Source organism: Candidatus Leptofilum sp., assembly GCF_965223525.1.
Classification (GTDB): domain Bacteria; phylum Chloroflexota; class Anaerolineae; order Promineifilales; family Promineifilaceae; genus Leptofilum.
The window spans coordinates 2,244,356-2,301,550 of sequence record NZ_OZ245005.1; the positions used below are offsets into that span (position 1 = coordinate 2,244,356).

The following is a 57,195-nucleotide window of genomic DNA, read 5'->3' on the forward strand; positions in this document are numbered from 1 at the left end:
GTGGGCTACCCCGGTAGTCAGGCGCATGCCCCCAACGAAAACATGCGGCTCGATTACTTCTTGCTAGGTACCAAACACACCGCCCGCGTCATCGAGCAATTCGCAAAAGGATAAGTTTTGGCCACAGAGGTTTTAGAGATTTGAGGCTGGATTTAATTGGTTGCAGTTAGCATCTTGTTACAAGCAATATGATCTAGAATTTGACCAACCCCTCATATCCCTCTGTGGCTAATTTTCTATGCGGTAAATGGTGCCAGTGCGGTAGTCGGAGATGAGCAGTGCGCCGTCTGGGGTAGGTAGCAGGTGCTGGGGATTTTGAATGCCAGTGAGGAAGATGCTGGTGGTTCCTACGAAACGGCCGTCCGCATCCACCTCAATTTGTACGGCCGTTACCTTTCCCCTTAGCCACAAAGCCACCAACAAAACTGAGTCATCCCACGGCGCAACGGCAATGCTAGTGGGCGTCGCTTGCGGTGGAAAAAGTGCAACGGGCGGCTCCGTTTCGACACAAATTTCAGTCGTGCCGTCCCGGTTTAGGGCTGGTTCCTGGTTGCCAAAACATTGTGCCCAGCCGTAATCCCCGCCCGGAGCCACCAGATTTAGCTCTTCCGGTGGCTGCCCTTCAAAGTTCTCTCCAGTCACGGTACCGTCGCCAACTTCTGTGATCCAGAGACGGCCGTTTCCATCAAAAACATGGGCATACGCATTCTTGAGGCCAGTGGCTAACACGGTGGGTTTGTTTGGCTGGGCAGGATTAAGCTGCCATAAAATGCCAGAACCTTCGCTAGCGCGGTTGCCGCTACGCCGCCCGCTGGTTTCGTATAGAAGTTGATTGTTTGGGGTGATGGTCAGGGTGCCGTTGGAACGGCCGTTGTTGGGCATGTCAGTCAGAACAATTTCTGGCGTTTGCGGCTTCAACTGATCGTCAAGGTTGGCGCGGAGTAGCTGATCTTCCATGGCAATCCACAGCACACCGTCCAGCACGGCAATCCCCGTTGGTTTGTTTAACCCTTCGAGCAAAACTTCTTGGCTGTTGCTGGCTAAATCTACTGCCACCACTTGCCCGGCTGCGTCATTTTCCCCCGCAAGAATTTGGGCTACCCACAGACGGCCGTCTGGCCCCAAATCATCTGCGTCGGACGAGCTAGTCCACTCACCGCTACCGCTGCCGTGAAGTCATCTGGCAGGGCGAGGTTGGCTGCCAGGTTTGTGGTTGGAGGAACGGCCGTTTCCACGCTATTACTGTTGCATCCTACAATCAGCAAGGCAAGAAAAAAGAGAGCCAACCAATCTCTAAACCCTCTGTGCCCTCTGTGGCTTAACCTCACGCCTTCGCCGCCATCTCCTCGCCGAAGCCCAGCAGTGCCTTCACTCGCTCATCGTTGGGGGCTTCCGCATACACACGCAGCACAGGTTCAGTGCCAGACGGCCGTATCAGCAGCCAACTGCCATCGTTTAAATAATATTTCACCCCGTCCACCGTTTGCACATCTTCCACTGGCACGCCCGCAATTGCTTCTGGGGCCAGATTCAGCAACATGGCCACCATGCGTGCTTTCTCGACGGGCCGGGTGAGCTTCATGTCTGTGCGGGCGTACTGCGCCGGGCCAAATTGGGCGAGCAAATCCTCAACCAGCTCATGCAGTGGCGCTTTAGCCGCCGCCATTACCTCCAGCAGCAGCAACCCCATTAAAACGCCATCCCCTTCTGGAATATGCCCCTGGATGCTCATGCCCCCGGACTCCTCACCGCCCATCACCACCCCGTTTGCAATCATCAAATCAGAAATATGGTTGAAGCCAACGGGGGTTTCAATCAATTCCAAGCTGTTTTTGGCGGCAATGCGGTCAATCATGCGGGTGGTAGAGACGGTGCGAACTACCTTGCCCTGCAAGCCCCGCTTTTCCAGCAGATAGTGCAGCACCAAGGCAAAAATGCGGTGCGGATCCACAAAATTGCCCTGCGAATCAACTGCGCCAATGCGGTCGGCGTCGCCGTCGGTAGCCAATCCCACATCCCAATGCCCACTTTGGATGGTGGACATGAGCAAGCCCAAATGCCGTGCAATCGGCTCGGGGTGGATGCCGCCAAAGCCGGGATTCATCTCATGCCGAATGTTGTGGACGTGGGTACGACCGCGTGCCAGCACTTCGCTAAAGGCACCCCGCCCAGAGCCAAACATGCCATCTGCTACCACGCGCAGTTCGCCACTAGAGACGATGTCTAGATCCACCAATCCGCTGAGATGCTCGTAATACGCCCACGACGGGTCAAATTTATGCACCCGATCCCGCCGAATGGCCTCGTCTAAATCCATGAGGTTGGGGCCGCGCCCGCTGGACAAATTGCGATCCAGCAGCCGCTCTACTCGCTTATGGTGGGACGGGCTGGCTGCACCCCCGTAGCAAGATTTCAGCTTGATGCCGTTGTAGCGCGGGGCGTTGTGGCTGGCAGTGATCATCACCCCAGCCGTGGCGCTTTTTTGCAGCACTGCGTAGCTGATGGCGGGCGTGGGCGTGTCGGCGCGTGCTAGCCAGGTCTCTATGCGGTTGGCGGCCATCACGCGGGCCACTTCTGCTGCGTAGCGATCCGACAAGAAGCGCGTGTCGAAACCCACCATAACGCTGGGATTTGCGTCATTTTCTTCCCGGATATAGTCGGCAATGGCCTGGGCAACCAGCCGCAAATTGCCAAAAGTAAACGTTTCGCTGATGACGGCACGCCAGCCGTCGGTGCCAAATTTTATCGTCATGGTTGTCCTTCGTAGTTCAAAATAATGATTAAATCATTTACATTCGTACCGGTGGGGCCAGTTTTGATGAGATGACGGCCGTTTCCAGCAGCATCTCGCTGGGCAAAATAAGTGTAGCTGTCGTTGTTGTTCAGGTAAGCTAGGGCGGTTTGCCTATCCGCCACCGTTTGGCCAGTGACGGTCGCACCCGCCACGCCGCTGGTGCCGTCGTCGCCGTCGGTGGCAAAGCTGGTGATGGTGCGGTTAGTCCAGCCTGCCAGCCCAATGGACGCAGCCAGCGCGGTTTCCAGATTGCGCCCGCCAATGCCGTCACCACACAGGGTAACGGTGGTTTCGCCGCCCAGCAGGGTGGCACTTTGCGGCGGGGCATCTTTGGCCAGAGCGGAGGCAAAGTGGCCTACCTTCCGCGCTTCGCCTTCCAGCCTTGTGGTAAGCAAGCGCGTGTGAAAGCCAAGCTCCTCTGCTTTCGCAGCGGCGGCCTGAACCGACTGTTGAATACTGCCGATGATGATGTTGTCAAGGATGTTGGTGGGTGACGGGGTGCTGTGTTGAGTGAGTTTGGTAAATGTGGATTGGATGGTTTTGGCAACGGCCGTTTCCATTCCATTCAGCACCTTGTACCGCTCTAAAACTGCCACCGCGTTGGCTGCAGTTTCGCTAGTGGAAACGGTGGGCCCGCTGCCAATGGCGGCGAGATCATTGCCAACCACATCGCTGAGAATGAGGCTGATCACGTATGCCGGTGCTGCCAACTGTGCCAAGCCGCCACCCTTTACATGGTCAAACTGGCGACGGACGGTATTGAGCTCTTGAATGGTGCAGCCGCTGGCCAGCAACGCTTCGGTCATCTCTTGCATAACCTCCAAAGGGAGCAGGGGCTGTGTGAACAGAGCAGATGCGCCGCCAGAAATGAGGCACAGTACGAGGTCGTTTTCGGTCAGGTCGTGGAGGGTTTGCAGAAGCTTTTTTGTAGATTCAATGCTTTTTTCGCCTGGCACGGGATGGTTGCTTTCGTAAGCAGGTAGAGGGAATTTGGTTGCCGCTGGCAAATGTTTGGCCAAAATACCACCACCAGCAACGGCCGTTTCCCCCACAATGTCCACCGCTGCCAACGCCATCGGCACGGCCGCTTTGCCCACGCTGATGATGTAAAGACGGCCGTTTGCCAGATCAAACTGGTGAGAGCCAATGGTGAGTTGGGAGCCCATTTTGTGCAGGTGGTTGGTAACGGCCGTGTGCGGATCGGCTTGTTTTAGGGCGGCAGCGATGATTGCCTGGATATGTTCGGGGTGCTGGGCAAAGTTGAGCATGGCGACTTACTGTTGCAGGGCAGCGACGGCTTCTTCGGCAGCGGTTGGGGGCGATTTGGCAAGCGTGATCACGTCGAAGACGGCGTTGTTGAGGACGGTCATGATGTTGCTGCTGGGGCTAATTGGCAGCGGTTGGGCTTGGTTAAGCTGGCTGCGGGCAAATGCGGTGTAGCTATCCGTATCGGGCCAAAAGGCAAGCGCAGCCTGCCGGGCCGGTAGGTAGCCGCTGGCGTAGCTCCACTCGCCCAAATTGTTGCCTTCGATGAGCGTGTTGAGCAATTCTGCCGCCAACGCCTGCTGGGTGGGGTCGGCCGTGCTGATTGCCCAGGCCCAGCCGGAGACCAGTGGGGTAAGCTGCTGGTTAAAACCAGGAACGGCCGTTGCCACAAAAACCCCATCTTCATCCCGCTGCTGCAAAAATTGCTCACTGTTGGTGAGGGCAATCGAGGCTGTGCCGGCTTGCAGCAAAGGCCATGTTTCTTGAAACGTCACATAATTGCTGCTTTGGTTCAGGATAAGCCCGAAATTTTCGGCGGTGAAGAGCTGCTCTAAAGCTGCTGTGAGCGGTCCTAGTTGCAGCGCAGCTTGCCCCGCCTCATTGGTCAGCGTACCTTCGGCTGCCAGATACAGTTGTAAACCCAATATGCCACCTGCATTGCCGCTGGCAGGGAAGACAAAGCTGTAAGGTTGTTCAGCAAATAGCCGCCACTGGCTGGCGATTGTGCCCGTGATAAGCTGGCTGTTGTAAGCTAAATGAGACAGTTCTGTAACCACAAATGGGTAGCCACCCACCTGATTTTCTTCTAACACCATGTCTAGGGCTGCTGGGAATAAATCTTCTAGCAAGCTGGCTTCAATGAGATTGCCCAGCGGGTAGATAAGCTCTTCAGATTGTGCCAAACTGAGTTGATCAATAGGAACAGCAACGAGGTCTGGCAAAATATTTGGCGCGATGGTTTGCCCCGTGCGTAAATAGTTGAGGATTCCGCTCTGACCACTAACTGATTTTTGTTCGACAATGAGGTCAATTTCGGGATGGTTGCTGCGATAGGCGGCGAGCTGGGCGTTTAGTATTGTTGCGCCTTCGTCCGTTGCCAATGCAATTTCCGGGGGTAGCCAAACGCGCAGCGACGGCCGTGTTTGGGTTACTGGTGTGCTGGGGATGGCAATATCCGGGGTGGTTTCGGCCGAGGGGGTGTTAGTGGCAACTGAGGGGAAAACGGCCGTTGTGCTTGGCTCAATTTCATCCGGTGAAGCTTGGTTAAAATTGTTGGCTAAATCGCACCCGACTGTGATCAACAGCAGCAAAATGAGCAGCAATGATACCTTCTTGTCCATGCGCCAAAGTATACCTGCGATTGTGCAATTGGGCATTTGCGCCCCGCCGCTGCTTAGGATATTCTTTGCCTATGATGTTCATGATTAGGTTCGACCGTCGGTACACATCCACCATTCGTTTTGGCTCTATTTCGTTGCTTCCTAATATCGGTGCGCCTCCTGAATGAATGTTATGTAAACTGAGATGCTTTTCAAGGCCGAGGCGATTGTTAGCCTCGGCCTTTTTTGTTTGAAAAATTATGCGTTTGGAGGCTGGCAACCTCCAAATGCCAGCCCCAATCACCACACCTGGAGCAAATGATGGCAGAAATTTTGTTTAATCTCGATAAAATTGCAGTTTCTTTAACTGGAAAGCTGATCCTGTCTGGCTTGAGTTGGGAAGTGCAGAACCAACAGCGCATTGGGCTGGTGGGGCCGAACGGGGCGGGCAAATCTACCTTGCTGAAGCTGGTTGCCCGCGAACTGGAGCCGGACGAGGGCAACATTTTTCGCAAGTCTGGGCTAACGTGGGGGCGGCTACAGCAGGAGCCTGAGCTGCCTGCTGGGAATTCGGTGCTGGTTGAGGCGATGACGGCCGTTCCCCAAATTGCCGTTGTGCATCAAAAACTGGCCGATTTAGAGCAGCAGATGGGCACGCCCGCCGTGTATGAAGATGGCGAACGGCTGGCAAAGGTGATGGCCCAGCACGAAAAGTTGCTGCATCAGCTTGAACAGCTAGGCGGTGCCAGCTACGAAAGTCGTGTGAAAGAGACGCTGACGCGCTTGGGCTTTCCGCAAGAACGTTGGGAAACGCAAACGGAGCATCTGAGCGGCGGGCAAAAGAAGCTGATCATGCTAGCCAAGCTGCTGGTGCAGCAACCCGATTTACTGCTGTTGGATGAGCCGGACAACCATCTGGATTTAGCGGCCAAGCAAAAGTTGGAGGCGGTCATTCGCAGCTACGCTGGCTGTGTGGTGATCATTTCCCATGACCGTTACCTGCTGGATGAAATTGCCACACACATTGCTGAATTGGAAAACGGCCGTATCACCCTCTACGTGGGTAATTATACCAACTACACTACCGAGCGGGAGCTGGCGCGACTGCGGCAGGCACAGCTATACGCCGCCCAGCAAAAGGAGATTGCCCGCATCGAGGCCGCGATTGCCCGCTTTGAGCTGTGGGCGTCGCTGGTGGTGAACGAGCGGCACATCAAGCAGGCGCGCAGCCGCCGTAAAATGCTAGACAAAATGGACAAGGTGGAAAAAGTGGCCGAGCAGCGGCGCATGTCGCTGAATTTAGCAGGATGGCGAGGCAGCAACAAGGTGCTGGAGCTGGAAAATGTGACGCGGCGGTTTGAAAACGGCCGTGTTATCTTCAACCAACTCAACCAAATTTTGTGGCACGGCGAGCGGGTGGGGCTGGTTGGCCCCAATGGGGCAGGCAAATCGTTTTTGCTAAAGCAACTGCTGGATGCAGAAAATATTCAGAGCGGGCAGATCAAAATTGGCCCCAGCGTGAAGATTGGCTACTATGCCCAGGAGCAAGAAACACTGGATTACGGTCGTGACCTTATTACCGAACTCCGTCAGACGGCTCCCGTGAGCCGGGAGGTGGCAGTGGCCTTCCTGCATCGCTTTTTGTACAGCTATGACCAGATGCAGCAGCCCATCGCTAAACTGAGCGGCGGTGAGCGCAGCCGCTTGCAGCTAGCCAAGCTGGTGCTGGAACGGCCGAATCTACTCCTGCTTGATGAACCTACCAACAATCTAGACATTGCCTCCATTGAGGTGCTGGAACAAACGCTAGACGAGTTTGAAGGAACGCTGCTGGTTGTGTCGCATGACCGCTACTTTTTGGATCAGGTGGTGGATCGGGTGCTGGAGTTGGAGGACGGCCGTTTCACCGAATTCGATGGTGGCTATACTGACTATCTGGCCGCAAAATCCTGATCAATTTTAATAATGGGTGGTTGCTTTATGCAGACATTTTGTACAAACTATGGCTATGAATTTTATGAGGCACTCAATGTTTACAAAAGTTCAAAAATGGGGCAACAGCCAGGGTTTGCGTTTTTCTAAAGCAATTTTGGAGGAAGCGCATATGGAGGTTGGTGACGAAGTTAAAGTTTCTGTTCAGAATGGCAAGATCGTTGTTGAATCGTCCCAGAGGGTTCGAAGGCGCATCAAGATTGAAGGTTTGATAGCTGAAATGCCTCCAGAATATAATATAAAGTAGAAGAGGTTGAATGGGGCGAAGCTGCCGGAAAGAGGCGTGGTAACCAGAAACTATCGTTCGTAATGGTACATTTGCACGATGTACTTGATGGCATAGATGGCTTCAGACGGCCGTACCGGGTTTCTGGCTACTTCCATTCGTTCTAGCAGCCGGTTGAGAATTTGGTTGGCCAGGGTGAAGCCGTTGGGCAGGTCGTTGTACCGCTGCAGCAGCGACTCAGCTAGCTGGATATCTGCCTCGGTAAGTTTTTCCACAGGCCATTTGGCAGCTTCTTTTTCAGCCGAACCGAGGACACGGCTATGAATCTTACTGGTTGAGGTGGTGTTCGTTTCGGCAAGGGATTCGAGGGAAACGGCCGTTTGCTCTCGCACCACCAAAGTATTTGCCGCCAAATCACCCAGCCGCCGCGCCTTGCCATCAATAAACATCGTCACCAGACCCAGCCCGTAAGCTCCCGGTAAAAAGTCCACAATTCGCACCAAATTGCGAATCACTGATTCGGCCAGGGTGATTGGCCTGCCATCGGCCCGAATGACCCGAATGCTCACGAGCTGCTTGCCCGGCGAGCTGCCATTCCACAGCATCTCGAAAAGGATGTAGTAGCCCCAGAAAAAAGCAAAACTAATTAGCGAAAGCAAGGCCAGAATAACCCCGCTCGCATCCTCTAGCAGCTCGAAACCGCCCAACAAAACCAGAATCAGAATCGCATTGGTGGCTAGCAATAGCAAACCAATGATGGTCGTGTCAACCAATGCTGCCAAAAAGCGCGAGCCAATGCCCACGACCTCATAGCCAAAAATCACATTTTCTGGGGTATCAATATTCAGGAATTCATCCGGTGCTGTCATTTATTATCCTGTATGTTCCAAATTTACTTATCTCCAAGTATAATGCCATTTATGAACGCTGAACAATTCTACCGCTCGCGCCAGGCCGATTGGCAAAAGTTAACCGCACTGCTAGACAAAAGTCAACAGATGAGCAGCCTCAGCCCAAACGAGGTGCAGCAAATGGGGCAGCTTTACCGTTCGGTTACGTCCGATTTGGCTTTGGCGCAGCGAGAGTACCCGCGCCAACAGGTGACAACATTCCTCAATCAATTAGTAGCGCGAGGTCACGCTACCATCTACCAGGGGGAACCGCTGGCGGTGCGGCGGCTGAAGCATTATTTTCTGGTTGGTTTGCCCCAAACGTTTCGTGAGGCGTTGCCATTCATCATCACGGCCGCTTTGCTCTTGTGCATCCCTGCCATCATTGCTGGATTCCTCACCAATTGGGAGCCAGATGCCTCTACCTGGTTGCTGCCTGCCAGCGTGCAGGAGCTGCGGCCAGGCATTGAAGACCAGGAGTTGTGGACAAATATACCGGTGGAGGAACGGCCGTATGCTTCCGCTTTTATCATGTCCAACAACATTCAAGTATCTTTCATGGCATTTGGCGGGGGCATTACCGCTGGATTATTTAGCCTATACATTCTTATCTTCAACGGCCTGTTGCTGGGCGGCATTACAGGTCTCACCGCCCATTACCATGTTGGCTTTGAGCTATGGACTTTTGTTATTGGTCACGGTGTCATTGAGCTTTCGGCTATCTTCATTGCGGGTGGCTCTGGCCTCATGTTGGGCTGGGCCATCATTCAGCCAGGGCTGCTTAAACGGGGGGATGCGCTCATGCTAGCGGCACGTAAGGCGGTGCGGCTCATTATGGGCTGTGTACCAATTCTCATCGTTGCCGGGCTCATTGAGGGCTTCATTTCACCGAATGAAAATATCCCCTGGCCAGTCAAATGGAGCGTCGGTGCAATCACAGGCATCTTGCTGTACAGTTACCTGTTATTGGTGGGGAGAGGGCGTGAATAAAGATCGGCTCTTTACGATTGTGCTGTTGTTGGCGGCATTACTTTATGCTGCGTGGCATCCACCAGCGGGCTGACGCTGGGCAGCGATTTGCTCTTTTGCACCACCAACTGTCAATTCCTCAATCGCCTAAAGTTAATTCTGAATAGGTGCCAACAAAGGTCAATCGTTCGACACCCTGAACTGAGTATCCCCGATGAAAGAGAAATGGGCTTCTCAACAAAATGTCGCCCGCTGCCAGATCGATTCTAATTGCATTGGGCATATCTTTACCCCCAGCATTCCTTGCCAATATTTCGGCCTCGTTAATTTCACGCAGGTGTGTACCCGGAACAATCTGATGAATATTGTCTCCTGGCAGTAGCGGAAGCTGAAACGAATGTATCCCGTTGCCGACTTTGGCATCTCTATGCCAACCCAATTTAACTAACTGGGATGTTTTAGCAACAAGTAGATAAAGTTCTTCCAGTTTATCCACAGTGATACCAATGTTGCTAAAGATAGGTTTTACAACCTGGTGAACAGCCTCAACGATCATAGGTTGACCAAGTAGATGAACTTTTCTTTTTCGCTTTTGAATGGGTGCTATCAGTTGTTGCAGTGTTTTTATCTTATTTTCGTCAACTGCATGGCGAACGATACAATATCCTTCTTCTGAATATACTGCCTCAATTTCCTTAACCATTTTTTATCCAATCCAGTAACTTTCTGGGGACAATAGATGTTATTCCAATTAGGGCATGGACGTATTCTACTCGATAATGTGCCTCCAGGACTCTCTGTGATTACAGGTGCCTTGCAGCCGCAAATGGTAGTTCGCTGAGGGTTGGGTGGGTCGCAAAGATGCTGGCCAGATCGTCTAACGAAGCACCAACCTGAATGGCTAACGCTACCGGAGCTAAAACGTCTCCTGCGTGGGGGCCAACGGCCGTTCCCCCCACAACTTTTCGCTCACCATCAAATGCCAACTCCACAAATCCTTCTGTCTCACCCAGCAAATGCGCCTTCATCACCGCGCCAAAACCAAGCCGTGTGGTTTGAATCGAGCCATCGTCAGCATATGTTGTGCCAACTTGAGCAACCTGTGGTTCTGAATAAACGGCCGCCACAACCGCACTGGGATTAAATGGTGTAACTTGCGCCCCCGCAGCGTGCAAGCCAGCCACCCGCGCCATCGCCATGGCTCGATTGGCTACCATCGGTGGGCCAGCGGCATCCCCGACGGCGTAAATGGTGGGTACGGCCGTTTGGCAAAATACATTCGTCTCTGGGAATGCACGGTCTGCAACGGGTAGCCCAGCCGCTGCCAAGTTCAGGCGACCCACGTCGGCAAAGCGGCCAATAGCCACAAAGGCAAGGGCTGCTGTTACGCGGGTTTTGTCATCGAGAACGGCCGTTACCCCACCATACTCCTCTTCAAAATGATCCGCTAACTTCCCCTGCACGATTTTCACGCCCCGCTTGGCCAAAATCTCTGCCATCAGCTCACCCGCTGCTGGGGGATAATCTGGCAACACCCCGAACTGATCCACAATCCAGGTCACGTCCACACCCAGCCGATTAAACAGATAAACCGTCTCAGTCCCAGTAGCTCCAGCACCCACCACAATCACGCTGGGCGGCAGCGACTTTAGCGCGCTCATGAAGCGTGGCGCAATCACCGTTTTGCCATTGGGTTTGAGCTTCGGCGGGAAAAACGGCACCGATCCGGTTGCCAAAATGATGGCATCCCCGCTTAGAGTAGTAACTTCCTGACCGTCTTTATCCTTCACAAGAACAGAATTTGCCGAATTTAACGTCGCCTGCCCGGTCACAATCTCAACACCCAGCGATTTCAACTCTTCAACTTGCTGCGTGCTCCACTGCTGCTTGATTTGTTGCAGATGAGGCAAAATATCGGCAGGTGCCGGTTTTTCTTGGCTAGTCGCAAAGGGTGATTCCGCTATCATGCCTGCCGTATCCGCCGCCGAGAGCCACACCTTGCTGGGCAGCAGGCTATGCCAGCCGGAACGGCCGCCCACGGGCCCTTCGCTAATAAGTGTCACGCGGCTGCCCACTTTAGCCGCTGCCCGCGCCGCCTCAATTCCCGCTGGCCCACCTCCGATGATAATAATTTGTTTACTCATAATTTCACACCTTCTTGATAGATATTCACATGCTCCTGAGTTAAACGGTCGTACCCAGTTTGGAAGACAGATTGGTCAGATAAATCATCTCAAATATGACGAATAGCAATGCTGGAACAATAGGGTAATAAAACCAACCCAAAAATGTCATGAACGCCACAATGCCAGATAAGATGATCAACAATAGTTGGATGCAATAAACCATAAAACGTTTCATTGTCATTTTTTGGCGGTTTTTTTTCATAAAGTGAGTGAAATACCAGAATGGAACAATGAAGGCGATTGTGAAGATAGATAAAGTTGGCCCAAAATATTTTAGATGATGTTGTAATCGAATCCATCTTTGCTCAGCTTCTGTTTTATCTCTCCACGTCAAAACTGTTTGTTCATTGGTTTGATCCGATAGCTTTGTTAGATGGGTGCTTTTGAGTAATTGTGGGTACTCTTCGTACGAGTCCCCTCTGGCCCAAATCCGAAGAATTGCGTCACTTACCAAATGATCCGTATGGACTTCAAATAGGCCATGATGGTTTTGCTGCTCTGACTTTTGCGAGGCAAAATCAAACAAAACCAATGCAAGCTCGTTTGGCGCACTATTTGGATGCCTTTGTGCAAAATAATGTTGCAAGTAATAGCCAGCCTCACCTAACTCAAGCCTCCCATCACTGATTTCTAGCCAATCCACAGTATATGGAATCCACTCACAGGCATTTGCAGTGCCTCTCTCCAAAACGGCAAAAACGGGTGTGCATTCGCTATTGTCGCAGAGGAAGAAGAAGCGTTCTTCCATATCCAATAAGCACGACAAAGCCTGAGCTGTAGAAGTATGCGTCAAAACCAGCCAAATTAGCCCTATAAAAGTAAAAAGCAAACGTTTTTTCATCCGTTTCCTCTCCTAAAGCATTGTTTTTGCTTTTAGCTCCAGGTAGCGGTTGATGACGGCGATGGAGAGCTGGTTGGCGGGCACGTCCAGGGTGAGGACGCCTTGCTGGCGCAGGTGGTCCAGCGTGATCTGGCGCTGGTCCAGCAGTTGGGCGGCGGCCATGCGCTGGTAGGCTGTTTGGCTGTCCTCTGGCTGCTGCTGGGCGGCTTGCACTACGTCCGGGTCGCTGATGGTGACGACCAGCGGCAGGCTGCGCTTGGCCAGCAGCGTGGCGTGGCTTACCAATCCATCCAGGCTGATGCCGTGCGTTAAATCGGTAAAGATGACCACCAGCGACCGCTTGCGCTGCTTGGCAGCTAGGTAGCTGAGCGCGCGTTGGTAATCTGACTCCACAGGTTGCGCTTCGACGGCGTAAAGCAGCTCCAACATGCGGTAAAATTGGCCGCGACCTTGCCGGGGAGACAGATAATGCTGGATGTCGTTGGCGAAGCTCATCATGCCCACTTTGTCCCCTTTGCCGGTGGCCACGTAGCCCAGCAGCAGCACGGCGTTGACCACATAATCCAGCTTGGCCATTCTGGCGACAGGACTTTGCATCATGCGTCCCACGTCGAGCAGGGCAACCACATTTTGGCTGCGCTCGGTTTGGTACTCTACAGTGACGGGGCGGTGGCGGCGGGCGGTGGCTTTCCAGTTGATGCGGCGATACTCGTCGTCGGGCAGATATTCGCGCAGGCGTTCAAATTCGGTGCCTTCGCCATATTGGCGGGTGTTGCGGAGGCCAATTTCTTGCAGCCGATTTTTGCGGAGCAGTAAATCGTAGCGGCGCACGTCCAGCAGATTGGGGTACACCTTTACGGAGTTTGTGAGGGGCAGTTTGTCCTGACGGATAGCCAAACCGAGCGGTCCTAGCCAGCGCAGGTTGAGGTTGCCGAATTGGTAATCGCCCCGGCGCAGCGGGTGGACGGTGTAGCTGGCTTCCCAGGTGCGGCGCGGGGCAATTTCCCCACTGAGCAGCCGCTGGGAGATGTTGAAGGCGTCGGGCGGTTCGTCGCGCAGCCAGACGGTGGCGGGGCGATTGCTGCGGTTGCGAACAAAGATTTTGATGGGGTTATCGGCGCCCAGACTAAGCTTCTGGTCGTGTTCGCGGCGGATGTCGAAGCGTTTTTCAATGGGGTCGGCCGTTCGCCAATCGAACCAGAACAGCAGACCAACCAGCAGTAGGTAGCCCACAGCCACCCATTGCAGCGCGGGCAGCCAAGTGCCTGCCGCCAAAATGGGGGCGGCGAGTAGCAAAATGAGTATCCCTCGATTCGTTGGCTGCATGGTTTTGCCACGGATTTCGCAGATTTACGCGGATTAAAAATAAAAATCTGCGCTAATCCGCGAAATCCGTGGCTTTATCTCCTTTGAAGCGTCATCATCAGGCCATGTTTGGGGCGGATGGTGACGAGTGGGTCGGCGACGACGGGGTGGTTGGGCAGTAGTTGAAGCCGGTATTTTTGCAGTACGGCCGCACTCACCAAGCCTATCTCCACCTTTGCAAATTGATCGCCAATGCAGAGCCGTGCGCCGCCGCCGAAGGGAAAATAAGCGTAGCGGGAGCGTGTTTTTTGGGCTTCTGGCATGAAATGGTCTGGGTAAAATTGCTCTGGCTTTTCCCAAAAGGCAGGATGCCGCTGGGTGGTGTAGGGGCTCATAATGATGAGGGCATTGGCCGAAATTTTTGCTCCGAAAATTATATCTGCTGCGATGGCGCGGCGGGTGATGACCCAGGCGGGCGGGTAAAGCCGCAGTGCCTCGGCAATGACGCGCTGGACGGTGGGCAGATTGGGTAAATCGTCGGTGGTGGGTGGACGGCCGTTCAGCACACCGTCAATCTCCGCCAATAAATCTTCTTCCACGGCTGGATTTTGTGACAGCAGGTAAAAAAGCCAGGTAAGGCCGGAAGCGGCCGTCTCATGTCCGGCAATCAACAGAGTAATCACCTCATCGCGCAGTTCATCTTTGGTCATTGGCTGATTGTTGTGATCAACGGCCGTTAGCATCTGGCTCAAAATAGTGTTTGGATTTTCTTTGCCCCGTTTGTGATTTTTTACTGCCTGCTCGATAAGCTCATCCAGCAGCCGCAGCCCTTGGTGAAAGCGGCGGTGGCGCGGCGTGGGCACCGAAAGCGGCAGGGCAACGGGCTGCTGCGAGCGGTAGACGACGTATTCGAGCATGGTGAGGACAGCATGGGTGAGCTGGCTGGCATCTGCCTGCAAATCCAGCCCCAGCAGCGCCTCGCCCACGATGTTGAGGGTGACGGCCATCATCTCTTCGTCAATGTCCAGCGGTTGGTTGGTGTGTACGGCCGTTTCCCAGCCAGCCAGCATGTTTTGCGTCGCTTGCAGCATCATTTGCCCCCAAGCTAGAACGCGCTGCCGATGAAAGGCGGGTTGAATCATGCGCCGCTGCCTGCGCCAGAAACGGCCGTCGCTGGTCAGCAGCCCCCGCCCGGTGATTTTGGCCAGCGTGTTGTACTGCACCGTGTTTTTGCTGTAGTTCTGCTGATTGGTCACCAGCACATGCTCAATTAAATCTGGATGATTGAGCTGAAAAACTTCCCACAACCCCAGCGGGTAATGAATGAAATCCCCATGTTCCGCCGCATTTTGCTGCAAAAAGCCCAGCGGGTTCCGCTGAATTTCAGGAATCCGCAGTGGGGAGAGGTTGACTGCTTTGAGGGTTGGTGTGTGGGAAACGGCCGTATCAAGCATAACAAAAAGCATAGCTACGGATTACGCAGATTTTCTCAGATAAATAAAAATAATCCTCAAAATCCGTGCAATCCGTGGCAATAAATTATCTTGGCACCTCAACTTGACCCAGCAGCCGCCGAATGACAGCGTCGGGGTTGAGACCTTCAATTTCGGCTTCTGGTTTGAGCAAGATGCGGTGGCGGTAAACGGCAGGCGTTACGTACTTCACATCGTCGGGCGTCACGAAGTCGCGGCCTTGCAGGGCAGCAAAGGTTTTAGACGAGAGCAGCACATGCGTAGCGGCGCGGGTGCTGGCACCCAGCGTCAAATCGGGCGATTGGCGAGAGGCCGCCGCGACCTGGGCAATGTAATTTAGCACCCCATCTTCCACCACCACCTGGTTAATCGCTTGCCGCGCCTGGGCGACGGCTTTGGCCGGAAGCCGAGCCGTGAGACCTGTCGCCGCTAAATCATGGGCGTCGAAGCCATTGTGGTAGCGGCGCAACACCTCAATCTCGGTGTCCAAATCGGAATAGGGCACGGTGATTTTGAAGAGGAAGCGGTCTAGCTGCGCCTCTGGCAGCGGGTACGTGCCTTCATACTCGATGGGATTTTGTGTGGCGATGACCATGAAGGGCATCCCCAGTGGGTAGCGGGTACCCTCCAGATTCACCTGCCGCTCTTCCATTGCTTCTAGCAGGGCAGATTGGGTCTTGGCAGGGGCGCGATTGATCTCATCCGCCAACAAAATCTGGGTGAAGATTGGCCCTTTCTTCAGGTGAAATTGGCCGCTGCCCATGTCGAACACGGACGTGCCCAAAATGTCCGATGGCATCAGGTCGGGGGTGAACTGAATGCGATTAAACTTTGCCTGCACCAGTTGGGCCAGCGTCTTGGCCATGAGCGTTTTAGCCGTGCCTGGCACACCTTCCAGCAACACATGCCCGCCCGTGAGCAGGGCGATGGTGAGCATTTCAAATGGCTCTTCCAGGCCCACCAGCACTTTGTCGGCCTCTTGGCGCAGGGCTTTGTAGATGGTTTTGAGTTGGGTTGGTTCCATTGTTTTTTCCTTCATTTAGCCGCGGATTTCGCGGATTAGCAAGATTAAATCCCAAAAATCCGCGAAATCCGTGGCTAATTCTTTCATTGTTTACCGAACAAAGTGGCTTCGCGGACGATTTGTACCATTTCGCTTTCGCTGACGTTGGTTTGGGAGAGGCGGCGCAGCGTTTGGCGCAGGGCGTCGGTGTCTAGATTGGGTTGGTAAGTGGCTAACTGGTTAATGAATTCCTCGTCGGGCAGGCTGGGATTGAGGCGGTAGCGTGCGCCCAAATCTCGCTTGAGCCGATCATGGTAATGTTGCAAGACGGCCGTTCGATGCCCAGCCCGTCTACTCAGATTAGCAATGCCCGTAATGTACTCCAGCGGGGCGCGGCGCACAATATCTTTTTGCAGCGGCACGGGGCGGCCAAAGTGGCGGCCACGCAGCAGCAGCCCCACAAAAACGATGGCCAGCGCCAGCAGCAAGGCGCGGCCACCAGGCGTGCGCTGAAGCCAGTTGTTGGATGCGAGGGTGGCATCTGCTTCGGGGCGAACGCCGTGGTGCCACTCGTCGAACCAGATGCCGCGCAGGTTGGGCGTGGTGTTGAGTAGGTTTAGCACCAGTTCGGGGTTGCCGTTGGTTTGCAGTCCTTCGTTGCTAAACGGTTCGGTGACGGTTGTGAGGATGACACGGCCGTCTCCCTCCGCAAACACAATGGCAACGGGGTTCCCGACGCGATTGGCCAGTAGGGTAACAAAATCATCCCGCTGCGGGCGCAAAAAGTAGACAGCGTTGGCGGCCATTTCATTGAGAGCTGGGGCATTGAGCAGCGGCGTTTGGTTAGAAACGGCCGTATCTGCCGAAGGCACCAGCCCATAACCGACATCCAGCTCTTGCGCTAGCGACGTTGTGGCTGGCGTGGTACCAGCCAACAGCAGCGTGCCGCCCTCTTCTACCCAGCCGCGCAGCGTGGCCCATTCGCCGGGGGTAAAGGCCACCGTTGGCTCCAGCACCAGTGCCAAATCAACGCTGCTGGGCACGCCAAAGGATGAGCCAGCCGAATCGGTAAGCGTAAGCTGCTGGGATTCCAGGTAGAGCCAGAGGGCGCGGCTGCCCTGGGGCTGCGTGGAGTAGGAAGCCAGCGGCGGGTCGGTGAGCGACGCCTCGGCTTGCTGCACCACCGAGATGGTGGTGAACAGCGCCAGCAGCAGGAAGAGGCCGATTGCCAGCCAACCATCGCGACTGAGGCGTCTCATCGTGTCTCCTTTTGCTGTTTTAGCGTGGCGACGCGCTGGGCGTAGGTATCGTACTCGCTGGCGCTGAGGCTTTGGAAGCCATACCAAACGCGGTCGAACACCTCTATCACTTCACGTAAAATGGTGGCCAGTTCGGGGCGATGGGCAACGCTGCGTAAATATTCTCGGTTTGTTAGCGAGCGGTCGTAGCGGAGCAGCCCCCGTTCTTCTAGCAGCAGCAGGGAGGAGAGATAGAGATAGCGAACGGCCGTACGGTAATCCCCACCTGTAGAAAGCTCTTGCGCTTTTTGCAAGGCCAGTTCAGCAGTGAGAGGTTCGCCACTCAGCTCATCCTCGGCAGACATGGCAGCATCGGCAGTGAGGTCACCGATTAGCCCACGCAGAGCGTAGGCCAGTGCACCAATAATCAGCACAACTGCTAGAATAACCAGCAGATTATTGATAGGCAGGTTTACCCCACTATCTTCAGGGAACAGGCGCAGGAAAAAGTCTTGGATTGATTGGCGAATATCTTGCCACAGCCGCTGGAGAAAGTTGGGTTCCTCAGGTGCGTAATTGAATGCCGGCTGGCTCAAAACGTTGTCCAGCGCGGCTTTGTCTACGATGGGCAGGCTGGGGTCTGGCCAGCCCAAGCGGCTGCTGCGGTAAGTAATGAGCAGCGTCGCCACTTCTTCGTGGCTCATGTTTTCATTTTCTAGCTGGCGAATGAGAAAGGTGTGATTGATGGGTTGGATACGGCCGTCTGCCAGTTCGATCTGGGTGATGTTGCTGAGGGTGGTAACGGCCGTTTCGCGGGCGCGGTTGTCATCTTCATTTGCCTCATTCAACGCATCACGAATTTGGGCAATGGTTTCCCAATAATCATCCAGCGGCATTGCAGATTGGGCGGCAGCAGGGCGCACCCATGCTAGCAAGATTGCGGCCATGAAAATGGCTAAAATAATGAACGGCTGGACGGAACGGCCGTATCGCACCCGCAAACGCATCAAAGTCCACCTATCCCAAAGGCAAGGATGATGAGACCCAATACCAACGCAATGTACAACACCACAAAGGCAACTTCAATTAAGGCAAAGTAGCCCATCTCTTCCCATTTAGGTGTGGCGTTACCGTCTGTGGTGGGAGCCGTTGCCGCTAAATTATCGGCACTGGCTCCTTCGCTCAAGGCCAGCAGCGCCAAATCGAACCCCTCGGTGCGGACGCGCACGTCAAAATAAAGCAGCGTGACGCAGGTGAGCTGCAATGGCAAATAGATGAGGGTGAGCAGCAGATCAATGACCTGTTGAACCAACGATGCAGTAGCGGCATCCAAGCCGCTGCCAATCGCTCCCTCAACAATTAACACCGATAAAAGCGCCGGCCCGGTTACGATAAGCTGCCCAAACAGCCCCAGCAGCAGCATAAAGCCAATGAGCCACCAAAAACGCCGCCGGGATAAATCCCAGGCGCGTTGAATGGCTGTCCTGGCACTGCGCTTTTCTAAAACGACGATTGGGGCAATCAGTGGTAGCACCACCAGGCCAAAGTAGAAAATCATGCCCAGGCCAGTGAGCCAGCCCAGACAAGGCACAATCACCCACCAAACAACCAGGCCGATGATGACAAGCAAACTGAGGAAGGTAGCCCACAGCAGGGTCAGCCCTGAACGGCCGATTTTGCGGTACGCATCAAACAATCCAATTTTATGCCCCAGGTAATTTTCGGCGACGGCTTTGGTCATGGCGGCGGTGGCTAGCTGTACCAACAGCAGCGTTACCAGCCGCCCAAGCCACACCCACGGGTTGTTGCCAAAGCCCATGCTTTCAAACGTTTGCAGCCAGACGTCGGTCACGGTGGCAGCGGGGTTGAAGCCAATTACAGGGGCAGGTGCTAGCCAGAGGCCAATCATATTTACGGCCGTTGCCGGAATTTGAGCAACAGCCACAATGCCAATGAAGAGCAGAAAGTTTTTGCGGTACAGTCGGATGGCTCGATCCAGCAGTTGGGCCATGCTCAGAGGCCGTAAATTTTGGGGAAGTGCGGTCATAAACTGTTCCAGGTTGTAAATTCGGAGGCATCGTCCAAAAGCGGATCATCAGTAGCGGATAGCACCGCTAGGTCGAACCCTTCAAAGCGAATTCGTAGGTCAAAATACATCAAGGTAATGGCAGCCAAGCGGATGGGCATAAAAACGGCCGAAAGCAGTGAGTTGGATGTCTGTTCAACAATAATCTGGAAGAAACTGGATGTGTCACCCAAAATCGTTGCGAACAAAAATTCGATCACAGCGGTTGGCCCTAAAATTACCAAGCCAGATAGCAGGCCGAGCAGAAACAGATAGCCAAACGCCCACCAAAAGCGATGCTTTGCCAGCTCCCAGGCGCGTCTCACGGAAGCTATTGCGCCTTTTCTTTCTAGTACCACCACCGGGGTCACCAGCGAGATTAGCACATTGCCAATGGCTCCAACAATGAAAGCACCAATAAACCCAAGAATTGGGCCGATGCAGGGTATAAAAAAAAGAATGATTACCGGTATGGCCAAACCAAAAACAATAAATCCGGCCACAATGCTGGCGAAGATGAGCGTGGCCCAACTATTGCCCATTCGTTGAAACGATTCCCAATAGCCAATTTTGCGGCCGAGGTAACTATCCGACACTGCTTTGGTAAGGGCAGCTGACCCAATCTGGAAAAAAATAATGCTCAAGATTAAGGCAATAATGCTGGCAATGATGGCCGTTCCAAACAAATTTTCAAAGTTTGAACCGACGGTTAAATTTGGAGCTGTTTCAGCCACCGTAGTTAAAACAATGTTGAAGAGGTAGATGGGGATTTGGGTAAGCAGCATAATGCCCAGAAAGATGCCAAAGTTGTTGCGGTAGATGCGGAAAGCACGGTCGAATAGTTCGCCAACGGACAACGGCCGTAAATTGAGCAAATTGGTTTGGTTCATGCGTTCCTCCGGGCGGCGGCGTGCGGGAGCGTTTGGACTGGCATGGCCAAAATTATACCCGAAAGGTTCCCTACGCTACAAGATTTTCTGTAGCTGACCCCAGGGTTTTTCAAAAGTCCGCATTATGAGCCAATGGGACGCGGATTAACGCGGAAAACGCGGATAAATCATTGGGTTTCCGCGTTTTCTGCGCTCGTCCGCGTCCGTTTTCTGATGGCGCTGGACTACAGAAAAGCCCTAGAGCTGGGCCAGCCCGGTTTGGAACTGTTTTGCGCCTCCGTGAGAGGGGTGGCGCACGGCCGTATGTGCTACGCTCCATTTTTCTAAGGCCCCGGCTGCCTTTTTGCCCACCGCCACAATCTTTACTTGTGGAAAAAGTTGCAGCAGGTGATGGAGGAACGGCCGTCCCATGGCAATCTCGCTCGTTTTGGGAGTGCGGTTCGATTTTGGGTTGCCGAGTTGGTAAGGGTGAAAAGGAAAAACGTTCCATAGCAGCGGCAGCGGCTGCCAATCGCCAACGGTGCGCCAAACGATGGTGGCGCTGGCTTCACGGATAACCTCTGGCCATTCAGTTGCTGGCTGGAAGGGGCTGGTTCCCAGACCAAACTGCTTGCCTAATCTGGCCAAAATGTGGGGACTAGTGAAGGGGACGCCCGTCAGGCGGCAGCCTCGGTAGCCTGGCGCTTCGCCTACCAGCAGTAGTTGGGGCGACTGCCGAGCCATCAATTGCAGGTAGGTTTGCAAGTTGTGGCGGCGTTGCTGGGCAAACGGCCGTTCCCCGGTGTATGGATTGGTGCAGCGTGGTGGCGGAACGGCCGTTGCCAATTCATGAACAAATTTGGAAATTGTCATTAAAGAGGAGATTGAAGATTAGAGGCTAGGGATTGGCTCAAAATCTCCAGTCTCTAATCTCTATTTTCAGAAGCGGAGCAGCGCGCCGATGTTGCCAGCATTTTCCAAATCGGGGTTGTCGCGGATCACTTCCACATGAGCCCCCTGGTTTAGGGTGAGGGTAAAAGCTGTGTCAATGACATCGTCAACGGCCGTAAGCTCCGGCTCACTAAGCGGGCTTTTTGCCAAATTGGCTACCACAAAGCCAGAGTTGTAATCTACGTAGCCCGGCAGCTGGAAGCCATCGCTAAGCAACAAGGTTTGCACTCGCCGGTTACTGATGGCCTGCAAAGTGTCGTCTAGCCCCAAAACGGCCGCACCACCGCTGGCACTGGTTCCCAATAATGTTTTAACCAGCTTCTTTTCACGCTCGGCATTGGCGGTATTGAGGAGCTTTAGCGTTTCCGCACGCACTTCATGCTCACCAGCGTTCATGTCAATCACGAAGCTGGCTATCAAGCAGCTTTGCATCTGTTTGGGCAGCAAATCACGGAACTGAGCGGTGTTTTCGGCCGTACCGCCCAGGAAGAGGCGGCGGATTGGTTTGTTGCTAAAAAACTCAGCGGCAACATTGGCGGCATCGCGCAAATTGCGGCGGGCGTTTTCTTCTTCGCGGCTGCCACCCCCCGTGCCGCCGCGCCGCCCAATGGCTGAGGAGCCTCGCCCTTGCTTGAGTTTGTGAATTTCCTCGCCCATGTAGCCATCGCTTTCCTGCAATTCGCCCAGGTGGTAGGTAAAAAAGCGTGCGCCAATACGGTCTACCAAGATGACACCGTAATGGGCATAATGCTCTAGCAGATGCCCCAACGGTTTAAGATACGGTTTGGGGGTGATGCGTAGACGATTGCGAAAGGAAACGGCCGTTGGAAACGTTTCAAAAAAGTCACCATCTCGGCTGCTAAACACGGCCAGCCCTGGCGATTTCCAGTCGAAGCTGTGGTTAAGATACGTTTCTACAGCCTGAACATCTGCTTCCATACAGTTGGCCTCGCCCAGGAGGTTTTTGGCCTTCAGCTTAATCGCTTCAGTCGGCTCCTCGCCGCTATCGGTGTTCAGGTAAAGAGTTAATACCTTCTGCTCGCTTGGTTCAAAAGACAGTAGCGTCTGGAATTTCTCTTGGGTAATCATTTGTCCTCCTAAATCAATTGGCTAACAAGGTGTTTTTTGGCAGTGCAGTGGTGGGTTACGGCCGTTCCCCCAACGTAAGCGGTAACGTAATTTCTTCACCCTCCCGAATGACCGTCAGCTCCACAGTCTCGCCAACGGTTGTCTCGAAAACCAGATAACTCAGCAAATCATCCGAATCTCGCACCGGCTGATCGTTGATTGCCGTGATGTAATCGCCGTCGTCCGTAAATGAGACCGACAGATTGTTCCCGATTAACCCTGCTTCATCGGCAGGTGTGTCTTCGAGAACGCCCGTAACGTAAACACCATTAGGCGGCAAGTCGAGCCTCTCAAGCTGCCGAATGGTGAACGGTTGGGGCCACATGCTAATGCCTAAATAGGGGTAAGTGTACGCTCCTTCGGCAATAAGTGATGGGGCGATATTGCGAACTGCATTCACGGGGATAGAAAAGCCCACGCCAGAATTTTCGCCAGTGGTAGACAAAATGGCACTGTTCACACCAATCACCTCGCCGTTCAGGTTGAGCAGCGGGCCACCTGAGTTGCCAGGATTGATCGCCGCATCCGTTTGAATAACTTGGGGAATTGAAAAGTTGCCGCCAGCAACCACGCGCTGGCTTTCAATAGTGCGCCCCAACCCGCTGATGATGCCGATGGACATAGAGCCAGCTTCGCCAAACGGATTGCCGATAGCGATGACAAATTGGCCCACCTGCAAGCTGCTGGAATCCCCAAGCGGCACCGGTTGGGTGCCTACTGGCAAATCATCCGCCTGAATAACAGCCAAATCGCTGTCAACATCGGCTCCGCGCAGGTTGGCGCGGCTTCGGTTGCCGTTGGCAAAAACAACCTCGAATTCGGCACCACCCGTTACCACATGGTTGTTGGTAACGATGTTGCCGTCAGAATCAACTACAAAGCCGCTGCCGGTGGTCAAAAAGAGCCCGTCATCATCAAAGACAAAGATGTGTACCACTGCTGGGTTAACGCGATTATAAATTTCGATGAACCGACTTTCCAAATCAGCGGTTACGACTTCTGTCGTCTGGGGAGGGGTACTAATGTCAATGACATCGGCTTGTGCCGACACGGTGGCAACGGCCGCTGCCACAACTGCTTCATCATCAACTTCGCCAGAGCCATTGCCATCGTTTGTGGGCAACAGGGTGGCTGCTTGGCAACCTAAACTCACAAAAACTACCAGGGCTACGATGAGGAAGATTGGGTTTTGGTGGATACGTTTCATGTGGGCAAAAAATCCTTATGGTCTCCCCATGCCGGAATAGCTCCATTTTACGGATGGCTTGAAGGCTGTGTCAAGGAAACGGCCGTCTTTCACACTAAGTTTTCATTGGGGATGGTCACGGTTTTTGGTGCAAGCCAGCAACGCTTTGAATGGTTTCCCACCAATCTTGCAGCCTGGGGTGGTTTTGGGCAGCATGAGCGGCCCAGTCCCCGTTGGCCACAACGGGCTTGTCCACAACCAGATCTGATTGCCCCAGGTAAACCCATGCTTTTTGGGAACGGCCGTTTGCCAAAGCCACCTTTACCATCCGCCGCCGATACCCATTTTGGTTCGGCTGTTTCGGATCGTAACCCTCCAGCGCATCCAGCCGCTGCAGCACAGCCCCATACCCCGTGGGTTTAACGGTGATCACCATACCCTGAACTGCCTCTGCCGCTTCTGCAAGAACCAGCATGGGATAGTATCCCATATCGTGCAGTCTGCCGCCCCAAAGCGTGGCCGGTTGCTTGGCGACAATGTCTGATTCCCACAGAGAAAAGTTGGGCTGTTCTGGCAGCAGCGTGCCGTACACAAAAAATGGGAGTTGTTTGGATTGTGGCATTTATTCCTCAATGTTGCTGATGGCTGGTTGCTACTTGTTGATGGCTATTTGCACATGCCAGCCACTAACAAGCTACCCACTAGTAAACCAATTACTAGCTTACTCGCAACTAGCCACTTTATCCACTTTACGCTACCATTGCCTCGATTTTGCCCTCGTAGCTCAATGGATAGAGCAATCGCCTCCTAAGCGATAGATTCAGGTTCGAGTCCCGACGGGGGTGTTTTGAGGAATTTCATGTTCAAAAGTGATCGCGTTTTGCTCCGTGCAGCCACCCGTGAAGATATGAAAAAACAGTGGGCGTTTGAAAATGATCCTGAGCTATGGTTTTGGGATGGTCATACGCCCGCGCCTGCCAAGCTGGAATCCTTACTGGCTCATTTTGATAAAAGCGTCAGCGAGGGCGGCGGTGATTCGGTTTCGTTTGCTATTGAGATTGACGGGCAATATGTGGGGCATTGCAGCCTGCATAGTTTTGACCAAACAAGCCAAACGTGCGAACTTAGCGTGGAAATTGGGGATAAAGCATACTGGGGCAAGGGATACGGCCGTGAGATTGTCCAACTTCTTCTGCAATATGCCTTCAACCATCGTCACGTCAATCGCGTTTGGCTAAAAACCCATAGCGAAAATGAGCGAGCCATTCGCTGCTATCGCGCCTGTGGTTTTGTGGAAGAGGGACGATTGCGGCAGCATTTGTGGCTAAACGGCCGTTACGTTGATCGCGTGCTGATGGGCATTTTGCGAGAAGATTTTTTATAGAGTACTGACAGGATCGATATCTACCATCCACTTGGGCGGGATTGGAAAGTCTGCCAGTAGTCGGTTGGGGTCTGGGGAACGCACGATGATTTGCCACCGGAAACGGCCGTCTACCCGGTTAAAAAATGGCGGCACAGGCCCCAAAATCTCAGACGCCGCCAACGCCTTCTCCCGAATGTGCAGCCGCAACCCTTTCGCCAACGCCTCCGCCTCGCGCTTCCCCCGCTCATCAATCGGATCAATGAGCAGCAGCCGGGCCATACGCCGGAACGGTGGCAAGCTGTGCTGCGTGCGGAAGCGAATCTCATCAATGTAAAACGAAGCAAAATCATGCTCGGCGGCGGCCTGGATGGCGTAATGCTCTGGCTTGTAGGTTTGGATGATAACGCGGCCACCCAGTAAACCACGCCCGGCACGACCCGCCACCTGCGCCAAAATTTGGAAAGCCCGTTCACCCGTGCGGTAATCTGGTAATCCCAACGACACATCGGCCGAAATTACCCCCACCAGCGTGACAAACGGCAAATCTAATCCTTTGGCAATCATCTGCGTGCCCACCAAAATATCTGCTTCCTGGTTAATGAAGCTGGCGAGGAGCGTCTCGTGGGTGTTGCGCCCGGCGGTGGTGTCCCGATCCCAGCGGGTGATGCGGGCTTCTGGCCATCGCTGCTGCACGCGCTCTGCCACCTCTTCTGTGCCTAGACCAAAGTAGCGAATCCGCTTCGATTGACAGGTGGGGCATTCGGTTTGGTGGGGTTCCCGACGGCCGCAATGATGGCAAACCAGCATCATGTTGCGACGATGGTACGTGAGCGGCAGTTCGCAGCGGGGGCAGGTGGCTACGTAGCCACAGTCGCGGCAGATAACAAACGTGGCCGAGCCGCGACGATTCAAAAACAAAATCGCTTGCTCGCCCCGCTCCAGCGTTTCAGTAATTGCTTTTTCCAGGGCGCGGCTAAAGATGGAGCGGTTCCCTGCCCGCAACTCTTGCCGTAAATCCACAATCTGGATGGGGGGCAGGGGGATAGTAAGGGCGTCGTCTGGGTCTTCGCCGTCATGTTGATAATGATTCCTCAACTGCAATCTTTCCGCTTGCCCTTCTAACCTTTGGCGATGGCCCATGACCCGTTTTTGCAGCTCTAGCAGTTGGAAACGGCCGCTCTGGGCGCGATGATACGTCACAATATCTGGCGTGGCGCTGCCCATGATGACGGTGGCACCGATGATTTGGCTGAGGGCAATTGCTGCCTCGCGGGTATGATAATACGGCGGCGGTACAGGGGGCGTTTGTTTATAGCTGGGATCATGCTCCTCATCCAGCACAATCACGCCCAGATTGGGCAGCGGCGTAAAAAGTGCGCTGCGCGGCCCCACCACAATGTCGAATAGCCCTTGCCGCGCCCGCCGCCAGGTGTCGTACCGCTCGCCGTCGGTGAGGCGGCTGTGCAGCACCGCCACACGCCCCGGAAAGCGGGCGGCGAAGCGGCGCACCGTTTGCGGCGTTAGCGCAATCTCTGGCACCAAAACGATGGCCTGTTGGCCTTCATCCAAAGCATTGGCAATGGCTCGCATGTAGATTTCAGTCTTGCCGCTGCCGGTGACGCCATGCAGCAAAATCGGTTTGGGCGCGGCAACAGCGAATTCTTCTTCGCCTTGTTCCATAACCTCTTCGGCAGTGAGAATTGCCACTTTGATGCGCCCCCAGACTCGTGCCTGGTCAGTGGTGAGCATAGGAGCCTCGGCGGGAACAAAGTCTCGGTCGGCCAGCGGATCGCGCCACACTTCTTCTGAGCCAAAGCGAATGAGGTCTAGCTTGGCCAGCTTGCGTAGGTGGTTAATGGTGGCTTTGGTTTGGGCGTAAATCTCCGTCAGGCTGACGGGCTGGGCGGCGCGAGCCAGCAGGGTGAGGATGTGATGGTAGGTGGTGGCGCGGCGCAAATCTAAAATGTGGCCGAGAAGTTGCTTGGGGGGGATGGCAAGGCTGAGGGTGGCAGGTTCGTGGAGGCGTTGGATGAAACCTTCAGTTTCTAAATAATGAATTGTGAATGATGAGTTGTGAATGGTTAAGTTTGCTTGCGGACTGGGTAGCTGGGTGAACCAGTCGGTGAGTTCTGGCGGTGGTTCTTTGCCGGTAGGGAGGATGGTGGTTTGGGCGGGAGTGCGGTTGATACGGCCGTCCTGTTCCAACTGTTTCAAATGAGTTTCTTTAGCTCCTGTGGCTTCGAGAACGGCCGTTTCTTCCGGCAGGGGATCATCACTGTTGAGTAAATAAAGCAGCACGTCTGCCTGCTTGTTGGCGCGGCCTAGTTTTGGCACGACGGCTTTCACCCGCGCTTCGCTGGCAATCAGTTCGGCCGTGCGAATTTGCTTGGGGCGGATGCGGGGCGGGTCCAGCACGGTGGCTTTGCGGAGGATTTGGCGCTTGGTGAGTTGGTTAACGGCCGTTTTCCAATCAATCTTCTTTTTAGAGCCGTCGCTGGTTTTACGCAACGCTCGCTGTAGCTGCCGCCCACGTAAATCGCCACGCTCCCGGAGGATAGAGATGATTTGCTGCTGGAGAGGGGTGAGACGGCCGTTGCCATCCCAATAAGGATTGATGTCCACCGTCACGTCGGCCCAGCGGGTAAGGCCAGGGGGCAGCATGAGCCGCAGGCAGGCGTTGAGCGGGGCCAGGTAATTCTGACTGAGCCACTCTGCCAGCTCAATTTGCCACCAAAAAACCACCGGCTTCTCATCAATCAGGGCAATGATGGGCTTGGTTTCCTCAATGGGAGCCGTGTCGTCGAAGCGCAGGATGATGCCTTGGGCCAACCGACGCCCAAACTCCACCTCCACCAAGTGGCCGACGCGTAATTTGGGGCGCAGATCGCTGGGGACGTGGTAATGAAACGTGCCTTCCAGCGGTGCCTCAATGTTGATAACTAGTTCAGCAAACATCTGTTCTAGCGTATTCTTCTTTGGTGTTTGCGTCAAGAGGATTTATCATGAATCTCACGAATTAGCGAATGATACGAATTGTTTGTAGATTTATTTGTTTCATTCGTCAAGCCGACCCATTTGTGATTTTACAAAATGGTGTTCGTTTGAAAGGTTGAATCCGTGTATTATTGGCGCAAGGATGTATTGCAAGAGTTATGGCACCAACCCAGACTTACCCCAAAGTTTTACACGCAGATCAGGAACATGCGGGCTTGCGTACGGCTGTATTTGCGCTACTTTTTCTTTCTTTGATTTTGGCCTTTTTTGGCTTGCGTGCTTTGCTGGGGGCGGTGGGGACAGGCTGGATGGCAGAGTACGCCTTTGCGCTTTCATGTTTTGGGGCGTTTCCGGTGGCGGTGGGCGTCATTTGGGTGGCGGAAAAATATATGAAGAAACATTGGCCGAGCGGCCGTACCGTTACCCTCACGCCCGATAGCGTTAGCATCCAGACAGAAAATAGCAAGCAAGTAGCCTTAAATCAGGCACAGGGTATTGTGCCGTTGGCGTGGCACTTTGATTTACGCGGCTGGCAACGTGTTGGGCGGGAACGTCAGGTTCCGCAAAGTTGGCTCTGTTTGGCTGTGGAACTAAAAGCAGGCAAACAGAACGTCATTGTGTTCACTTACCTACCCCCAAGTCAGGCAGAACGCTGGCTAGAAAATGATGCGGAACCAACTTTCCATCAAATTCAGCCACAGCGCGTATATGATAGCTCCTTACGGAAACGTTTAGCCGCGCCTCAGCGGCCAGAAATTCCCGCGGAGATTATTACCAGCAAGGATGGTCCCTACTGGCTGGCAGAACGCCGTCGCTGGCTTGATGGCTTTGAACTGCCACCGGAAGAATTTGAGATTTTTATGAACCATCTACAAACGACTTTGAAATTGTGAATTGTGAATAATTAATTATGAATTGTGAACGGATGGCTTCATTCACAATTCAGACTTCACAATTCTCCACTCACAATTATTTGGAGGATTTCCCACAATGTTTGATTTTATAACCGAAGAGCACAAGATGATTCAGCAGGAGGCACGCCGCTTTGCCCAAAATGAGGTGGCTCCCGTTGCCGAACATCACGACCAGACGGGTGAATTTCCCATTAACACGGTGCGTAAGATGGGGGAACTGGGCTTTATGGGCATTGAGGTGCCGGAAGATTACGGCGGCATCGGTATGGACACGCTGGCATATTCGCTGGCGCTCACCGAAATTTGCAAGGCCGATGCCAGCCACGGCACAGTCATGTCGGTGAATAATTCGCTGTATTGCCACGGCATTCTTAAATTTGGCACTGAGGAACAAATTCAAAACTATGTGGTGCCCGTTGCCAACGGCCAAAAAATTGGTGCCTACAGCCTCACAGAACCCATGTCTGGCAGTGATGCTGGCACAATGAGGAGCCGTGCGGTTTTGAATGAGGCCGGAACCCATTATGTGATAAACGGCCGTAAATCCTGGGTAACCTCCGCGCCATTTGCCGACTACATTGTGCTGTTCACCATGACCCAACCAGAGAAAAAGCACCGAGGCGTGACAGCGTTTCTCATCGAAACGGACCAGCCTGGCTTTGAGCGAGGCAAAACGGAGCCAAAGCTGGGCATTCGCGCCAGCGCCACCAGCGAAATCATTTTTGATAACTACGAATGCTCCGTAGAAAACCGCCTGGGTGAAGAAGGCGAAGGGTTCAAAATTGCGATGACGGTGCTGGACGCTGGGCGTATTGGCATTGCCTCCCAGGCGTTGGGCATTGCCGAAGCCGCTTTAGAAGCCAGCATTGCCTACGCGCAGGAGCGGGAGGCGTTTGGTCAAAAAATCGGCCAATTCCAGATGATTCAGCAAAAGTTAGCGGATATGAAATGCCGGGTGGATGCCAGCCGCTTGCTCATTTACCAGGCCTGTTTGGCCAAGAAAGCGGCTAAAGAGACAGGCGGCCGTTATTCATTAGAAGCCAGCATGGCCAAGCTGTACGCCAGCGAAACGGCGATGTACGTGACGACAGAAGCGATTCAAATTCATGGGGGGATGGGGTATAGCAAGGAGATGCCGCTGGAGCGGTACTTCCGCGATGCCAAAATTACGGAAATCTATGAAGGTACTAGCGAAATTCAGCGGATGGTGATTGCCCGCAGCTTGACGGGTTTAAGATAGTGATCAGGTGTTTAGGTGTTCAAGTATCCAGGTTTACGGCACCGGAAAACTTGAACAACTGAACAGTTCTAAGCCAGACTCACGATTAGACTGACCACAAGTCCCCGAATCAAATCCAAGCCAATGAGCAAAATGAGCGGCGTGAAGTCGAGGCCACCCATGCTGGGTAGCAGGCGGCGGATGGGCTGAATGAGTGGTTCCGTTGCTTGGAAAACAAAGCGCAAAATGGGTCCCCAGAATGGATGGTACGGATCCACGCGAATCCAGGAGAAAATAACGCGGGCAAAAATCAAAATGGTATATGCCCGAAAAATCAGATCTACAGCGTTTGCAATGGCAATAATCATTTAAAATTCCTTGTTTGAGACCTATCAGGTTTTGCAAAACCTAGCAGGTCTTGGTGTTAATGAAGGTGCCGCACACCAAAGAGGGCGCGGCCAACGCGCACATGGGTGGTACCTTCGGCGATGGCCAATGGATAGTCGTCTGTCATGCCCATTGAGAGGGCTAACGGCCGTTCCAATCCAATCTCCTCAGCCAACCATTCTGCTAGCAGGCGGGTGCGCTTAAAAACAGTGCTTATGAAGTCTGGGTCAGCTTGCCACGGAGCCATCGTCATGATGCCCTGGAGGGTTAAACCCGGCAAAGCGGCCACCGTTTCCCCCAAGTTACGGATTTCGGCGCGTTGGGTTGCACTATTTTCCCAATCTACACAATTTATTCCTGATTTGCTCATCTCGCCGGAAATGTTGATTTCTAGAAATGAGGGGAGAGGGCGGGTTGTGGAACGGCCGTTCTCCACCAGTCGTTTCGAGAGGCGATTGGCAATTTTTAGCCGGTCCAGCGCGTGAAAGGTGTCGGCGTGGTCAGCTACCAGGTTGGTTTTGCGGCTTTGCAGTGTACCGATGAAGTGCCAGACGATGCCGCTGTCTGGGCCGAGTTCAGCTTCCACTGCCGGACGTTTTGCTGCCAATTCTTCGGCTCGATTTTCACCAAAGTGGCGCATTCCGGCGGCGTAGGCGGCCAAAATCGTTTCCACAGGCCACGTTTTGGTCACGGCCACCAGCGCAATTTTTTCCGGGTTGCGGTTGGCTTGCTGCGCGGCTAATGCAATTTGTTGCTGAACAGCATGGTAGCGGGATTTGAGTGTACTCATGGGCAGATTATAGCAAGGGAACGGCCGTATTGGGTAACGTGACAGTCACTTTCAAAGTGACTGTCACGTAGTAGCCTTATTGCTCAGATTCAGGTACAAATTGCTCCCCATCCCAGCGGTAAATTTCCTCCCACAAATTTAGCTCATTCCACCAGCAAAATTCGGATTCACCGGGGCCAAAAATCCCTACATAAATTTTGCAATCTGATCCCTCTGTGGCGTATCCGCGTCCGGCAAGAATCTCTATTTGACCATCCGCGTCAACATCTCCCAGACGAACGCCAAACAGATCGGAGCGAATGATGTCCCCGGTTACGTTAGCAATTTGGATTGTTTCTTGTTCATTGACTTCATAGGCAAGCAATTGCTGTGTTCCTAGACCAGTAGCCAGAACAACAAGTTCTTCCTCTTCATCGTTTGTGATGTCTTGCCAGAAGATTTTGGTGAAATCTGGCAGGCACTCAAAAGGTTCACCTATTGCCTTGTTATTGTGGTTGAGTGTGCAACGGAAAATTGGTCGATAATAATCTGACTCATCGAGTTCCGAGAGGATCATCGTCGAACCATTTTCTTGGCTGTTTAAGGAAAGCATAGAATCAGATGTGACTGTGAATTCTGGCGTAACAATATTTGTTGAGGTTTGCTCAAAATTTGCTCCATTCCAGGTGTAAGTTTTCATTGTAGAGGTAAGGACACGGTGGGAAGAGGATATGTGACCAAATCCTCTCACATCTGGAGCAAAAAAAGATTCATCTATAATTGTTAGGCTAAGATTGCCTTCCTCATCAACTTTTATTTCAGTGACAGTTGTAATTAAGCCCATACTGGTGTAGCTGGATAGTTGCCCAGTCATTCCCCACCAGACGACATTACAAGAAGTTTGACAATGAATCACGTAACGTTTCCAGGTCGTTTCCTGAAAACCTGTACCGCCTGTATCTGAACTAAAATCAAAAATAACTTCTGGAGTAGCGTCGTCAGTCCAATCTTCAAAAGTGACCCTTAATCCAGGAGAGTATTTGGCATTGTCCATGATGATAAACGGCGTACTGTATTGGTTTTCGTTCCATAGTGTAACGATGACAAACCCCGGTTTCCATCCTAACAGATTGAGGTCTGCCACAATTAAATCCATTTCCTTGTCGCCATTAACATCTTCGTAAAAAACTTCAGTGTGTTCGGACAGATGATATTCGTTGAGGAAGTCATTTAAGGAGAGCAACTCCACATCGCCATTTTGGTGGAAAAATAAAACTGGTGATTGCGTTAAAAATTCCTCGATTTCTGCCAGGGTTGGTTCTCTTTGGGTTAAGGCAAATGTGGGGGTGGGAACGGCCGTTACCGTCGCGGTCGCCGTGGCTGTAGCGGTTGGTGTTGGTGGTAGCGTTGCCGTTGCTGTGGGGGATGGTTCCAGTGTTGGCGTGTTCGTGGGTGGATTTGTGCCGAGCGCCGTTGGAGTATCGGCCGTTTCCGTTGCCAATTCAGCTTGTTGTGTGGAAACGGCCGTTTCTGTTGGTTCAATAAGCGGCGGATCAGACTGGCAGCTAACAAGAGCTCCCCAAAAGAGAACCAGGAAAGTTATTGAAACCGCCAGTTTGTGCTTCATATTTTTATCCCGTGTAGCTAATCTGGAAAATGATGCCAGTCGCCCAATCCGCCACGTAGAGGCTGCCGTCCGGGCCGGTTACCACGTCAATGGGGGCAGCAAAGCCAGTGGCAAAGTTAACTGGGGCAGATGACCCGCCTGCGCCGATGTGCATCACCTTTTGTGCGCCCACAAATGCGCTCCACAGCGTCACGAAGATGGCATTGTTGTAGCCGGGGAATTGGCTGCCGTTGTATACAGCGACGCCCGTTGGCGATGAGCTGGGTGTGAACAACCCCAACGGTGGAATCACCGTCACGCCGGGCGGCGGGCTAAAGCAAACATCGCAATCGTAGTAGGGGTAGCCGTGATTAGCGCCTGGCACGACGCGGTGCAAACGTTCCGGCGGATCAAAGTCTGGGGTGTTGTCGGTGGCCCATAGTTGGCCAAAGCCGTCCCAGGCGATGTCGTAGGGGTTGCGGAAGCCCGTGGCGTAAACGGAAACTTCACCGGTGTCCGGGTTGAAGCGCAAAATGGAGGCTTCTAGCGGGTGTAGCTCGTCCTGCTGCCCAGCGTTAGGACCATCCAAAATTTCACCATGATCAGCCCGTGCGCCAACACCAACGTAGCCAAAGCCATCTGGCCCAAAGGCGATGCCGTTGGCGGCGTGGTAGAAGGTGTAGCAGCAGGGCAGCCCGCCAATGAGCTGCCCGCGATTGACGATAGAGACTTGGGCTTCGCCACCCACATTGGCTTCTACAACCCGGCTGGAAACGTACAGATCGTTGGTGCCAGGGCGGAAGGCGATGCCAGTGGGCACAAGAAAGCCCCCGGCGTAGGTGCTGACGCCGCCTGCGCTATCCATTTTGTAAATGGTGCCTGCCTGGACGGCAATGTAAAGCTGGCCATCCACCGGGCTAAAAGCGATGCTGGTGGGTTGGCCATCCACACGGCCGTAATAGTTTACGCTAAATCCGGCAGGCACGCGGATGCGGTTTTCCCAACCGACCACGTCGGTGTTGGCCGGGTAGTTATAGTCGGTGGGGGCTTCCACACCGCCGGGATTGGCGGGTGGGGCAGGTGGCGGTGGGCCGCTGGGGGTGGATTCGGCCGTAGGGTCAGGCTCTGTGGAAGTGGGATTTGGCTCAACAGAGGTTGGGTTTGGATTCACTGAGGTCGGGTCTGGATTGGTGCTGGTGGCTGTCGTCGTTGGTGTTTCAGTGGGTTCATCTGTGGGGGTAGGCGACGTGGTCGCTGTGGGTGGTGTGGTGGCGGTAGGCGGTTCTGTGGTTGGGGTGTTTGTGGAGGGAATGGCCGTATCTGTGACAGTGGGTTCTGCAGTGGCCGTGTCGGTAGCTGTTGGTTCGACCACAGCAATTTCAGTAGCAGGTTCGCTGGTTGCTGTGGGTATAGCGGTGTCGGCTCCGCCGCAGCTAACAAAAAAAGTGGTCAAGATTAGCAAAAATAGTAGCCAAATTTTTCGCATAAGTTATTTATTTCATCCTTCAATCTATGAAATCCTGAACGGATCGATTTTCCAGATTTTTACCTCGTTTTGGGCAAAAACGCGATATTTTTAATCTTTAGACGTGGTGTGGGGGATGGTGAAGGTGAACTGTTTACGGCCGTTTTCAACTGTACTTGCCAGCGTGCCGTCATGCAGCTGCACAATTTCGCTAGCCAGATTGGTTAGGGTTTGGGCAAAGATGTGCGCGGGCATCTGGCTACTGATGCTGAACCGAACTTGATCAGGTTTTGCAATGACTTGAATGGTTGGAGGTGGTGGGGCTATGGTTTCAGGCTGTTGCTTTGTGTCACCAGCAGCAAGCAGAGCCAACAAAGCGGCTAGAACATGGGGGTGGCAATACACAATCGGATCGCTGTTGGTACTAAAGATGACCTCTTCAATTTCGTAGCTGTTGCGTAACGTTTTCTTGGTGTTTGCCAGAAGTTCTGATAGCTGCACAGCTTCCAGTTCAGATTGCCTAAAGGCAACTTCCCAAAACAGCGAGAGCCGATTGCTTTGGTCTAAAATGCGAACGACGGAGCGGTTGATAATTTCCAGGAAAACGCGCTGATCTTTGGTGAGCGGGTCGCTGAGGTCTTGCAGCAAAATGGTGGCGGCGGAGCGAATATTGCCCAACGGCGTACGCAAATCGTGGTTGATGGCGTGCAATAACTGTTCTAGTTGGACGTTTTGGTCAGATTCAGCCATTCGCCGCGTCTCTCTCTAGCATGAGGGTCACGGGGCCATCATTTTGGATGTTCACCTGCATCATCGCCCCAAATTGGCCGGTGGCAACCATGAGCCCGGATTGGCGTAGACGTTCACAAAAATAATCCACTAATGGTTCAGCTTGTTGGGGGCGGGCAGCGGCGGTGAAGGACGGCCGTCTTCCCTTTCTCGCATCTCCGTACAGCGTAAATTGAGACACAACCAGCACGCTACCTGCCACCTCTGCCAAACTGAGGTTCATTTTGCTTGCCTCGTCTTCAAACAGGCGCAGCCCGGCAATTTTGTTGGCCAGCCAGTCGGCCTCGGCAGTGGTGTCGCTGTGGGTGACGCCCAGCAAAATGACAAAGCCGCGATCAATTTGGCCGATGATACGGTCGTCTACGGTGACATTGGCAGAAGAAACTCTCTGAAGTAAAGCACGCATTGCGAATGATTTTAGGTGAAATGGGAGGATTCGTCTATGGCAATACGGAAAATATGGTGATGGATTTGTTTTGGTAGATGGGGGTGAGGTAAACGGCCGTTTCTGGAGCAAAATCGCCCAATTCTTGTTCACAGGGACCGTACCAGATGGTGTCAATGCCAAATTCATGAAGCAAATTTTGTCGCCAAGTGTCGCTGGTTGAGGCGTTGAAGAATTGATTAACGGCCGTTTCCTTCCCCACAAAATCCACCGTCTCTGCCCAATGGCCCAACATAACCCGCTGCCCTGTCTGTGCCGCTACAAGGTTCCCGGTTTGGTAGCTGCCGAGCACGACGGCCGTACCCTCACCGTTTTCGCGTAGCCAATTCACCGTTTCTATCTCCGCCGCTGGCCGGAAGAATAAATCTGCCTGAGTGAAAGCGGCAATGCGGCTTACATCCAGCCAAAGGTAGATGTTGGAGAGGCTCATTCCTAGCAGGAAAACTGCGATGATGAAGCGGCGCAGTTTGGCGGTTTCGTAGCGGGGGTAGGTGATGATTTTTTGCCAGAGACGGCCGTTTTGCCAACGGGGCAGCACCACCCGCACAAATCCGGCAGCAGCCAATACCGCTAGCGGCACATGTACGCCCTGGATAAAGCGTCGCTGCGGGTTCAGTGGCGAATAAAGCAGCAGTGTCGCCGTCAAAATCCACACCCACAAGATGGTGAAAAGCGGCCGTTTTTCAGGCCGTTGCCACCAAAACAAACCGGCTAGCAGCAGCATTGGCCCAAAAGCGACCAGGTAATGAGGCCACGGTGCAGCAGGCGTGCCTGCCTGGGCGTCCCACAGCCGGAATACCTCATTGCTGCGCCAAACGGAGAGGTAGTAAAGGTAGAGCGGCGCGGGAATAAGGAACATCGTGGCGATTTGCCAGCCCACGCGCCACAAAATTTGGCGTTGCTGCCAAAGCAGATGGATGTAGATGAGTACGGCCGTTCCCGCCACAATGTAAATTAAAAATGGATATGCCACTCCCAGCACTATATTTGCCAACCCAGCCAGTACTGCCCAGCCCCAAAGCTTTCGATTTTCTTTAGCCACAGATTTCGCAGATTGGCGCAGATTTTTTTCTTCGTGGCTTTGCGATTTTGCATGAGACAATTGGCTGCCAATTTTTCGTAAGATCAAGACGTCGAACAAAATAACGGCCGTTCCCACCGAAATGTGCGGAAAAGTGAGTGCCGTAAAAAAGAGATGTGCTCCCGGCTGCTTAAAATCAACGGGGAACGCGCCCAGCCAATAATTTTGCCCCAATACAAAGAGCAGCCAGCCGAGCCCGGAGCCATAAATTGCTAGCAAATAGGCTGCCCAACGGCTTCGTCTATCTGGTAAAAAAGCGGCAACAAAGCGGAACGTGATAAGGAAAAGGAGGATGCTGGCGACGAAGCGGCTACCGTGCCAGACGGCCGTTAACGACACACCCAATCCCCGTGCCAACTGCCCCAGCCAGACGTAAAAAACACCCACGCCCGCCGCCGCATGTGGCTCCGGCGTAAAAGGAATGGTGTATAGCCAAGCGCCATCGAACCCTTGCAGCATTTTGGCCCAGTAAGTTTGGGCATCCTCCGGATTCATGATGAGCTGCATGTAAACCAGATCATCTGGGGCGAGCAGGTTGCCCAGCCAGTACGGAATCAGGCCGAGAACGGCCGTGGCCACCGCCACGCCTGCTGCCAGCAACCACTCTTTTTGCGAAATTTTTATCACAGCCATAAGTTTACAATCGTCATTCCCGCGAAGGCGGGAATCCATCGCCATTATCTGCTTGTTCCTACGCTCTGTGTCCTATTGGACGCAGAGCGTCGCCAAACTCATTCCACGCAGAGCGTGGAACAAGAATTGTCAAGGAAATGTAATTGTGCTAACCACCGCCGCTTCACCTATGCGGCTGCGCTCGTCTGTGCCGGCACCAAAAATGTGATCTGCGTCGTACCAGCCCACGGTTAGCTCATAGCTGCCGCTTGGTGCGTTGGCTGGCAGTTCAAATTCAAATGATTCAGTAAGGATTTGCCCGACCTGCCAATTTTGGGGCGGCTCCAAAACGGAAGCAGGCAAGTGAACCAGGCGCGTATGGGGCAATCCCACAATGTGAGTGACGGCAAAGCGATTGGGAGCCTCGGCTAGCGGCGTTGTGAGCTGCCAGGTAGCCTTGATGCGATAGCGATTTGATCCAACGGCGGCAACGGTGTAATCGAGTAGGACAATTTCGTTAAAAGTGGCAAGTGGGGTTGTTTGGTGGGAAACGGCCGCTTCGGCTGCACTCAGTGTGGGCGTAACCAACCCATCACCCTCTCGCCCAAAAAGCAGCAGTCCATCCTGCATGGCCAGCAGCTTAAAATCCGACTGAGCCAACAGGGTGCGAATGGTTTCGTGTTCGTAGCCAGCCCCACCTTCAAAGATGCGCTCCGTTTCCGCCGGATCGGCCAGGGCAGCATCGTACAGTGCATCCACCACCACAAATTCCACCTGTGGCAGCAGCTCTAGCAGCGGACGGCCGTCTATGTAATTGGTTAGATACAATACCTCCCGATTTGCTAACCGCACCGCCGAAAGCTGCTCGGCTGCTAGCGGAACGGCATCTGGCACATTGGCGGCCAGCCACTCAGCTTTGAAGCTGTCTCGCGGAATAATGCCAAAGCGCGTGCTGCTCAAGCCCTGATCCAATGCCGGGCGATCCAGGTAAAACTGTGGGCTGATCGGCGTGTCTATGAACGCCAGATTGAATACCAACACCATGAACAGCGTCAGCCGCAGCCGTCCTTGCCAGGCTGGTTTTTTTCCCTCTGGGATTGGATCATTTAGTTGCTTGGCTGCGCCGAAGAGAACGGCCGTTGCCAAAAACGGTGCTGCCAGTGCATAGTGATGGGTGCGATAGCTGAATGATGGTCCGAAATCGCTGCTGAGTAGAGCTGGAATCACCGTGACGGCCACAGGCAGCAGCCACAGCGGAGCGCGCCAGCCCAGCAGCAGCAGCGCAGGCATCAGCACAATGATTGCATGAACCAGCCGCAGCGTAATTGTTTGCCCAATAAATGCAAAATTGAAGCGGCTGGTTAGATACCCAATGGTACTGGATTGCACATTCACCGCTTGAGCGACTTCGGCGGCAGGTGGGGCAAAGGCCGCACGGATGGCAAAGAAGGCGATGAGACCATAGCCAATCGCTGCCAGGCTTGTGGTCAAGCCCACACGCCGCTCGCCTTGTAGCCAAAGCACCGCGCCGAGCGCCGCCAGGGGAGCCGCTACGTAAAATTTGCAGCTTAGGGCAACAGCTAGCCAAATGGCATAGCTACGCCACGCTTTCCTGTCGGCGGCTTCGATGGCAAAGAGCAAAAAGGGTGCAGCCAGGGGGTCTGCATGGAATTCGGCGAGTACGGCCGTTTGCGCCACCGGGTAAAACAGATAAATTGCGCTTAACACCAGTGCGTAAGCGGGGTTGCCCAGTTTGCGATTTGCCAACCGGTACAGCGGAATACCCCCCAGCGCATACAGAAATGCCTGAATGACAAGCAGCGTTTGCGGTGTGGGGAATAAGGCATAAATCGGGGCAATGGCGAAGTAAATGAGCTCCACATTCCGTGCCAGGCGGCTAATGGCAATGCCTTGCCCGGTGAACACCAACGGTAGTCCCTCCGTTACGCTCCAGATGGCCTGGCTCATCGCCCCCAAATCAAAATATTTGCTGTTAAAGCCAGCAAATTTTGCCAGGCTTAAATAGCTCATCTCAGCAAAAACAAACAAAATTAAGCCAACCAGTACAAGCGTTGGCCATCGTTTTGAACTGTTCGTGGAAGATGATTTTTCTAGCATTCTGTTCATTCGCTTTGTTCCAAAAGAAGGTATAGCGTAAGCCTTACCCCAGGCAACCGGATTTGCTCTAGCTGTTGAGCGCGAGTGATGAGCCATCTATGAGTTACCGTTTGATCGGTGCTGGTGACCTCGCTGTTTCGCACATCGGGGAAGCCGTGTGGGTCAAAGTTATAAAACTGTTCGGCGTGCCAGACCAGGTTGTGGTGTTTAGCTGCAAATGCTAGCTGCTGGTTCATTGTCTCGGCAAACAGCGGGGTGATTTCATCGGTTTCTGGTGGCGGAATTTGTACGAAGGTGACGCGGCCGTTTCCATAGTAACTTACTGGCAGCAATATATCTTTATGCCCAATGACAACGGCCGTTTCTGGACTGATGGCCTCCATTTGATCAAACGCGGTTTGCCAACCGCTGCGGGCGTAGGCGGGGTTGTCTACCTGCTGCCACAGTGCCAAACTAGAGATTACCGTGATCAGCAATAGTGCCAACTCCAAGAGCGGCAGTTGCCTGCGCCACCTTTGCCAGCCCAGAGCCGCCAGCAGGAGGAACGGTGGCAAACTTATAATCAGGTACCGATCATGGTAAATCGAGAAACCCGTGGTGGGTAACAAGCCATTTTCCAAAGAGATCAAAAAAGTGAAGGTGAGTGGCAATACAAACCAGATAAGCAGCAGGCGGGCATGTAGCGTTTTTGGCGACAACGGCCATTGCTCACCGTCCACGCTCTTCTTTTTCCTCAAAAAATGAAGGCTGCTGCCAATGCCAATGAGAAATACAGCGGTGCAAAGGGCTGTTAGCCAGCTACTGCGCCCCAGGCCAAACCCAGCGGCAAACACGGTGAGCGTCTGGGGCAGGTCAGACCATTGGATAAGATTGATCCAGCCGGGCACAGCCGCACTATAACCACTGGTTCGGGTTGTTACTAGGTAAGCCCACGGAGCAAAAGCTGCGCCCACGACTAGTATAGCCATAAACCAACTGGTCGTCTGGCGGCGGATTTGCCGCATGTGCAGCACAAAAAAGATGTAATGGATGAGCACCACAAAGAATGCAAAATAGTGAGTGTACAAAGCGGCCGTTATTGCCAAGCCATACAGCAGCCACAGACGGAAGCTGTTCTTTTGCAGCAGCCGCAGCAGGGCGAGATGTGCCAGCAACAGCAAAGCTGGCAGCAAAGCATACATCCGCACTTCCTGCGAATACCAGATGTGAAAAGGTGAAATTGCCAACAAAAAGGCAGCGAGTCGCCCCAATTTCACACCATTTAGCCGTCGGCCAATTTGGTAAAGTAAAGCGACGCTTACTGTGCCTAAATAGACAGAAAAGAGTCGGAGAATGAACGGTTCGGTGCCGATTTTGCTCCAGAAGCGCATTAGCCAATAATAGAATGGTACCTGATCACGAATGCCAATTAGGCCAGCAAACATTTCTTCCAGCGGCATGGTGGCACGTTCCCAAGTTTTTAGCTCATCCCACCACAAACTTTGGCTATCCAGCCCAGCCAGCCGCAGCGCAAAGGCCAGCAGCAAGATGCACACCAGGGGAAGCAACGGCCGTTTCTGCCAACTCATTTGGTACCCTGCTCAAATAAGAAGATGCGAATGCCGCCGATTTCCTGCTCATCCAGCAGGGTGTGGCTGGCGGCGATGGCATCGTACTGAGTTTGCTGCCACTCAATGCTGTGTTCCAGCGCAACGATGGCCCAGAAACGGCCGTTTGCCACCGTTTCCAAATCTGCCAAAGAGTACACTTGCCCACCCAGCGCGGTATAAACGGCCGTTGGCTTCCGTGGGTCGGGGTCGCCTGCTAGCACACCTTGATTAAGCTGCGGCGCATAGCGCAGCGCTGGCAGGTAAGAGCCGTCGCTGGTGTGCAAAACCAGATCCTCTGGCTGGGCATTCTCCACGATGTGATTGGTTGCGCTCCGGTACGGTGGCTTAACCATTGGCCCCAGGTGGTAGCTAATGGTACCAATCACCATGAGCAAAGTTGCCAATCCGGTAAGGTAGGGCAGGGGCGACTGGCGGCGGGTGACGCCCCACGCTAGCAAAATAATGAGAAATGGGGCAGCGGCGGCTAAGGTGCGTTCTGGCAAGAAGTACGGCCGTACCACATACACTCCCAGCGGTACGCCCAGCACACAGATGATGATCAACAGCGTCAGCCGCAGCCCGGACGAGATTTGGCTACGCTCGATTTTGCGTAGCTCCATCAAAAAAATGATGCCGTAGGCAAAGAAGCTGAACAGAATTAGGCCGCTATACCAAAAGCTGCTAGACATGCCAAACAGCAGAAAAACGGGTGCAGTGATGGGTTTGAGCGGGTTAAAGTTGGTAGCTTGCTGCAACGGCCGTAAACTGCCCAGCGCGGGGTCTGCTTCAGCCAGCATCAGATTTAGCCAGGGGACAAAGCAGATAAGAATAACGGCCGTCATCGCCACCGTTGTCCAAAAGGCACGCTTGTTTTGCCCATAATTCAGTAGCGCGTGGAGCCCAACGCCTGCCAGTGCCAAAAAAGCAAAGAGATGTGTGTACACTGCCAGCAAAAACAAGCCACCAGCCGCCAGCCACCGGTCGCTGCTCTGCTTTTGCCGTGCCTGGGTGTAAGCGGCCGTGCCACCCACCACCAGTAGCATCAGCAAGGTATACATTCGCAGTTCATGGCTGTACAAAATGTGGAAGGGGGAAACGGCCGTTAGCGCAGCAGCAGTTGTGGAGACGGTGCGATTCTTAAAAAATTGCTGACTCAAAATATAAATTGCGGGGATGAGGAGGATGCCGAAGAGGGTGCTGAGGAGCTTGACGGCCGTATCCGAGTTGGGAATTAGCTTTAGCCAAAAATGGAGCAGGAAATAATAAAGCGGCGGGTGACTGGATTGCACCGTGTTGTTAGCAATTTGCGCCACTGGCAACCCAGCCGCCAAATAACTAATTGCCTCATCCAGCCACAAGCTATCCCGATCCAGATTGAGCAAGCGTAAAACAGCCCCCAATACAATCAGAAACCCAAGTTGCAGTCGGGAATTTTTGAAAACGGCCGTCATTTCCGTGCGTAAACCTCAATTTTTTGCTCGGTACGGTTAAAAACCGTAATTAGCTCAAAGTTTTCATCTAAGTAGGATTGAAACAGTTCAAAGTCTATTAGCTTAATGAGCTGGTGTGGTGTACCTCCGGCGACATGCACTAATACAAGCTCGGTTTGGGTTTCCTCCATCTGTTTAATTAGCAATTCACCTGTAACAATACCGCCACCAATCCGACCCCCAGCAATGATAGAGGCTTCGTAAATTGACTCCCGTTCTGCGTGAAAGTTCAAACTCGCATAATCAGAAACGACGATGTCGTTTGGAGCAGTATGATCTTGTATGAAATGTGCGAGAGCAATAGTGTCATTTTCTTGACGCACGAGTCGCCTGTAGATGTTAGGAAATGTAACAATGGATCCGAAAATTATAGTGACTACAACAAGTACACTAATGATTGGGTTGGCGTTTTTGTTGCTCGAAGAAATTTTGTTAAAAAAGCCCTTCAGTTGCAAAGCGAGTATCAAAGAGAGCGTTGGGGCTAGAAACATAAAATAGCGAGGAAAAATTGGGCGTGTGATGAAGATAAAGAGCAACGGGACTATTAACTGCGTATTTACAATTGCATTTTCTGGGAAACCTATGTTCGATTCTCCAGAACGACGATTCATAATGAGCAATGGTAAGATGAACAAAAAGACCATATTGACAAGAATAAAGCTGAGATAGGTGGAAACTGTTATGATCATTTGATCCAGAATTGTTTTTTCTTGTCCCAGACTGAGATGCTGATTGAATACCTCCTGATAATAGAAGCCAAGCTGACTGTACAAGAGTAGAGATACACCGCCGCTCACCAGTAGAAAAGGTATGGAAAAAGCAATTCCGTTACGCAGATGTTCTTGCCATTGCTGTGGTTGCTTGATGAATAGATACAAAAAAAAGAACACCAGCCCAATAACGGGGAAAATGCCAAACAGTTTCGTTAAAACAGCGATTCCGTAAGCCACGCCAGCCGCCGCCCAATACGGCCGTTTCCCCAGCTTCACCGCCAGCAAAACAAATCCCAACCCAAATAGCTCCCAGGCAAACATCATGGGGTCAGGCCGATACAGCCGTGCTTGCTCATAAATAAGTCCGCTGGTTAGCGTGACGCCTAGCGTCAATACGGCCGTAGGCACATCCCATAGCTGCTTAACAACAAATCCCAGGAAGATGGCACCCGCTAAAACCTGAATGGCTGAGGCAAGTCGAACGTACCCAACGGCCGTTACGGAATCTTCCGATAAGTTCAATAAGGATTGCCCAATTGTCAAGAAAAGCGGCTGTTGCTCGGCAACAAAATCAATGCCAGGCTGTTTGCCTATTGATAATTGCCATACTTCATACAAATCAGTCCCTTCATCATCATGAATAAGCCAGCCGGAGATATTGAATAGGTACAAACCTACAAAAGCGGCTGCTATTATCACAAAGAACCAGGGTGAATCTTTCTGAGTTTTGTTGGGCAGGTGAAGCTGATTATGTTCTAGATTATTCATCAATTAATCCTGTATTGTAGGCAAGTAAAAACGAATCTTCATAAATTAGCGGTAGCTGTAGATAATCGCGCCACAAATCTTCATCCTCTATCAAGGTCTTATCAATAATGAGAAATCCAATTTGGTTTGCGGTTAGCTGTTGGATGGCAGCTTCTGGATTATTCGGCAACTCAACCGGATCAAGACCTGCTGTGCCGGCTCGCAAAAGCGGATTTTCTTCAATGAACTGCTGTTTGGCGTCGCTGCCGCGGGCAACCATGCCGTTGATCATGGGGTGCTGGTGATAGGTCTGATAAAACATGTAACGCTTATTTTCTTGGCGACCGATGGGCAAGATAGCAAGTGCAATATCGTCGGGAACATCTTTCAAATGATCAGTGTAAAAAGCGGACGTGTGGCTCGATCTGTGTGGGAATGATATGGTCGTATAGTCAACAAATATCGCCAGACCAATCAAAAAAAATGCCAACATCGTGACGGTTCGTGATTTGTTAAGCAGCTGACGGAACCCGACCCAGCCATAAGCTACAATAATCGCCCAGCCCATCGTGAAAAGAATCATCATCCGGTACATTTGCCGCAAAACGGCCGCAACGGGCAGCGTCCAGGGAAGTGTGATTTTTAAGCTAAAGCCCACAAACGCCGGAACCGGCCCGATTGCAAATAAAAAAATTACAAGCAGGAAAACAAACCATAACCGAGATTGTTGCCTTTGCTTATTTAGCGCAATCATTGCCAAATAAAACGGAGCTATGCCTAAATACATGCCCCTTTTTACCCAAGTTTCAACAACATACGAGGGCAAAAATCCTGAATCTGCGCTTCTTTCTAACCACCAGGTTGGTAGAAAAATCGAAATGATATCAGTACCTATTGATTGATTTGGGTCAAGAAGATAGGTGTTGCCGTTAGTGGTAGAAAAAGCTGATTGAATTTGTGGCCAAACAAGTGGCAAGATAAGCAATCCACTTAGCCCGACAAATGAAAACAAGATTCGGAGAGAGGGGCGAGGGTATGCTTTAGCTACCCAAAAGTAAACCGTCAAAATCCCCAGCCAGAAAACCATCAAAATAATCAGAACGGTGCTGGTAGCTGCCCCTAGAAAAACAAAAAGGGCCGCCCAGATAGCAAACTTCACACTATCTTCCTGCACGGCTCGAATAAAAAACAAAGTGATCCAGGGGAAACACCAAACGCTAACAAAGTTGGGGTGCGTGCTTTGATAAAGATTTTGGGAATTAAATGCAAATACAATGCCTGCCAGAATGCCAGCCGTTGTTGATTTGGTTTGGTATTTAGCCAGTTGATACATGCTCAATCCAGCTAGAACATAATTAAGCAACACGGTAAGATTATGAGCAGGTAACTCGCCTAGAAACGGCCGTAATCCCAAAGTCACCAGCGTATTCAAATGGCTAAAACTGTGAAAGGTCAAATCTGCACCCAGAGGTGCAAAAATCATATCTGTCTGCCACAGTGATGTGCCAGGGTCTGCTAGCGCACGCGCTGTCCACCAGTTGGCCCAGACGCTAATGTAAGCGTCATTGTCATCACCAACAATGACCCCATTTAGATCAGTGACAATGTTCCAGGCGGCGATGGTGGTAAGCAGCATAAAAAGTAGCAGTACCCAAAGCGATTCGTGGCGACGAAAAGACTGCAAAGTCAAATTACGTAATTGTGTCATGCCCAACTGGAGATTCTGAAAGTGAATAATAGATAAAAATGGCAGCGACAAATAGAGGAACCAGAACTGTAAACGTATCGCTGGCGCGGTTTTCGGCTAGCCAGAAGGTGCCCCAGGGGAGAATGAACACCGTTAGCAGCCAAACAAGTGCAGCAATGCCCCGCTGCTTGATTGCCAAATAGATAAGAGTGCAAGGGATGAGCAGCAGAAGATGTTCATAAACCCAGGCGTAGGGCGTGGTGAGTATGGAGGCAATGAGCGCCAGGGGCATCACTTCGGTTTCGGTAAGCCTTTGGTTGCGGAAGATGATGAGGCCGAGGACGGCCGTTACCACCGCCACAAAAATCAATCCTAAAACTGCCCCCCATTCCGGCAAAATTTCATAAGCCAAACCCCAAACAGTGGGGGTGATGGCCGTGACTTCTGTTTTGCCTGTGACGTTGAGCCATTCAGAAAGCCAACCTGGCAACACCAGCCAGCTAATGGCAAACATAGCCAGGCCACCCGTTGCTGCCCCGGCAATGATTTGCCAGCGCCGCCGCCACAGCAGCCACAGGCCAAAGGCGGGTACAAACAGCACAAATGGATTTGGCTTGATAATGACAAAAGCAAGAATAATGCCCGCTAAGAACGGCCGTTCCCGACGCACCAACCACAAAAACAACGCCAACAGAAAAAAGAGCAAAAAGGTTATCTGCCCATTATTCATGCTTACCAGCACGGCGCGGTAAGTAAAGGTGAAGAGCGCCACCAAAGCAAATTCTGCCACGGGCAATGGCTTGGAATAGTAGGCGTTAATCAGCAAAAACATGCCGCCGCCCAACACGCATAGCGAAAACGCCAGCCATGCCGCTGCCGCCCAGCCTAAATCCAGAGCCGCAAAAGGCAGCACCAGCATCAGCGTCCACAAAGGGAACGGGGCGCGATCATCTGGCATCCAGGTGCTACCCAGCTCTGCCCGCAGTGGGTTCCACACCGCCGGATCATATGGATCCAAGCCGCGCAAAATGGCTTTGCCGCCGGCAAACAGGCTCATGAAATCCCGGTTGTTATACCGTGCGGGCCCAGTGAGCATCTCGTACATCCCCCACGTTAGCAGGCCAAAAACGACGATGATGAACAAAATCACCAATCCTTTTTGCTGGGATTTATTTTTGGGAGCTTCGAGCGTAGCCATGGCCTTCACTTTAGCGCAACATTCCAGATTGCGGCATAGGTGATTTGGTTTATAAAATATGCTTTTTGGGCGGCGGACACAGTGTAAAGATGGATGCTTAAAGCATGATGTACCAACTATCTGACGGTTAAAATTACTATGTTCTGGTGCAACGCCTGCGAAAATGTAGCATATCCCCACCGTAAACGAAAAATCCCAGGCACTGCCGCACCTGGGACACGATTTTCACCTGTTCATTAAGCGTCGGCAGAACGCAGTCACCGTGCTATCCATAATATGCTTCCATTGAACTGTCCATCGGTGCATTGGTGAGCGTGGCACCAATAATATTGACTCGCGCCTTCTCTAGAATCTCTTTGGCGCGTTCGGCATGGTCGCGGCGGGTTTTGCCTGCGCTGAGTACCAGCAGCACACCATCCACTTTAGCTCCCAAAACGGCCGCATCCGTCACCGCATTCACTGGAGGGGCATCAAACAGGATAATTTCCACTTTTTCTTGCAGCTGGGCAATAAGCTGATCTACCTGCGGCGTGCCTAAAATATCTGCCGGGTTGGGGGGCTTGGTGCCAGAACTGAGTAGCCACAGGTTTTCAACGGCCGTTTCCTGTAAGGTCGGTTCATCGTTGTGCAGAATGGCATCCGTAAAGCCGGGTTCTGCCTTGAGAGTGAAGAGGGTGTGCAGAGACGGCCGTCTCAAATCGCAATCCACCAAAGCAGTTTTACGGCCGCTTTGCGCCATCGTCACGGCTAAATTAGCCACCGTGCTGCTTTTGCCTTCTCCCATCACTGGCGACGTAACCACCAGTGAACGCAGGGGGGCTTCCAGACTATAAAAAGATAGATTTGTCCGCAGTGTGCGAAACGCTTCACTCAACGGCGAACGCGGGTTTGTAATTGTGACTAAATTCATAACTCACCAAACTTTTCATGTTTCATGGGCGAGGCAGGTGGTACCTGGATCGTTTGCTTGACAAGGGTTTTGTCCACCAGCCTCACCCCTACTTTTCACTGACTACTGATTACTGGATACCGTTCACTGTCCCGGAATTCGCCCGACCACCGGAATTTCCAGATATCGCTCAACATCCTCGGCGCGACGCACCACGCCAGACTCAACCCATTCCAGCAGGAAGATGACAATAATCCCCAGCAGTGCGCCGAACACGCCGCCTGCGGCCGTATTCACCTCAACATTTGGGCTAACCCCCACCACTTTTGGATCGTCCTGGAACTCGATGGTGATGCGATCTTCCTGCCGATTTTTGTCATTTTCTGCATTTTGCCACTGGATGAGCAAATTGCCCCAGGTGCGGGCAATGTCGTTGCCCAAATCTGGATCGGTATTTTCCACATTGAGCTGAACAACCAATCCCAATCGGTCAGAGGCGACAGTCACATCCCCCAGCAGCGCATTTGCCTCCATATCTAGCTGCAAAATGTTAATTACTTCCTGCGCCCGGTAGCTGCTGTTGAGCCACTGCTCGTAATTACCCAGCAGCTCCCGCGCTGCCTGCGATTGACCAAAATCAGTGCGTGCGGGGCGCACCAGCAACTTCAGGCTGGATTCATACACGGTTGACTGAATGCGGCTAAAGCCAAAGGCTGCCCCAGCCGTCAGGATGGCCAGCAAAATGATGATCCAACCCCGCTGGCGCAATATTCTAAAATAATCAGTTAATGCCATAGTTATTGTCCATTTGTGGATAAAATATTGCGTATTTCGTATTGCGTAAAAATGGCTTCTACGCAATAAGTCGTTTATTTTTTCCTGGGAATTTCGCCCAAAATGGCAAATCCCATTGCTTCTGCTTCCTGGCGGCTGCGAATGGTGGGGTCTACATATTCCACCAGCAACGCTAGCCCCAGCCCTGCGGCAAGGCCAATGGCCAGCCTTAGTGGAAGATCTAGCAGGCTGCGTAAACTGCGTGACACAGGGGTGACGACGGGTTCATCGAGCAGGGTGAGCACGGCCGTTTCTCCACCAAGTTGGGGCAAAGCATCTGCATTTTGCTCACGCAGCACCGTGATGGCGGCATTCATAATGTGCGCCAGCGTTTCCGCATCGCCATGTTGAACAGAAAGCTGGAGCTTGCTGCGAACATTTTCTGCCACTACGCTAAAGCTGTGTGGTGGAACCTCTAGACCTTCTTCGGCTAGCTGGGTGGACACGGCCGTCTTAAAACTGCCACTCACCGCCCAATCTGTCAGCCCATTGACGACGTATTCTGAACCAAGCCAATTGTAGTACCGTTCTTCATCTTCCAAATCCGCGCTAGATGTGGGCGGTTGGGCAACGATGAAGTTCACCCCGACATTGAACCCCGGCGCAGGTGGCGGCTGGTAGGTAACAATACTAAATAGCCCCACCACCAACGGCGGAATCAGCACCAGCAGCCATCGCCGCCTAAAAATTGCAAAAAACGTTCGTAATTCCATAAAAAGACCTCTACTTGCTCTGTGGTGATGTGGAGGCCATCTTCTCTGTCACCAAAGCCTGAATTTGGGCTTTGAAATGCGTCACATCGAACTGCTCGGCGTGTTGGCGAATGCGCTGCGGATTTACGCTATCTGCGTCAAAATTCTCAACCACATGGATGATAGCAGCAACCGATTGCTCTGCAAACAAAGTGCCGGTAACCCCTTCGACGACGGTTTCCAGGGTACCACCAGCCGCATAGGCAATCACTGGTCTTCCCGCCGCCATTGCCTGGATGGGCGCAATGCCAAAATCCTCTTCACCGGGGAACATGAAGGCACGGCATTTGGCCAGCAGCGACGGTAGTTCATCATCCGGCACGTAGCCCAAAAATTGGATCGTGGGGCCAGCTAGTGCTTCCAGCCGCTCTCTGTCTCGCCCCGTGCCGGCAATGCGAAGCGGCCGTTTCATTTTGTTAAACGCCTCAATTAGCAAATCTATGCGCCGGTACGGAACCAATCGCCCCACCAGCAAATAATAATCCTCAACATCGCTGCAAGGCGCAAAGCGGGCCGCGTCCACCGGCGGGTAGATAATATCGGATTCTCGCCGATACACTTTTGCGATTCGCCGACGGACTTCCTGCGAAATTGCCACGAAATGGTCCACGCGATCCGCCGCCAGCCGATCCCATTGGCGCAGCCTGGTTAAAAATGGGGGCAGGATAGCTCGCGTTATCCTGCCAAGTTGCTCCTGTTCAGCATACTGTTGGTAACGCCACACGTACCGCGTGGGCGTGAGACAATAACAGATATGCACCGTCTCTGGCCCGGTGATGACGCCATGACAAAAGCCACTCTTGTTGCTGATCACCAAATCGAAACCGCGCAAATCATGCTGCTCAAAAGAATATGGGTAGAGGGGGAAATAAAGCTGCTGCTTGCGGTGAGAGAAGGGCAGCTTGTTGATGAAATTGGTGCGAATGTCCCAATTTTGCCAATGGGTGGGCATTCGGTCGGGGGCATAAAGCGAGGTGTAGATGGGCGCGTCTGGAAACATAGCTACCAATGCTTCCAGCACATCTTCTGCCCCCCCGATTTGATTCATCCAATCATGAACCAGCGCGACCTTCATGTTTAGATGCCTAAACGGTTCATGCGCTCGGCTAGCGCGGCTTCAACTTCCAGGCTTTGCATGGCATCGTTTAGCTGGTTGTCCAAGCTGCTGGCTTGCACTTCCCAGGCGGCATCGGCATGATCCAGGCGGCTGCGGATGTTTTCGGCGGCAGTGGCGACTTCGCTATCTCCCTGGCTCATCAATGAATCCAGCGAGCGCATTGCTTTGGCCGAGATTTCTTTTGATTTGGCTAACTGTAGCAAAAATCCCAGCTCCTGGCGCTCTTGCTTGGCAATGGCTAGTCGTCCTTCCAGCTTTACCTTCACGTCGTCCAGCTTTTCTAGCGCAGAAATCTGTTTTTCTAGAGAGGCATCGTAGGTTTTTATCAGTTCCATGGCCGACATGAACTGTTTTTGTGTCACCATAGCTTCGGTGCGCTTGCCCTGGCGCAAAAAATTGTCAATTGCAATGTCGAATTTGGCGGCTTCATCGGCCAGTTTTTCTCGGCGGCGGCGGGACGTTTTCACCTGGGCAAACATGGGGGCAATGGTTTGTTTAAACTCTTCCAGTTCGCGTTCTGCCTGGCGAATGTATTCGTCGTAGACGGCAAGGTCGCTTTTTTGCAGGGCTTTGTCGGCTGCTTCGTGCAGTTTTGCCCGAAATAAGGTTCTGAATTTTTGTAGTAGTGAGGCCATGCCGAGGATTATACTGAGTTAGGAGAGGGAGAGGCAAAAAAACGGCCGTTTCCCATGAATATTGGTGGAAACGGCCGTTTTCGAGGGTTGTCCGGTGTCAGGAGATGAAATTACCAGACGGACTCAGCTAGTAGCTAGTTGATGACGATTTCTTCCTCGTCAAAAGCGTTTGCTTTGGCAACTGGCTCTCCATCAGTGGGCATCAGAACCCACAAAATCAGGTAAGCCAGAACACCATGCCCGCCACCCAGCGCCAGCAAAACAAATACCAGGCGCACAATAACGGGGTCAATGTTTAGGTAGTTGGCGATACCGCTGCACACACCACCAATCATCTCATCATGGGAATTGCGAACTAATCGTTTGTCACTCATTTCTAAATACCTCCACACAGTTGTGTTTATTAACAAAATTGTTTGAAAACTCTATGCACATCATTACGTGGAACTATTCAAAAGGTTTCAGGTCACTTTTTTTCGTTGCGCGTCGGGGAAGCAGTTGCCATAGTCCCAGCCCAATGAGCAATAGTGGCCAGTAGCGACCAATGTCGCCAAAGCCAGTGAAAAACGCCCCAAAAATTATAAACAACACGCTGCTGATCAAAATCAGGCGACTCCCTTCGCGCCAGGAACGCCGCCGTTCATGGCCTAGCGTGCCTGCAACAAGCAGGCCAATACCAACAAATCCCGGAATGAGTGCCCACACGTAAGACCAGCTAGACCAGGCATTGGTTAGATTTTGCACGTACAAAATACTGCCAATACCGGTAACAATGCTGCCCGGAATAGCAAGCTCAGGCGTGCCAAACAGTGCGCTCAGGAGCAACAAAACACCCACCGCCACCACGATGAGGGGCCACTGTTGGCTCATGTCAAAGTTTGGCGCAATGCCAGGAAAGAGTTGCGCCAGTAAAAACAGGACACCAACTACAATGAGAATGGTGCCGATGATGATAGAACTTTGCTTGTGCATAAAAAGTACCTCCGGGACGAGAACGCGGGTAAACAATCAGATGGAATTTAGCGCGTTTGTCATATTATTTGATGTCTCAGTGACTGTAAAGACACATTTTGTGCCATAGACAGCACATCTGCCTTCTTTTTCCTCTAAGCTACTATTACGCAAAGCGGCGGTAATTGGTCGCGCTGAGTATACCCGATGGCGGCTTTGTGCTACACTCAACGGCCGTTATGAGAAAATTGTTATTAACTGCACCCTTTCCAGTTTCGGCCCATTTGGCGGATAAACTTCAGGCCGTGTCGCCAGATTTGAGTATTGAACAACGTACTTTGCCAAACGGCCGTTGGCCAGCCGACTGGACCACCGATGCCGAAATCTACTACGCCCACGGCCAGGTCCCACCGCTAGCACAGGCACCCAACCTGCAGTGGGTGCAAACCCATTATGCAGGCGTAGACAGCCTGGTAAGAAGTGAAGTTTGGCAAAGCGACATCCTGATTTCTACCGCCAGCGGCGTCCACGCGGCCAATATGGCCCAATACGCCCTGGCCCAAATTTTGGTATGGGCTCACCGCGTCCCCAACTGGTTTAAATACAAGCAGACCCAAGCCTGGTCAGACAATCGCTGGGACACCTTCGTGCCGCAAGAGCTAAAAGGCAAAACGTTGGGCATTTTGGGGTACGGCAGCATTGGGCGAGAGCTAGCTCGCTTAGCCAAACCATTTGGCCTTGAAATATTGGTAACCAAGCAAAACGCCAGGCAGTTGGCAGATACAGGGTACATCTTCCCTGGGCAGGGCGACCCCAACGGTGAATTGCCAGATCGTGTCTATCCCAGTGAAGCCACTCGCTCAATGGTGGCCGAGTGCGATTTTGTGGTGATCACGCTGCCCCTAACCCAGAGAACGCGCTACCTTTTTGATGAAGCGATGCTGAAAGCGATGAAGCCAACGGCCTTTTTGGTCAATGTGGGGCGTGGCCCCATAATCAAAGAAGATGATTTGGCTCGCGGGTTAAAAAAAGGCTGGTTAGCTGGGGCAGGATTGGATGTGTTTGAGCAGGAACCTTTACCCAAAGAGAGTCCACTGTGGGAACTGGACAATATTATCATGACACCTCACGTTAGCGGATTCACCCCACACTATGATGAACGAGCCACCGATATTTTTGCCGAAAATTTGCGCCGCTATCTGGCCGGTGAGCCACTGCTAAACCTCGTTGACAGAGACAAGGGATAATCGCCTTGATTTAATTCCGCAACCTCCCAAACCAAATATGAAAAGAGCCTCGGTATGCGCCGAGGCTCCTTAGATCATGTTTTGTCGGTAAAGAAGTTGAACTTTTTATATCAACACCAGATTACTTCTTCGACAAAAAGTTCAACTTCTAGCGTCACAAAAAGGTTAGTTGGGGAACTTGAGCCAGCGTTCGCCTGCCGGGATGAGTGGCGTACCGCCACTTTGAATGGGCGTGCCGTCTACACTGAGGGCATCCCAGCCGTCACGCTCTGTGCTGCCGCGATAGGCTGCTTTACAGGCTGTTTGACCACAGTTGCCTACGGGGAACTGCTCGAACCGGGTTGGTACACAGTCCAGACCTGGGGCAGTACATCCTTCAACAATGTCGCCGTACCGGTTGGTGTAGCCGTGGAAAGTGAAAGCGCCATTGCGTGCGCCGTCTTCATCGTATTGGCTGCCGTCCATCACGGTGGGTACGGCAATCCAGGCGCGGAAGAGGGCTTGGGCGGTGTTGTCGTTGCCACCTGGGTTGGTTTGTGGGTTACAGTTGAACAGCATGGTCTCAGGGTCTACACACCAGAAGTGTGTTTGCCGGTCGGGGTGCGGAATGCTGGCGTTAGCTGGGTTGGTCATACCGACAGATTCACCTTGCAGCATGTGCAGGCCATAGCCAACCATGATGCGCTGTTCACAGTTCGGGTCGCCATCCAGGCAGTTGAAGACGTTGCCTTCGGATTGCCAGGAGTCTAGGCTGTTGGCGTTGCCGTTGGGATGGATGCGGTACGGTGCTGCCTCTGGCGGGCCAAACTGACCAAAGTTGCCAAACTGTGGGTTGTCGGTGGGCAGCGGTTGCAAGATGCCACGTTCTGGCCAGTTGAGACGGCCGAAATCAATCCAGCCACCACCGCTACCAAAACCACAGCCAGCAAACTCAGCTGGGAACTGGTTAATATTGTCGCGGGTTAGCGGGTAGAACTGACCATTGATGGTACGGCCGTATGCACCAACAGACCCATTAAACTGCATCTGAGAAGCACCTTCTGGTGTACAGGCAATGCCTTCTGCATAGATGCTGTGGAAGCGGGTTAATGCACCCATCTCGCCACCAATTTGGTGTGTTTGCACCCGGAAAGAGTCGAAACATTGGCTACCAAGAAGTAGCGATTGGTCGCAAATTTCCAAGCCATTGGTGAAGTGATGCCACGCATACCCTTCATGCTTGCCGGAATTCTCTGTGGCCGTACCTTCAACGTAAGCCTCAAATGCTTCGCCAGAGCCGGCGTAGGTTTGCCAGGGATAAGAAAGCTCGCCGCCAGCAAAAGTGTAATATTCGGTGCCAAAGATATGATCAACCTCATGTGGGTCTTGTTTGTGTTCATGATCCCAATGGCAGCCATATTCGTAATTCCAGATACCGTGCCAGGCGCGGTCATCGTGGGCGACACCAATATCTTCACAGGCTGGTGCGCCAGCAAAGGGCTGAATGTTGCCACCAGGTGGCGGTGGAGGCGAGGTCGGTTCTGGTGGTGGGCTGGTAGGCTCCGGCGGGGGATTTGTCGGTTCTGGCGGTGGGTTGGTTGGCTCTGGTGGTGGATTTGTCGGTTCCGGTGGCGGGTTGGTTGGTTCAATTGGCGGTTGGGTTGGTTGCGGGTTGTCAGAACCGTTACAGATGACGTTGACCTCATTGCGGGATAGTCGTTGTACCTGAACGCCTCGGCCATCACAGGCGATCTCGGCATTGTCGCCGCCCATCAAGCTTACATTAAAGGATTGTGCCCAGGCAGAAACTGCCACGATGAGTACCGTGAAAAAGATAATGCCAATCACCATGAGGCGCGTTTTGGATTTTAAACCAGATAGATTTGCTTTTTCGGCTCCCGGAACAGGTCGCCGTTCTTGCGATGTTTTTTGCTTATTCATGCTCTGCTCCATTTGTCCCAGTATTATTTGGGATGGTCTTCTTCAATCCGAGGACCTATTCTCTAGGCAATCAGATATCGAAATGTGTCACTTCCTCTTATTTTTATTTGGATGGCAGCCCCATAAGCTTCTTCACGACTTTGGGGGGCTGCCATCCAGCTTCCTATTGCTTCTTCACTTCTTCAAGCTAAGTTAAAGCTTATTGCGGTAAGCTGCTAGCAGTGCGGCTTGTCCAGTTTGATTTGTCTCGCATCACCTCCATTTTTTATTTACCCGCGTATTTTCTGTTTTGTATGGGGCATGATGATTTGTGTGATGTGAATGCGTTATGTCAAATCCGCGTGCAGTTACGCTGGCACTATAGCCATGCGCCAAGATGAGGTGAATAGGAAAAAAAGCATAGTACGGCCGTCCTGAATAGTCGCAGATACAATAAATTTTTAGGGTATTTTTATGAAATTGGGGTCAAAAAGGGGGTAATTTGGGCATTTTTGGGCAGCATTCAACCTACGGGCCAAAAATTACGGAATTTCTTACGATTTCATTTCTTCACGCTGCTTTCACATGGAAACGGCCGTTCTTATCTGCGATTCATGTTGCAGAGCGTCAAAACTCCAGTTTGAAAGAAAGTTGCTGGGCTTCGGCTGGCGTAGGCTTCTGGGCGCGAATGCAGTAAGAGAGGCCGCCCAGGTTTTTACTGCTTCGTACCCGATACCCAGCCTGTTCTAACCGTTTATGCCAGTAGGGGGCTGTGGGCAGGCTGAATCCGGTTACACCGCGAATAAGCCAGTTGGTTTGGCTACGAACCGACTCAGCTATGAGCAGCTGTCCGCGTGGCTTTAAAATGCGATACGCTTCCTTTAATAAGGCGGCACGATCTCCTTCTTGCCAAAATTCGCCAGCTACATGGCAGAGCATCACGGTATTTACACTTTCATCAGGCAGGGGAAGTAGGCTGAGATTGCCTTCAAGCCAGCTAAGGCGCGGATCATTGGGGGGCGGCGACTGCTGGGCGCGCCAGCGCACCAACCACGGGCTTACTGTCCATTGCGGGTTGTAAATGTCAATTACAATCACCTGGCCGGTGGTGAGCCGCCGAGAGAGTCCAATAGCGGGTATTTGCAGGCCGAGATCAATGTAAGCAAACTGTTCGGTGGCGGGCAGCTGCCCCATGTCAAAAAGCACATGGTGGGGTGTAATGCCATCAAAATCGTATCGCTGCCGCGCCTCCCAGATGCCAACGATGATGAAGTAGATTAAAATGAGCAAAACGGCCGTTGCCAACGGAATAAAAGAAAGCCAACCACGCAACGCACTCACCCCAATGACAATGAGCGCGGCAACCACGCCCAAGTAAAGCAACACAAAGCGAGGCCAATTGGCTAAAATGTAGGTGCGAGTTCCATTGAAACGGCCGTTAGACATAGTTGGATAGTATACCCAAAATCAAATTGAAGGATGAACAAATGGATGAAGCGTTGCAAGAAGCCCTGGAGCGATTTACAGAGCGGTACGCCAATGGAGAGGTGCCGTGGGATGATGCGCTGCCGCCGCCAGAAGTGCAGGCATTAGCCTCCAGCTTGCCGCCGGGGCGGGCGCTGGATTTAGGATGTGGCTACGGCCGTACCGCTATCTATTTGGCTCAGAACGGTTGGCGGGTGGATGCTATTGATTTTGTACCTGAGGCAATTACCGAGGCCAAAAAGCGGGCTGCGGAGGCAAATGTGGCCGGAAAAATCCAGTTTCACGTCGGTTCTGTGGCCGATTTGGATTTTTTGACAGAGCGTTACGATTTGGCAATTGATATAGGCTGTATGCATGCGCTCACGCAGCCGCAGCAGCAAGCGTACCGGGATGGCTTGCTCAGACTGCTAAATTCTAGTGCGCCTTACCTACTGTTTGCTCGTTTGCAAGAGCCACAGGGTGCGGAGGATGAAGAAGATGCACGCTTTCAAGGTTTG

General features: G+C 52.7%; 52 protein-coding genes and 1 tRNA gene (2 of these 53 only partly in view). 10 read left to right on the plus strand and 43 right to left on the minus strand.

The genetic code is table 11. The features are described from left to right. A protein-coding gene (locus ACOQPM_RS26665) for a M20/M25/M40 family metallo-hydrolase (RefSeq protein WP_420631436.1) crosses the window boundary here: on the plus strand, nt 1-114 show its 3' end. The gene continues 1,266 nt to the left of window position 1, outside the view; the window shows 114 of its 1,380 coding nt (coding positions 1,267-1,380); its start codon lies beyond the left edge, outside the window; it ends in the stop codon at nt 112-114. A gap of 114 nt (nt 115-228) precedes the next feature. Here ACOQPM_RS26665 and ACOQPM_RS26670 read toward each other — a convergent pair whose 3' ends face one another. Genes ACOQPM_RS26670 through ACOQPM_RS26690 form a run of 5 tightly spaced genes read right to left on the minus strand, consistent with a single transcriptional unit; the run spans nt 229 to nt 5,400 of the window. After that, nucleotides 229-1,125: a PQQ-dependent sugar dehydrogenase gene (locus ACOQPM_RS26670; protein ID WP_420631437.1), complete on the minus strand. Its 897-nt coding sequence runs from the start codon at nt 1,123-1,125 to the stop codon at nt 229-231. Continuing rightward, nucleotides 1,098-1,328, minus strand: coding sequence for a hypothetical protein (locus ACOQPM_RS26675; protein ID WP_420631438.1), 231 nt, complete (start codon nt 1,326-1,328; stop codon nt 1,098-1,100). Before ACOQPM_RS26675 ends, ACOQPM_RS26670 begins: the two co-directional genes overlap by 28 nt. Beyond that, nucleotides 1,325-2,752, minus strand: a complete 1,428-nt coding sequence (locus tag ACOQPM_RS26680) for a phosphoglucomutase/phosphomannomutase family protein (RefSeq protein WP_420631439.1) — start codon at nt 2,750-2,752, stop codon at nt 1,325-1,327. The genes ACOQPM_RS26675 and ACOQPM_RS26680 overlap by 4 nt, the downstream gene beginning before the upstream one ends. After that, nucleotides 2,749-4,062 carry a glycerate kinase type-2 family protein gene (locus ACOQPM_RS26685; RefSeq protein ID WP_420631440.1) on the minus strand — a complete coding sequence of 438 codons (1,314 nt, stop codon included), beginning with the start codon at nt 4,060-4,062 and terminating at the stop codon, nt 2,749-2,751. Before ACOQPM_RS26685 ends, ACOQPM_RS26680 begins: the two co-directional genes overlap by 4 nt. A 6-nt stretch (nt 4,063-4,068) precedes the next feature. Further along, nucleotides 4,069-5,400: an extracellular solute-binding protein gene (locus ACOQPM_RS26690; RefSeq protein ID WP_420631441.1), complete on the minus strand. Its 1,332-nt coding sequence runs from the start codon at nt 5,398-5,400 to the stop codon at nt 4,069-4,071. A gap of 297 nt (nt 5,401-5,697) precedes the next feature. Between ACOQPM_RS26690 and ACOQPM_RS26695 the strand changes: the two genes are divergently transcribed. Further along, complete coding sequence (locus ACOQPM_RS26695) at nt 5,698-7,332, plus strand: ABC-F family ATP-binding cassette domain-containing protein (protein WP_420631442.1); 1,635 nt, start codon at nt 5,698-5,700, stop codon at nt 7,330-7,332. A gap of 76 nt (nt 7,333-7,408) precedes the next feature. Beyond that, nucleotides 7,409-7,618, plus strand: a complete 210-nt coding sequence (locus ACOQPM_RS26700) for a transcriptional regulator/antitoxin, MazE (RefSeq protein ID WP_420631443.1) — start codon at nt 7,409-7,411, stop codon at nt 7,616-7,618. Nucleotides 7,619-7,668: 50 nt separating this feature from the next. On the opposite strand, the gene ACOQPM_RS26705 is transcribed toward ACOQPM_RS26700, so the two are convergent. After that, on the minus strand, nt 7,669-8,466 hold the full coding sequence (locus tag ACOQPM_RS26705) for an RDD family protein (protein ID WP_420631444.1): 798 nt from the start codon (nt 8,464-8,466) through the stop codon (nt 7,669-7,671). A 51-nt stretch (nt 8,467-8,517) separates the two neighbouring features. On the opposite strand from ACOQPM_RS26705, the gene ACOQPM_RS26710 reads away from it, so the two are divergent. Next, nucleotides 8,518-9,477: a stage II sporulation protein M gene (locus ACOQPM_RS26710; RefSeq protein ID WP_420631445.1), complete on the plus strand. Its 960-nt coding sequence runs from the start codon at nt 8,518-8,520 to the stop codon at nt 9,475-9,477. Nucleotides 9,478-9,595: 118 nt separating this feature from the next. Here the strand turns inward: ACOQPM_RS26710 and ACOQPM_RS26715 are convergent, their stop codons facing one another. The 14 genes from ACOQPM_RS26715 to ACOQPM_RS26780 form a co-directional block, all read right to left on the minus strand. Continuing rightward, complete coding sequence (locus ACOQPM_RS26715; protein WP_420631446.1) at nt 9,596-10,159, minus strand: hypothetical protein; 564 nt, start codon at nt 10,157-10,159, stop codon at nt 9,596-9,598. 100 nt (nt 10,160-10,259) lie between these two features. Then, a complete protein-coding gene (locus tag ACOQPM_RS26720) occupies nt 10,260-11,600 on the minus strand; it encodes a dihydrolipoyl dehydrogenase family protein (protein ID WP_420631447.1) in 1,341 nt (446 codons plus the stop codon). A 40-nt stretch (nt 11,601-11,640) separates the two neighbouring features. Beyond that, nucleotides 11,641-12,483 (minus strand): hypothetical protein, encoded by an 843-nt coding sequence (locus tag ACOQPM_RS26725; RefSeq protein ID WP_420631448.1) that lies wholly within the window; start codon nt 12,481-12,483, stop codon nt 11,641-11,643. Between the two features lie 12 nt (nt 12,484-12,495). Then, nucleotides 12,496-13,809, minus strand: coding sequence for a DUF58 domain-containing protein (locus tag ACOQPM_RS26730; RefSeq protein WP_420631449.1), 1,314 nt, complete (start codon nt 13,807-13,809; stop codon nt 12,496-12,498). A 74-nt stretch (nt 13,810-13,883) separates the two neighbouring features. Next, on the minus strand, nt 13,884-15,254 hold the full coding sequence (locus tag ACOQPM_RS26735) for a cytochrome P450 (protein WP_420631450.1): 1,371 nt from the start codon (nt 15,252-15,254) through the stop codon (nt 13,884-13,886). A gap of 73 nt (nt 15,255-15,327) precedes the next feature. Continuing rightward, nucleotides 15,328-16,284, minus strand: a complete 957-nt coding sequence (locus tag ACOQPM_RS26740; protein WP_420631451.1) for an AAA family ATPase — start codon at nt 16,282-16,284, stop codon at nt 15,328-15,330. 83 nt (nt 16,285-16,367) lie between these two features. After that, nucleotides 16,368-17,522 (minus strand): DUF4350 domain-containing protein, encoded by a 1,155-nt coding sequence (locus ACOQPM_RS26745; protein WP_420631452.1) that lies wholly within the window; start codon nt 17,520-17,522, stop codon nt 16,368-16,370. Next, a complete protein-coding gene (locus ACOQPM_RS26750) occupies nt 17,519-18,508 on the minus strand; it encodes a DUF4129 domain-containing protein (protein WP_420631453.1) in 990 nt (329 codons plus the stop codon). Before ACOQPM_RS26750 ends, ACOQPM_RS26745 begins: the two co-directional genes overlap by 4 nt. After that, on the minus strand, nt 18,508-19,548 hold the full coding sequence (locus tag ACOQPM_RS26755) for a hypothetical protein (RefSeq protein ID WP_420631454.1): 1,041 nt from the start codon (nt 19,546-19,548) through the stop codon (nt 18,508-18,510). Before ACOQPM_RS26755 ends, ACOQPM_RS26750 begins: the two co-directional genes overlap by 1 nt. Further along, entirely contained in the window at nt 19,545-20,456 is a 912-nt protein-coding gene (locus tag ACOQPM_RS26760; RefSeq protein WP_420631455.1) for a hypothetical protein, read from the minus strand. The genes ACOQPM_RS26755 and ACOQPM_RS26760 overlap by 4 nt, the downstream gene beginning before the upstream one ends. Before the next feature lie 237 nt (nt 20,457-20,693). Further along, a complete protein-coding gene (locus ACOQPM_RS26765; protein WP_420631456.1) occupies nt 20,694-21,308 on the minus strand; it encodes a uracil-DNA glycosylase in 615 nt (204 codons plus the stop codon). A 66-nt stretch (nt 21,309-21,374) separates the two neighbouring features. Further along, on the minus strand, nt 21,375-22,475 hold the full coding sequence (locus ACOQPM_RS26770; protein ID WP_420631457.1) for a hypothetical protein: 1,101 nt from the start codon (nt 22,473-22,475) through the stop codon (nt 21,375-21,377). A gap of 55 nt (nt 22,476-22,530) precedes the next feature. Beyond that, nucleotides 22,531-23,721 (minus strand): S1C family serine protease, encoded by a 1,191-nt coding sequence (locus ACOQPM_RS26775; RefSeq protein ID WP_420631458.1) that lies wholly within the window; start codon nt 23,719-23,721, stop codon nt 22,531-22,533. Nucleotides 23,722-23,836: 115 nt separating this feature from the next. Next, nucleotides 23,837-24,322, minus strand: a complete 486-nt coding sequence (locus tag ACOQPM_RS26780) for a gamma-glutamylcyclotransferase family protein (RefSeq protein WP_420631459.1) — start codon at nt 24,320-24,322, stop codon at nt 23,837-23,839. Nucleotides 24,323-24,473: 151 nt separating this feature from the next. On the opposite strand from ACOQPM_RS26780, the gene ACOQPM_RS26785 reads away from it, so the two are divergent. Together ACOQPM_RS26785 and ACOQPM_RS26790 are read left to right on the plus strand one after the other, a co-directional pair. After that, nucleotides 24,474-24,545, plus strand: a tRNA-Arg gene (locus tag ACOQPM_RS26785). A 14-nt stretch (nt 24,546-24,559) separates the two neighbouring features. Continuing rightward, nucleotides 24,560-25,084, plus strand: coding sequence for a GNAT family N-acetyltransferase (locus ACOQPM_RS26790; RefSeq protein ID WP_420631460.1), 525 nt, complete (start codon nt 24,560-24,562; stop codon nt 25,082-25,084). On the opposite strand, the gene priA is transcribed toward ACOQPM_RS26790, so the two are convergent. Continuing rightward, nucleotides 25,079-28,057: a replication restart helicase PriA gene (gene priA, locus ACOQPM_RS26795; RefSeq protein ID WP_420631461.1), complete on the minus strand. Its 2,979-nt coding sequence runs from the start codon at nt 28,055-28,057 to the stop codon at nt 25,079-25,081. The two genes, ACOQPM_RS26790 and priA, sit on opposite strands and share 6 nt — an antisense overlap. Before the next feature lie 161 nt (nt 28,058-28,218). Between priA and ACOQPM_RS26800 the strand changes: the two genes are divergently transcribed. Together ACOQPM_RS26800 and ACOQPM_RS26805 are read left to right on the plus strand one after the other, a co-directional pair. Then, nucleotides 28,219-28,953: a hypothetical protein gene (locus ACOQPM_RS26800; protein ID WP_420631462.1), complete on the plus strand. Its 735-nt coding sequence runs from the start codon at nt 28,219-28,221 to the stop codon at nt 28,951-28,953. Between the two features lie 97 nt (nt 28,954-29,050). Further along, nucleotides 29,051-30,214, plus strand: coding sequence for an acyl-CoA dehydrogenase family protein (locus tag ACOQPM_RS26805; protein ID WP_420631463.1), 1,164 nt, complete (start codon nt 29,051-29,053; stop codon nt 30,212-30,214). 68 nt (nt 30,215-30,282) lie between these two features. On the opposite strand, the gene ACOQPM_RS26810 is transcribed toward ACOQPM_RS26805, so the two are convergent. From ACOQPM_RS26810 to ACOQPM_RS26905, 20 genes are all read right to left on the minus strand, one after another. Next, complete coding sequence (locus ACOQPM_RS26810; RefSeq protein ID WP_420631464.1) at nt 30,283-30,561, minus strand: YggT family protein; 279 nt, start codon at nt 30,559-30,561, stop codon at nt 30,283-30,285. A gap of 56 nt (nt 30,562-30,617) precedes the next feature. Beyond that, a complete protein-coding gene (locus tag ACOQPM_RS26815) occupies nt 30,618-31,370 on the minus strand; it encodes a YggS family pyridoxal phosphate-dependent enzyme (protein ID WP_420631465.1) in 753 nt (250 codons plus the stop codon). Nucleotides 31,371-31,446: 76 nt separating this feature from the next. Next, entirely contained in the window at nt 31,447-32,850 is a 1,404-nt protein-coding gene (locus ACOQPM_RS26820; RefSeq protein WP_420631466.1) for a hypothetical protein, read from the minus strand. A gap of 130 nt (nt 32,851-32,980) precedes the next feature. Further along, entirely contained in the window at nt 32,981-34,441 is a 1,461-nt protein-coding gene (locus tag ACOQPM_RS26825) for a PQQ-dependent sugar dehydrogenase (protein WP_420631467.1), read from the minus strand. Between the two features lie 90 nt (nt 34,442-34,531). Continuing rightward, nucleotides 34,532-35,170, minus strand: a complete 639-nt coding sequence (locus ACOQPM_RS26830) for a histidine kinase dimerization/phospho-acceptor domain-containing protein (protein WP_420631468.1) — start codon at nt 35,168-35,170, stop codon at nt 34,532-34,534. Beyond that, a complete protein-coding gene (dtd, locus tag ACOQPM_RS26835; RefSeq protein ID WP_420631469.1) occupies nt 35,163-35,615 on the minus strand; it encodes a D-aminoacyl-tRNA deacylase in 453 nt (150 codons plus the stop codon). The genes ACOQPM_RS26830 and dtd overlap by 8 nt, the downstream gene beginning before the upstream one ends. Nucleotides 35,616-35,649: 34 nt before the next feature. Beyond that, a complete protein-coding gene (locus tag ACOQPM_RS26840; protein ID WP_420631470.1) occupies nt 35,650-37,368 on the minus strand; it encodes a hypothetical protein in 1,719 nt (572 codons plus the stop codon). Between the two features lie 129 nt (nt 37,369-37,497). Further along, complete coding sequence (locus tag ACOQPM_RS26845) at nt 37,498-39,474, minus strand: DUF2079 domain-containing protein (RefSeq protein ID WP_420631471.1); 1,977 nt, start codon at nt 39,472-39,474, stop codon at nt 37,498-37,500. Then, complete coding sequence (locus ACOQPM_RS26850) at nt 39,471-41,033, minus strand: glycosyltransferase family 39 protein (RefSeq protein ID WP_420631472.1); 1,563 nt, start codon at nt 41,031-41,033, stop codon at nt 39,471-39,473. Before ACOQPM_RS26850 ends, ACOQPM_RS26845 begins: the two co-directional genes overlap by 4 nt. After that, nucleotides 41,030-42,505, minus strand: coding sequence for a glycosyltransferase family 39 protein (locus ACOQPM_RS26855; RefSeq protein WP_420631473.1), 1,476 nt, complete (start codon nt 42,503-42,505; stop codon nt 41,030-41,032). The genes ACOQPM_RS26850 and ACOQPM_RS26855 overlap by 4 nt, the downstream gene beginning before the upstream one ends. Then, nucleotides 42,502-44,025, minus strand: coding sequence for an ArnT family glycosyltransferase (locus ACOQPM_RS26860; protein WP_420631474.1), 1,524 nt, complete (start codon nt 44,023-44,025; stop codon nt 42,502-42,504). The genes ACOQPM_RS26855 and ACOQPM_RS26860 overlap by 4 nt, the downstream gene beginning before the upstream one ends. Next, nucleotides 44,018-45,712 (minus strand): hypothetical protein, encoded by a 1,695-nt coding sequence (locus ACOQPM_RS26865; RefSeq protein WP_420631475.1) that lies wholly within the window; start codon nt 45,710-45,712, stop codon nt 44,018-44,020. Before ACOQPM_RS26865 ends, ACOQPM_RS26860 begins: the two co-directional genes overlap by 8 nt. Then, nucleotides 45,696-46,889 (minus strand): glycosyltransferase family 87 protein, encoded by a 1,194-nt coding sequence (locus ACOQPM_RS26870; protein WP_420631476.1) that lies wholly within the window; start codon nt 46,887-46,889, stop codon nt 45,696-45,698. The genes ACOQPM_RS26865 and ACOQPM_RS26870 overlap by 17 nt, the downstream gene beginning before the upstream one ends. Before the next feature lie 265 nt (nt 46,890-47,154). Continuing rightward, the gene (locus tag ACOQPM_RS26875; protein WP_420631477.1) at nt 47,155-47,799 is read right to left on the minus strand and encodes a CpsD/CapB family tyrosine-protein kinase; all 645 of its coding nucleotides are present in this window, start codon (nt 47,797-47,799) and stop codon (nt 47,155-47,157) included. 123 nt (nt 47,800-47,922) lie between these two features. Beyond that, nucleotides 47,923-48,573 carry a YveK family protein gene (locus tag ACOQPM_RS26880; RefSeq protein WP_420631478.1) on the minus strand — a complete coding sequence of 217 codons (651 nt, stop codon included), beginning with the start codon at nt 48,571-48,573 and terminating at the stop codon, nt 47,923-47,925. A gap of 74 nt (nt 48,574-48,647) precedes the next feature. Next, the gene (locus ACOQPM_RS26885; RefSeq protein WP_420631479.1) at nt 48,648-49,325 is read right to left on the minus strand and encodes a hypothetical protein; all 678 of its coding nucleotides are present in this window, start codon (nt 49,323-49,325) and stop codon (nt 48,648-48,650) included. A 10-nt stretch (nt 49,326-49,335) separates the two neighbouring features. Beyond that, nucleotides 49,336-50,439: a glycosyltransferase gene (locus tag ACOQPM_RS26890; RefSeq protein ID WP_420631480.1), complete on the minus strand. Its 1,104-nt coding sequence runs from the start codon at nt 50,437-50,439 to the stop codon at nt 49,336-49,338. Between the two features lie 2 nt (nt 50,440-50,441). Beyond that, nucleotides 50,442-51,116, minus strand: a complete 675-nt coding sequence (locus ACOQPM_RS26895; RefSeq protein ID WP_420631481.1) for a PspA/IM30 family protein — start codon at nt 51,114-51,116, stop codon at nt 50,442-50,444. Nucleotides 51,117-51,250: 134 nt separating this feature from the next. Beyond that, nucleotides 51,251-51,490 (minus strand): PspC domain-containing protein, encoded by a 240-nt coding sequence (locus ACOQPM_RS26900; RefSeq protein WP_420631482.1) that lies wholly within the window; start codon nt 51,488-51,490, stop codon nt 51,251-51,253. 73 nt (nt 51,491-51,563) lie between these two features. After that, nucleotides 51,564-52,088, minus strand: a complete 525-nt coding sequence (locus tag ACOQPM_RS26905; RefSeq protein WP_420631483.1) for a LiaI-LiaF-like domain-containing protein — start codon at nt 52,086-52,088, stop codon at nt 51,564-51,566. A gap of 296 nt (nt 52,089-52,384) precedes the next feature. Between ACOQPM_RS26905 and ACOQPM_RS26910 the strand changes: the two genes are divergently transcribed. After that, nucleotides 52,385-53,314: a D-2-hydroxyacid dehydrogenase gene (locus ACOQPM_RS26910; protein ID WP_420631484.1), complete on the plus strand. Its 930-nt coding sequence runs from the start codon at nt 52,385-52,387 to the stop codon at nt 53,312-53,314. 165 nt (nt 53,315-53,479) lie between these two features. On the opposite strand, the gene ACOQPM_RS26915 is transcribed toward ACOQPM_RS26910, so the two are convergent. Both ACOQPM_RS26915 and ACOQPM_RS26920 read right to left on the minus strand, forming a co-directional pair. After that, complete coding sequence (locus tag ACOQPM_RS26915) at nt 53,480-55,234, minus strand: hypothetical protein (protein WP_420631485.1); 1,755 nt, start codon at nt 55,232-55,234, stop codon at nt 53,480-53,482. A gap of 606 nt (nt 55,235-55,840) precedes the next feature. Next, entirely contained in the window at nt 55,841-56,659 is an 819-nt protein-coding gene (locus ACOQPM_RS26920) for a class I SAM-dependent methyltransferase (RefSeq protein WP_420631486.1), read from the minus strand. A 41-nt stretch (nt 56,660-56,700) separates the two neighbouring features. Between ACOQPM_RS26920 and ACOQPM_RS26925 the strand changes: the two genes are divergently transcribed. Next, a protein-coding gene (locus tag ACOQPM_RS26925) for a class I SAM-dependent methyltransferase (protein ID WP_420631487.1) crosses the window boundary here: on the plus strand, nt 56,701-57,195 show its 5' portion. 117 nt of this gene lie beyond the right edge of the window; the window shows 495 of its 612 coding nt (coding positions 1-495); its start codon is at nt 56,701-56,703; its stop codon lies beyond the right edge, outside the window.

Bases quoted from the DNA above. Each gene is read 5' to 3' on its own strand.
- ACOQPM_RS26680 (WP_420631439.1), bottom strand. From the start codon at position 2,752: ATGACGATAAAATTTGGCACCGACGGCTGGCGTGCCGTCATCAGCGAA.
- ACOQPM_RS26685 (WP_420631440.1), bottom strand. From the start codon at position 4,062: ATGCTCAACTTTGCCCAGCACCCCGAACATATCCAGGCAATCATCGCT.
- ACOQPM_RS26690 (WP_420631441.1), bottom strand. From the start codon at position 5,400: ATGGACAAGAAGGTATCATTGCTGCTCATTTTGCTGCTGTTGATCACA.
- ACOQPM_RS26695 (WP_420631442.1), top strand. From the start codon at position 5,698: ATGATGGCAGAAATTTTGTTTAATCTCGATAAAATTGCAGTTTCTTTA.
- ACOQPM_RS26700 (WP_420631443.1), top strand. From the start codon at position 7,409: ATGTTTACAAAAGTTCAAAAATGGGGCAACAGCCAGGGTTTGCGTTTT.
- ACOQPM_RS26705 (WP_420631444.1), bottom strand. From the start codon at position 8,466: ATGACAGCACCGGATGAATTCCTGAATATTGATACCCCAGAAAATGTG.
- ACOQPM_RS26710 (WP_420631445.1), top strand. From the start codon at position 8,518: ATGAACGCTGAACAATTCTACCGCTCGCGCCAGGCCGATTGGCAAAAG.
- ACOQPM_RS26715 (WP_420631446.1), bottom strand. From the start codon at position 10,159: ATGGTTAAGGAAATTGAGGCAGTATATTCAGAAGAAGGATATTGTATC.
- ACOQPM_RS26720 (WP_420631447.1), bottom strand. From the start codon at position 11,600: ATGAGTAAACAAATTATTATCATCGGAGGTGGGCCAGCGGGAATTGAG.
- ACOQPM_RS26725 (WP_420631448.1), bottom strand. From the start codon at position 12,483: ATGAAAAAACGTTTGCTTTTTACTTTTATAGGGCTAATTTGGCTGGTT.
- ACOQPM_RS26730 (WP_420631449.1), bottom strand. From the start codon at position 13,809: ATGCAGCCAACGAATCGAGGGATACTCATTTTGCTACTCGCCGCCCCC.
- ACOQPM_RS26735 (WP_420631450.1), bottom strand. From the start codon at position 15,254: ATGCTTTTTGTTATGCTTGATACGGCCGTTTCCCACACACCAACCCTC.
- ACOQPM_RS26740 (WP_420631451.1), bottom strand. From the start codon at position 16,284: ATGGAACCAACCCAACTCAAAACCATCTACAAAGCCCTGCGCCAAGAG.
- ACOQPM_RS26745 (WP_420631452.1), bottom strand. From the start codon at position 17,522: ATGAGACGCCTCAGTCGCGATGGTTGGCTGGCAATCGGCCTCTTCCTG.
- ACOQPM_RS26750 (WP_420631453.1), bottom strand. From the start codon at position 18,508: ATGCGTTTGCGGGTGCGATACGGCCGTTCCGTCCAGCCGTTCATTATT.
- ACOQPM_RS26755 (WP_420631454.1), bottom strand. From the start codon at position 19,548: ATGACCGCACTTCCCCAAAATTTACGGCCTCTGAGCATGGCCCAACTG.
- ACOQPM_RS26760 (WP_420631455.1), bottom strand. From the start codon at position 20,456: ATGAACCAAACCAATTTGCTCAATTTACGGCCGTTGTCCGTTGGCGAA.
- ACOQPM_RS26765 (WP_420631456.1), bottom strand. From the start codon at position 21,308: ATGACAATTTCCAAATTTGTTCATGAATTGGCAACGGCCGTTCCGCCA.
- ACOQPM_RS26770 (WP_420631457.1), bottom strand. From the start codon at position 22,475: ATGATTACCCAAGAGAAATTCCAGACGCTACTGTCTTTTGAACCAAGC.
- ACOQPM_RS26775 (WP_420631458.1), bottom strand. From the start codon at position 23,721: ATGAAACGTATCCACCAAAACCCAATCTTCCTCATCGTAGCCCTGGTA.
- ACOQPM_RS26780 (WP_420631459.1), bottom strand. From the start codon at position 24,322: ATGCCACAATCCAAACAACTCCCATTTTTTGTGTACGGCACGCTGCTG.
- ACOQPM_RS26790 (WP_420631460.1), top strand. From the start codon at position 24,560: ATGTTCAAAAGTGATCGCGTTTTGCTCCGTGCAGCCACCCGTGAAGAT.
- ACOQPM_RS26800 (WP_420631462.1), top strand. From the start codon at position 28,219: ATGGCACCAACCCAGACTTACCCCAAAGTTTTACACGCAGATCAGGAA.
- ACOQPM_RS26805 (WP_420631463.1), top strand. From the start codon at position 29,051: ATGTTTGATTTTATAACCGAAGAGCACAAGATGATTCAGCAGGAGGCA.
- ACOQPM_RS26810 (WP_420631464.1), bottom strand. From the start codon at position 30,561: ATGATTATTGCCATTGCAAACGCTGTAGATCTGATTTTTCGGGCATAT.
- ACOQPM_RS26815 (WP_420631465.1), bottom strand. From the start codon at position 31,370: ATGAGTACACTCAAATCCCGCTACCATGCTGTTCAGCAACAAATTGCA.
- ACOQPM_RS26825 (WP_420631467.1), bottom strand. From the start codon at position 34,441: ATGCGAAAAATTTGGCTACTATTTTTGCTAATCTTGACCACTTTTTTT.
- ACOQPM_RS26830 (WP_420631468.1), bottom strand. From the start codon at position 35,170: ATGGCTGAATCTGACCAAAACGTCCAACTAGAACAGTTATTGCACGCC.
- dtd (WP_420631469.1), bottom strand. From the start codon at position 35,615: ATGCGTGCTTTACTTCAGAGAGTTTCTTCTGCCAATGTCACCGTAGAC.
- ACOQPM_RS26840 (WP_420631470.1), bottom strand. From the start codon at position 37,368: ATGGCTGTGATAAAAATTTCGCAAAAAGAGTGGTTGCTGGCAGCAGGC.
- ACOQPM_RS26845 (WP_420631471.1), bottom strand. From the start codon at position 39,474: ATGAACAGAATGCTAGAAAAATCATCTTCCACGAACAGTTCAAAACGA.
- ACOQPM_RS26850 (WP_420631472.1), bottom strand. From the start codon at position 41,033: ATGAGTTGGCAGAAACGGCCGTTGCTTCCCCTGGTGTGCATCTTGCTG.
- ACOQPM_RS26855 (WP_420631473.1), bottom strand. From the start codon at position 42,505: ATGACGGCCGTTTTCAAAAATTCCCGACTGCAACTTGGGTTTCTGATT.
- ACOQPM_RS26860 (WP_420631474.1), bottom strand. From the start codon at position 44,025: ATGAATAATCTAGAACATAATCAGCTTCACCTGCCCAACAAAACTCAG.
- ACOQPM_RS26865 (WP_420631475.1), bottom strand. From the start codon at position 45,712: ATGACACAATTACGTAATTTGACTTTGCAGTCTTTTCGTCGCCACGAA.
- ACOQPM_RS26870 (WP_420631476.1), bottom strand. From the start codon at position 46,889: ATGGCTACGCTCGAAGCTCCCAAAAATAAATCCCAGCAAAAAGGATTG.
- ACOQPM_RS26875 (WP_420631477.1), bottom strand. From the start codon at position 47,799: ATGAATTTAGTCACAATTACAAACCCGCGTTCGCCGTTGAGTGAAGCG.
- ACOQPM_RS26880 (WP_420631478.1), bottom strand. From the start codon at position 48,573: ATGGCATTAACTGATTATTTTAGAATATTGCGCCAGCGGGGTTGGATC.
- ACOQPM_RS26885 (WP_420631479.1), bottom strand. From the start codon at position 49,325: ATGGAATTACGAACGTTTTTTGCAATTTTTAGGCGGCGATGGCTGCTG.
- ACOQPM_RS26890 (WP_420631480.1), bottom strand. From the start codon at position 50,439: ATGAAGGTCGCGCTGGTTCATGATTGGATGAATCAAATCGGGGGGGCA.
- ACOQPM_RS26895 (WP_420631481.1), bottom strand. From the start codon at position 51,116: ATGGCCTCACTACTACAAAAATTCAGAACCTTATTTCGGGCAAAACTG.
- ACOQPM_RS26900 (WP_420631482.1), bottom strand. From the start codon at position 51,490: ATGAGTGACAAACGATTAGTTCGCAATTCCCATGATGAGATGATTGGT.
- ACOQPM_RS26905 (WP_420631483.1), bottom strand. From the start codon at position 52,088: ATGCACAAGCAAAGTTCTATCATCATCGGCACCATTCTCATTGTAGTT.
- ACOQPM_RS26915 (WP_420631485.1), bottom strand. From the start codon at position 55,234: ATGAATAAGCAAAAAACATCGCAAGAACGGCGACCTGTTCCGGGAGCC.
- ACOQPM_RS26920 (WP_420631486.1), bottom strand. From the start codon at position 56,659: ATGTCTAACGGCCGTTTCAATGGAACTCGCACCTACATTTTAGCCAAT.